The following is a 57,341-nucleotide window of genomic DNA, read 5'->3' as shown; positions in this document are numbered from 1 at the left end:
CGGCGATTTCCAGCAGCCGTTCGGCCGCATCCTCGCGTCGGTTCAGGACGACGTCCTCGATGCGGTCCCGCAGCTCGGAGTCGATCGAGTCGTAGGGCACCAGCGCGCCGGCGTTGACGATGCCCATGTCCAGCCCGGCCTTGATGGCGTGGAACAGGAACACCGCGTGGATCGCCTCACGGACGGGGTTGTTGCCCCGGAACGAGAACGACACGTTGGAGATGCCGCCGGAGATGTGCACGCCGGGAAGGTTTTCCTTGATCCAGGCGCAGGCCTCGATGAAGTCGATGCCGTACGTCGCGTGCTCCTCGATGCCGGTCGCCAGCGCAAAGCAGTTCGGGTCGAAGATGATGTCCTCGGGCGGGAAGCCGACCTCTTCGGTCAGGATCCGGTAGGCACGCCCGCAGATCTGTTTGCGGCGCTCCAGGTTGTCGGCCTGACCCTGTTCGTCGAAGGCCATCACGACGACGGCCGCGCCGTACTTGCGGCACAGCCGTGCCTCGCGGATGAACTTCTCCTCGCCCTCCTTCATGGAGATCGAGTTGACGATCGGCTTGCCCTGCACGTTCTTCAGGCCCGCCTCGATGACCTCCCACTTGGAGGAGTCGATCATCACCGGGACGCGGCTGATGTCCGGCTCTGCCGCGATCAACTTGGTGAATCGGTCCATCGCGGCGACGCCGTCGATCATGCCCTCGTCCATGTTGATGTCGATGACCTGCGCACCGACCTCGACCTGCTGCAGGGCGACCGACAGCGCGGTGTCGTAGTCCTCGGCCTTGATCAGATTCCGGAACCGGGCGGAGCCGGTGATGTTGGTGCGCTCACCGATGTTCACGAACAATGAGTCGTCGGTGATGTTGAGAGGCTCCAGCCCGGAAAGCCGGGTAGCCACCGGGATTTCCGGCACGTCGCGCGGCGGTTTGCCCTCGACGACCTTGGCGATCTCGGCGATGTGCGGCGGCGCCGTTCCGCAGCAACCGCCGACCAGGTTGACCAGGCCGGCCTCGGCGAAGTCGGCGATGTAGGAGGCCTGCCGCTCCGGGGACTCGTCGTATTCGCCGAAGGCGTTGGGCAGGCCGGCGTTCGGGTAGCAGGAGACGAAGGTGTCCGCGATCCGCGACACCTCGGCGATGTAGGGCCGCATCTCCGGCGCGCCCAGGGCACAGTTGAGGCCCACCGCGATCGGCTTGGCGTGCCTGATGGAGTTCCAGAACGCCTCGGTGACCTGGCCGGACAACGTGCGGCCGGAGGCATCGGTGATGGTGCCCGAGATGATCAGCGGCCAGCGGCGGCCGCGGTCCTCGAACAGCGTCTCGACGGCGAACACCGCCGCCTTGGCGTTCAGCGAGTCAAAGATCGTCTCGATGATGAGCAGGTCGGCACCGCCGTCCACCAGGCCGTTCGCGGCTTCGAGGTAGGCGGCCACCAGTTGGTCGTAGGAGACGTTGCGGGCCCCGGGGTCATTGACGTCCGGCGAGATCGACGCGGTGCGCGTCGTCGGCCCGATTGCGCCGGCGACGTAGCGGGGCTTTTCCGGGGTGCTGAACCCGTCAGCCGCCTTGCGGGCCAGGGCGGCGCCTGCGTAGTTCAGCTCGTAACTGAGGTCCGCCATGTCGTAGTCGGAGAGCGAGATCGCGTTCGCGTTGAACGTGTTGGTCTCCAGGATGTCGGCGCCCGCCTCCAGGTACTCGCGGTGGATGCCCTCGATGATTTGCGGCTGCGTCAGGTTGAGCAGGTCGTTGTTGCCCTGAAGAGCCGTCGGCCACTCGGTGAACCGGTCGCCGCGGTAGCCTGCCTCGTCCGGCCGGTCCCGCTGGATCGCCGTGCCCATCGCGCCGTCGATCACCATGATCCGCCGGCGCAGCGCCGCCGTCAGCTCATCGGTGCAGTCGGCGCGGATGCTCGGCGCGAATGTCTTCGACGCCGAGCTATTCGACTCAGAGGCGTTCACGCACGTTCCTTCCGTAGCGGAAGGCGTCCTTGACTCTGCCGAGCGTGGCGGATACCGGCAGGGAACCGGAACCGTTGCAACGCCTCTCGACCAGAGAAGTCTACGTCGTCACCCGATCGACTTCTGGACGCCCAACTCATCGCCGCGATCGACAGTTCGCGAAGACCAGCGGCGAGGTACTTACCAAGGTTAACCAGTTTGCAGCCAAGCGCATTTCGTCTTGACTCCGTTGACGCCGGTGGTGGACGTCGTCCGCGGTCAAACCGGCAGCCCGTAGCTGGGTACCCATCGCGTCGTCGCCGACCACCACCCGCCGCGCCAGGGTGTGGCAGATGGCCGCGTCGTCGCGGTGTTCGTCAGCGGCAGTCACGCCATAAGCATAGTCGTCCTATGTAAAGTCCCGGTGAGCGTCAATCGGCCGACAATCCACGGCCACCACGCCCCGAACATCGGGCCGTGAGGCCGTACGCTGATTCTGTGACTCCGCCCGACGGCCCCCCCTTCGGCAAAGCCGCGCTGCCCGAACTGCACCAGACCGTCGTCGTGGCCGCGTTCGAGGGCTGGAACGACGCCGGTGACGCGGCCAGCGACGCGCTGGAACACCTCGAGGCCATCTGGGAAGCCGACCCGATTTTGGAGATCGACGACGAGGCGTACTACGACTACCAGGTGAATCGCCCGGTGATCCGGCAGGTGGACGGGGTGACCCGCGAGCTGGTGTGGCCGGCCATGCGGATCTCGCACTGCCGGCCCCCGGGCAGCGACCGCGACGTCGTCCTGATGCATGGGGTGGAACCCAACATGCGCTGGCGCACCTTCTGCTCGGAGCTGGTGGCCATCGCCGACAAGCTCAACGTGGACACCGTAGTGATCCTGGGCGCCCTGCTGGCCGACACCCCGCACACCCGGCCGGTCCCGGTGTCGGGCGCCGCCTACTCCCCCGAGTCCGCGAAACGCTTCGGCCTCGAGGAAAGCCGTTACGAAGGCCCGACCGGCATCGCCGGGGTGTTTCAGGACTCCTGCGTGGCCGCCGGGATTCCCGCGGTGACGTTTTGGGCGGCGGTGCCGCACTACGTCTCACAGCCGCCGAACCCGAAGGCGACGGTGGCCCTGCTGCGCCGTGTCGAAGACGTGCTCGACATCGAGGTGCCGCTGGCCGACCTGCCAACGGACGCCGAGGACTGGGAGCAGGCGGTCACCGAGATGACCGCCGAGGACGAGGACCTCGCCGAGTACGTGCTGTCGCTCGAGCAACGCGGCGACGCCGAGGTCGACATGAACGACGCCCTGGGCAAGATCGACGGCGACGCGCTGGCGGCCGAGTTCGAGCGTTATCTGCGCCGCCGTCGCCCGGGCTTCGGTCGCTAAGCGCAGCCTCTTCATCCGGTAGCCACCCGTCCCGGGCTGGGCGGACGACCACGATTGGACGTTTCATGGCCGCGTTGCCTGGTGACGGCAACCCAAATCCTGTCGCCGGCGCAGACCCTGTAGCCGGCGAGGTCGGCGAGGACGCCGGTTACCGCAAGGGACTCAAGGCCCGGCAAGTGCAGATGATCGGCATCGGCGGCGCGATCGGCTCCGGGCTGTTCCTGGGCGCGGGCGGCCGGCTGGCCAAGGGCGGACCCGGGATGTTCCTGGTCTACGCCGTGTGCGGCGTTTTTGTCTTCCTCATCCTGCGAGCGCTGGGCGAATTGGTCCTGCACCGTCCGTCTTCCGGCTCATTCGTGTCCTACTCCCGCGAATTCTTCGGCGAGAAGGCCGCCTACGCCATCGGCTGGATGTATTTCCTCGGCTGGTCGATGACGGCCATCGTCGACACCACCGCGATCGCCACCTATCTGCGTCGATGGACGACCTTCGAATCGATCCCCCAGTGGGTGCTGGCCCTGCTCGCCCTCGTCGTCGTGCTGTCGATGAACCTGATCTCGGTGGAGTGGTTCGGTGAGCTGGAATTCTGGGCGGCGCTGGTCAAGGTTCTCGCGCTAGTCGCCTTCCTGGTCGTCGGGATCGTCTTTCTGGTGGGCCGCTACCGGATCGACGGTCACAGCACCGGGCCGAGTCTGTGGACCGGCCACGGCGGACTGTTCCCCTCCGGCGTGCTAGCGGTGCTGCTGACCACCTCCGGCGTGGTGTTCGCCTATGCCGCAATCGAATTGGTGGGGACGGCCGCCGGGGAGACCGCCGAGCCGGAGAAGGTGATGCCGCGCGCCATCAATTCGGTGATCGCGCGCATCGCGATCTTTTACGTCGGGTCGGTGGGGCTGCTCGCGCTGCTGCTGCCGTACACGTCCTACAAGGCCACCGAAAGTCCTTTTGTCACCTTCTTTTCCAAGATCGGCTTCCAGGGCGCCGGCGACCTGATGAACGTGGTGGTCCTCACCGCCGCTTTGTCCAGCCTTAACGCGGGGCTGTATTCCACCGGGCGCATCATGCGCTCGATGGCGTTCAGCGGCAGCGGGCCCAGATTTGCGACCCGGATGTCCAAGAACGGGGTGCCTTATGTAGGTATCGCCATGGCCGCCGCCATCTGCTTGCTCGGCATCGCGCTGAACGCCGTCAACCCCGGCCAGGCCTTCGAGATCGTGCTCAACATCGTCGCGCCGGGCATCATCGCGTGCTGGGCGACCATCGTGCTGTGTCAGCTGCGGTTCTACCGGCTGGCCAGGGCCGGGCTCGTCCAACGGCCACGATTCCGCATGCCATGGGCGCCGTATTCGGGGTATCTCACCCTGGCGTTTTTGGCCGGTGTGCTGGTGATGATGGCCTTCGACAAGGAGACCGGCCCCTGGACCATCGCGACCGTGGTGGTCGTCATCCCGGCGCTGAGCGCCGGATGGTTCCTGGTGCGCAACCGGGTGGCCGCCGTCGCGTCGGAACGCGGGGCCCAGACCCGCTAGGACGTGCCGAGGTCGCGGTTGTAGGCGCTGGTGGAGCGGCCCAGCGCGGCGACCTGGGCGTCCAGCTGAGGCAACAATTCGGCGGTGGGCTTGTGCAGGGGCAGCTCACCCACCCGGCTGGACAGCACCGGCTTCACCCAACGGAACAGCGCCACCCAGCGCGGGCAGTAGACGCGGGTGCGACGGCGCGCAATGCCCTTGACGAAAGCGGCCGCGCACTTGTCGACCGTCGTCGTCTTGTTCAGCGGCCACGGCAAGCTGGCCAACAACTGGCTGAACGCCGGCAGGTCGGACTGGGTGTCACGGACCAGGGCGGTGTCGATCCAGGACATGTGCGCCGAGCCGACCGTGACGCCCCGCCCCGCCACCTCCAGCCGCAGGGCGTTGGCCAGCAGCTCGACGCCCGCCTTGGAGGCGTTGTACGGCGCCAGACCTGGGCAGGCCGTGTAGGCGGCCAGTGAAGAGACGATGAGCACGTAACCGCGGCGCTCGATCAGCGCCGGCAAAGTGGCACGCACGGTGTGAAAGACGCCCAGCACGTTGATGTCGAGCACCCGTCGGAATGCGTCGGAGTCGACCTGCAGCACCGAGCCATAGCTGGCGATGCCGGCGTTGGCCACCACCACGTCGATGCCCCCGAAACGCTCGACGGCGCGGGCGGCGGCGGCTTCCATCGCGGACAGATCACGCACATCGGCGACGGCCGTCAGCACCCGTTCCTCGCCCAGCTCGGCGGCAACCGACTTCAAATCGGTTTCGTTGAGATCGGTCAGCACAAGTTTGGCGCCCTTGGCGCACAGTCGGCGAGCGGTCTCGGCCCCGATCCCCCGCGCGCCGCCGGTAATGAAGACGACTTGATCCTGCAGCGATTGCATGTTCGCCAACGTACCGTTGCGGGCGACTTCGGCTAGATGGCCACTCCCAGTAGGGCGTCGATGGCCGTCCTCACCAGCTCGGGCGCCTCGGCATCGTGGCCGCCGTATTCCAACGCGTCCGTGGTCCAACCATCAAGTGCGGCAAGCGCTTTGGGCGTGTTCAGGTCATCGGCCAGGTATTGACGCACCCGGGCGATCACATCGGCGGCGTCCGGACCCGCCGCCAGCGCGGTCGCGTCGCGCCAGCGCCGCAGCCGGGCGACGGCATCGTCGAGCACCTCATCGCTCCAATGCCGGTCCGCGCGGTAGTGGCCGGCCAGCAGTCCTAGCCGGATCGCCGCCGGTTCGACACCCCGGGCGCGCAGCTGCGACACCAACACCAGGTTGCCGCGGCTCTTGGACATCTTGTGCCCGCCCCAGCCGATCATCCCGGCATGCACGTAGTGACGCGCGAATCTCCGCTCGCCGCGAACACATTCGGCGTGGGCGGCGGTGAACTCGTGATGCGGGAAGATCAAGTCACTGCCCCCGCCCTGGATGTCCAAACCGCTGCCGATGCGGCTGAGCGCGATCGCCGCGCATTCGACATGCCATCCTGGGCGGCCAGGGCCGAATGGTGAGGGCCAGCTGGGCTCCCCGGGCCGGGCAGCCCGCCACAGCAGGGCGTCGAGCTCATCGGTCTTGCCGGGGCGTTGCGGGTCGCCGCCGCGCTCGGAGAACAGTCGCAGCATGGTGTCGCGGTCATAGCCGGATTCGTACCCGAACTGCGGCGTGGCGTCGGCGCGGTAGTAGACGTCCGGATATTCGCCGTCGACGACGTAAGCTGCTCCCGACGCCAGCATCTTCTCGACGAGTTCGACGACCTCGGCGATGGCCTCGGTCGCGCCGACGTACTCGCGTGGCGCCAGGATGCGCAGCGCCGCCATGTCTTCGCGGTACAGCGACACCTCACGCTCGGCCAGGTCGCCCCAGTCGATGCCGTCGCGCTCGGCGCGCTCCAACAACGGATCGTCGACGTCGGTCACGTTCTGGACGTAGTGGACGTCGTGGCCGAGATCCAGCCATTGCCGGTGGATCAGGTCGAAGGCCAAATAGGTCGCGGCGTGCCCCAGGTGGGTCGCGTCGTAGGGGGTGATGCCACAGACATACATCGTGGCGGTCGAACCGGCCGCCACGGGACGCACCTGCCGGTCAGACGTGTCGTACAGCCGAAGCTCCGGACCGCGTCCCGGCAACACCGGAACCTGTGGGGACGACCACGACCGCATGGCAATCAGCCTAGGCGCGCCGACGAGGCACCTCCGAATCGGCAGCCGCGCCCCCGCGAGCTAGATCGCCACCGCGCCGTTTGTGGTTTGCTGAATCCGGTATGGGGCAAAGTCGCTCGACGTCGACGAGCGAGGTGGTTGTGATGTCGACTCATACAACTGACCGACCGGAGACCGCGGGAGCGGCCGCGCAGCAAGAAGTCGTGGTCAGATGCCGCGGCCTGTTCTACGGGCCGACCGTGCTGGTCGACGTGAACCACGACATGGATTGCATGCGTGAAGAGACCTTCGGCCCGACGCTGCCGGTGATGAAGGTGCGGTCGGCGACGATGGCCTTCTCCGTACAGCCGCAAGAAGGGCAGCCTCGTCGTAAAGATGGTCCGGATGTTTTCGGCGAAAGACTGGCGGCGTCGATTGGGCCGCTAACGGCCCATCGGCGTCAGCCGCCGCGGATGGCCCCCAGCAGGATCGGCGCCAGCTCGGCGCGACACATCACGAAGTCGGGCAGATACGGGTCGAGTTGGTTGTAGCGCATCGGCGATCCGTCGAGCCGCGACGCGTGCATGCCGGCGGCCATCACCACCCCGGCCGGGGCGGCCGAATCCCACTCCCATTGACCGCCCGCGTGCACATAGGCGTCGACATCGCCGTCGATGATGGCCATCGCCTTCGCGCCCGCCGAGCCGATGGCGACGGGCTGGATGGGCAGTGTTTGCCGCATCCGGTGCAGCACCGCGGGAGGACGGGTGGCGCTGACGGCGACGCGGATGGTGTCGGTGACGCCGATGCGTGCTGCGTCGGCGGTCACCGTATCGCTGCGATAGACGATGTTTCCGCGGGCCGGCAACGACACCGCCGCGTCGGTGATTTCGCGCTCGCCGTCGCTGGGGCGTTGCCACAGCGCGACGTGCACCGCCCAGTCGTCACGCCCCGGCGTCGAGAACTCCCGGGTGCCGTCCAGCGGGTCGATGATCCACACACGGTCGTGCTTGAGCCGGGACAGGTCGTCGTACGCCTCCTCGCTGAGCACCGCATCGTCGGGCCGCTCCGCGTGCAGGCGCCGCAGGATCAGGGCGTTCGCCAGGCTGTCGCCCGCGTCGCCCAGCGCCCATGGATACCCGAAGCCGACCTCGTCGCGGACTTTCAGCAGCAGTTCCCCCGCGTCGGTGGCGAGATCGGCGGCCAAAGCGGCATCGGTAATCTCGTCGGCGGCGGGACTCACCGCTTCAGTATCGCCGACGGACGAGGGCGGCCTTCACCGATGGCAGCGTCGCGCTTGAGATCGCCGCTAAAAAGCCGGCCACGGAATGGGGCGATGCCGGTTCGGGCCGGGCATGACAGGGTTGTCCAGCAGCTCGTGCGCGCGCAGGCGCAGCGCGGCGACTTCGGCCCGGGTGATCTGCTCGGCCAGCTCGTCGCCGAACTGGTCGTCGATCGCGTCGATGAGGCCGGCGACGGCTTCCAGAGTCTGATCGTCGATCGGCTTGCCGGCCCATCCCCACAGCACCGTGCGAAGTTTGTCCTCGACGTGCAGACACACGCCGTGGTCGACCCCGAAGATGTGGCCGTCAAGGTCGCGCAGCACGTGGCCGCCCTTGCGGTCGGCGTTGTTGACCAGCACGTCGAACACCGCCATCCGCCATAAGCGAATGTCATCGGCGTGCATCAGGACGACCTCGTCGCCGGCGTAGTCGAGGGCGCGCAACACCGGCAGGTAGCCCGGCGGCTTGGTGCCGGCGGGAAACAGGTCAACCAGATCCGGCCCCGGTCGCGGCTCGGTGTCCACCGCGTCGCCGGGTTGCTGCACCCACCGCTGCAACATGCCCGGCCCCGCCGGCCCGTGCCGAATGATCGTGTAGGGCACGATATTCCAGCCCAGCTTCGCGGAGACCAGATAGGCGGCCCGTTCGCGGCCGGCCAGCGTCCCGTCCGGAAAATCCCACAGCGGCGCCTCCCCGGCGACCGGCTTGTAGACGCAGTGCACGCTGGACTCGCCGAGCGTCGATTCGCACAAGAAGGTGCCGTTGCTGGCCGAGCGGATTCGTCCGATGACCGTCAGCTCGCCGTCGCGCAACACCTCACGGTCGTCAGACCTCGGGGTCATCGTCAGGCCCGAGCAGCGCAGTGCGCCGATATCCGTTGGCGCGTGCGCAGATATGGCCCTCCGGGTCCAACGGTTCGTCGCACAACGGACACGGCGGACGTCCCGCGGAGATGACGCGATTGGAGCGGGTGGCGAATTGGCGCGCCGACTCCGGCGTCAAGAAGACCCGCACCGCGTCGGGACCCTCGTCGGTGTCGTCGAGCACCACCGACGCGTCGAACTCGGCGTCGGTGACCGCGAGCAACTCGACCACCACCGTCTGGGCCTCCGAGTCCCAGCCGAGGCCCATGGTTCCGACCCGAAACTCGGCGTCCACGGGGGTGACCAACGGATTGAGGTCCTCGATCTCGGCGGGCTCCGGCGGAACGGGCGTGCCGAACCTGCGGTTCACCTCGAGCAGCAGCGCGCCGATCCGTTCGGCGAGCACCGCCACCTGCTGCTTCTCCAATATCACCGACACCACTCGGCCGTCGTGCACCGCCTGGATGTAAAACGTACGATTTCCGGGCTGGCCGACGGTCCCGGCCACGAAGCGGTCGGGTGTGCGGAAGACATGAATTGCGCGGGCCATGGCACTTCCCAAAATACCGGCTATTGCCACGGCCGTGCGATCCGATGGAGGTAGCCGCCCAATTAGTCCGTGGAACCGCCGACCACCGCGTCGCTGGACGGTGCCGCGTCTGCCGATCCCCGCGGCTCTCCGTTGGACTTTGGGTCGGTGTCGGGCTTCGTCTCGTCCTTCGCCGGGGGGCCGGCCCGCAGGCCGGCGGACAGCCGTGCACCGGTGTGGTTGACGTGCAACACAAACGGGCGCAGCTCCGTGTAGCGGATCACACTCACCGACGCGGGGTCGGCGGTGACGCGCTGGAACCCATCCAAATGGAGGCCGTACGCGTCGGCGATGACCGCCTTGATGACATCACCGTGAGTGCAAGCGACCCACAGCACATCCCCGCCGTGCACGGCGGCCAACCGGCGATCGTGCTCGCGCACGGCGAACACCGCGCGCGCCTGCACCTGAGCCAGGCCCTCGCCGCCGGGGAACACCGCGGCGCTGGGGTGAGCCTGGACGACCTTCCACAACGGCTCGCTGACCAAGTCGCCGAGTTTGCGGCCCGTCCATTCCCCGTAATCCACCTCGGCGAGTTGATCGTCCACGAGCGGCGTCAGGCATAACGCGTCGGCCAAGGGCTCGAGGGTGCGACGGCAGCGCAACAGTGGCGAACTGACCAGCTCCCGGATGGGCAGGTCACCGATCCGATCGATCAGGCCATCGGCTTGTTCACGGCCCTTGTCATCGAGGTCGACGCCCTCGGAGCGACCGGCGAGAACGCCCGCCGTGTTCGAACTCGAGCGGCCGTGCCGTAACAGGATGACGGTCATATCGACCACGACGGTACCCGGTGGACGGGTCGGTGAATGACTAGCGAGAAACGGGCACCGCGTGCGCCACGGAGTCGCGCACCGCGGCGCTCAGGCTGCGCTCGTCGGTGAGATCGAGGTCGATCACGCTGCGGACCGCCCTGGCAACGACCTCGTCGGCCTGCGGAACGGGCCCGGCCAGGCGCGGCCGGTAAATCTCGACGACTAGGGATCGGTTCTCGATATGGAACGAAAAACTGCGTCCATCACCGACTTGTCCGTACCCGCTTGCGGCAATCCCTGTCGACATGTCCTCGACAGCAAACTCATTCTGCGCCAGATGACGGTCAGCAGTGACGGCCATGAGCCGACCATACCGCCCCGGTAGGGTCGGATGAAGGCGGCATGCCCCAAGCGAACGCGAGAGGGTTTCTTACAATTTGTCTTCCACCGCCGCACCACGAGGAAAAAAATTGCTGCCACGACGACGACGTCCCAAATTGGCAGTTCGGGGCGGCGCCTTGGCTATAGCGGTTTTGCTGGAGGCGGCCGCCGGGTGTTCATCGAATCCGCTCGACACCGCGCCGCGCACCATCGAACCCGCGCGCGCAGCGGTGTCGCCGCCGGCGTCGCAGCGGCCGCCCGGGGCGGTACGGCCGCTGGCCGGTCATGCCGCGGCGGCGGTGTTCGATGGCGGCACTCATCAGCTGGCGGTCCTGACGCCGGGCGCCGACCCGGCCGCGCCCGCCAGCGTCGCCGTCTTCGGCAACCCGCAGGTCACGCCGCGCGTCGTCGAGCTCCCGGGACCGGCGAGCGCGTTGGCCGACGGCGGCCGCGGAACCGCCTACCTGTCCACCCGCGGCGGCTACTACACGGTCGACCTGTCCACCGGTCGCGTCACGCAGGTCGCGGTCGCCGACGCCGGCCAGATTGAATTCACCGCGGTGGCCCAGCGCGCCGACGGCAGGCTGGTGCTGGGCAGCGCCGACGGCGCCGTCTACACACTCGCCTCCCAGGCACCGGGCGCCGCCACCAGCGCGGCCGTCGCCAACAAAACCAGGATCTTTGCGCGCGTCGATTGGCTTGCCACACAGGGGAATACGACGGTGGTGCTGGACCGTGGGCAGACTTCGGTGACGGCGATCGACGCCGACGGCCATGCCCAGCAGGCGCTGCGGGCGGGCCGGGGCGCCACCACCATGGCCGCCGACCCGGCCGGTCGGGTGCTGGTCGCCGACACCCGCGGCGGCCAACTGCTGGTGTACGGCGTCGATCCGCTGATCCTGCGTCAGGCCTACCCGGTTCCACAGGCGCCATACGGCCTGGCCGGCTCCCGCGCGTTAGCCTGGGTTTCGCAGACCGTTTCCAATATCGTCATTGGTTACGATCTATCCACCGGAATTCCCGTCGAAAAGGTGCGTTACCCGACCGTGCAGCAACCGAACTCGCTGGCCTTCGACGAGGCGTCAGACACCCTGTACGTGGTGTCGGGTTCCGGTGCGGGAGTTCAGGTCATCGAGCACGCGGCGGGCACGCGTTGACCGCGGCGCGCAGTAGCCGCTTGCCCGCGGGGTGGGACACCGAGATGTCCGACGAATACGAATGGGCGCCGCTGCGCCTGCCACCGGACGTGACCCGGGTAAGCGCGTCGACCCGATTGTCCATCGAGGCCGAATACCGAGGCTGGGAATTGACCAGGGTGCGGCTCTATACCGACGGCAGCAGGCGAGTGTTATTGCGCCGCAAGAAGTCTCGGTTAGACGTCGGCGGCACCGACGGGCGACGGCCCGACCAGCCGGAACTGTGACACCGGCCCGGCCACGCGAGGGCGGACACCGGATGTACGGCGCGCTGCGCCGGCTGTTTTTCCTGATCCCGCCCGAGCGGATTCACACACTGGTGTTCGCCGTTCTACGTGGTGCCACCGCGACCGCTTGGACGCGGCGGCTGCTACACCGGCTGCTGGCCCCGACGGATCCCGTGCTGGCCAGCACGGTGTTCGGCGTGCGTTTTCCCGGCCCGCTGGGACTGGCGGCCGGCTTCGATAAGGACGGTTTGGGGCTGCTCACCTGGGGTGCGCTGGGTTTTGGGCATGCCGAGGTGGGGACGGTCACCGCGAACCCGCAACCCGGCAATCCCGCCCCGCGCATGTTCCGGCTGCCGGCCGACCGGGCCCTGTTGAATCGGATGGGCTTCAACAATCTGGGTGCGGGCGCGCTGGCGATGCGGCTTTCCCGGCAGCGGCCCGAGGTGCCGATCGGGGTCAACATCGGCAAGACGAAGGTGACGCCGGCCGAGCAGGCCGTCGACGACTACCGGGCGAGCGCCCGGCTGGTCGGCCCGCTGGCGTCCTACCTCGTGGTCAATGTCAGTTCGCCGAACACACCCGGGCTGCGTGATCTACAGGCGGTCGAGTCGCTGCGGCCCATCCTGTCGGCCGTGCTCGCCGAGACGTCCACGCCGGTGCTGGTGAAGATCGCGCCGGATCTCTCCGATTCCGACGTCGACGACATCGCGGATTTGGCAGTCGAACTCGGCCTGGCCGGCATCGTCGCCACCAACACCACCGTGTCGCGGCAGGGATTGAAGACACCGGGCGTCGACGAGCTGGGCCCTGGCGGCGTCTCCGGGCCGCCGGTGGCACGCCGCGCGGTCGAGGTGCTGCGCCGGCTGTACAGCCGAGTCGGCGACCGACTCATATTGATCAGCGTCGGGGGCATCGAGACCGCGGACGACGCCTGGGAGCGGATCACCGCCGGTGCGTCGCTGCTGCAGGGTTATACCGGCTTCATCTACGGAGGAGGCTTGTGGGCCAAGCAGATTCACGACGGCATCGCGTTGCGGATGCACGACGTCGGCTTTGCCTCGCTCGCCGACGCCATCGGTTCGGCGGCCCGGACACCGGATTGAGTCAAGCCGAGCTTGACTCCTGGTTAGGCTGACTACCAGTTCGGCATAAGGAGCGGCTGGTGATCACGTTGGACCGCCTGGTGAACGTGCTGGGTGGTTATGGAGTCCGGTTGCGTTGGTCGTCGGTGCCCAGGTCTACCGAACTGCGCAGCGTGGTGATCCATGAAGCCGCGCCGAATCGTGTGGTGGTGGGCGACGTATTGCTGGCCATCGGTGCCGGCTCGTTCCGCGAAGCGGTGCAGTGGGCAGCTTCAGCACGCGCTGTCGTGGTGTTGGTACGCGGTGGCGACGAGCCGGTCGCGATTGACAGCGACGCCGAGGTCGGCGCGGTCATGGTGGTCGACGAGACGGTCACGTGGAGCGAGGTGGGCGCGGTCGTCTACGGGCTGGTGCTGGAGGGCCGCGAGACCGAATCCGGCCGTGGCCCAACGGATCTGTTCGCACTGGCCGATAGCCTGGCGGACGCTATCGGCAGTTCAATTGTCATCCACGATCGGTTGTTGCGAGTGTTGGCGTATTCGAAACTGCAGCAACCTGCCGACCCGGCGCGGGTGCAGACGATCCTCGAGCGACAGACACCGGAGCAGCTGCGCGCATTGTTCGATGCGCGAGGCGTATTCGCGCACCTGGGGGTCTCCGACGAGCCGCTGTTTGTCCCCGAGGACTCCGAACACGGCTTGATCGGGCGCATGGTGGTGGCGGTGCGCTCCGGGGGTGAGTTGATCGGGTCGGTGTGGGTGGCGTGTTCGGTGCCGCTGGACGAAGCGGCCCGCACGGCCTTGGCCGATGGTGCACACACGGTGGCCCTGCATCTTCTACGCTCGCGGGCCAGCGCGGATTTGGAGCGCCAAGTCGAATCCGAACTGGTGATTCGCTTGCTGGAGGGCACGGCCGATGCCGCCATGGTGGCGAGCAGGTTGGGCCTGCCGCACGACGGTTTGAGAGTTATTGCGCTGCAGGCGTTCATCGGCGACGAACGCGATGCCGCTCTGTTGTTGGCGTTCGAGCGTGCCACGACTGGGTTCGGCTGGTCACGGCCGGGGCGCAGCGCTTTGGCCGGCAATATCGTGTACACACTGCTTCCCGGTGGGCAAGCGGCGACGGCGCGGCGCTGGGTAACCGGCCTGCGCGCGGCCCTCCCCGAACAGGCGACGGTGTTGGCCGGCGTAAGTGGCGCGGCTGAGGTGACAGAGCTCGCCGCTGCACGTCAGGAAGCCGAGGAATGTCTAGCGCTGCATGAGATATCCCCCGCGGCCAGCCCTGCGGTCTATGACGAGTCATGGGCTGACGTCCTGCTACAGCGGTTGCGCACCGCGGCGCGCTCAGGCCGGTCCCCATCGCGTGGGCCGGTGGCCGAGCTGGGCCGCCATGATCGCGCCAACGGGACCGACTACGTGGCCACGCTGCGAGCGTGGCTGGAGGCCCAGGGCGACCCGGCCGAGGCCGGTGACCGGCTGGGAGTGCACGAAAACACCGTGCGTTACCGGCTGCGCAAGATGGCCGAGATCACCAGTCTGCCATTGGACGATGCCAGAAAGCGGCTGGCGATGATGATAGAACTCGCGGCTATCGACACCGATTGACCAAAGGCGCTGTCGCAACCCGACAAAGCGAGACAGCGTCGTTGTCTGGCTGTGGCAAAGCCTGCGACGGCTGTCGACGCCATCATGAAGGTGCCCGGCAGGTTCGAGGGGCGGCTGCTATCCGCCATCTCCCCAGCTGCGCGGTACCTGCGACCCATGCCGACTCTCCGATAGGAGGTCTTCGATGTCCACCTCAGACCCCGATCATGAATCGATCGCCGACCGCCGGCCGGATGATGGCGCTGCGATGGAGACCTTCACCGTGCCGTTGCCGCGGAGGCTGTTCGAGCGGCTGTTCGAGCGGCTGTTCAGCCGAAATCCACTGATACGCGCCACAGATCGGGTGGAGGCGCTGATCCTGGTGTTGGTCGTTGCGGTGTCGCTGATTGCCGTGCCGATCAGTGCCGCGGTGGGCACCGCGGTCCACGATTCCCGTAGCCGCCACTACGCCGAGCAGGTTCAAACTCGCCGCCCGGTGACCGCGACTGTCATCGGGGAGAGTCACCCTCGCCGCAACCTTGAAAGCCCAACGGTGACGGTGCCTGCCCGATGGTTCGCGGCCGGGGCCGAACGCACCGGCGACGTCACCGCGCCGCTGACGGCCAAGATTGGCGACAAGGTCGAGATTTGGGTAGATGACGAGGGCCGTCCGGTTGCCCGGCCGGTGAACACCGCCCGCGACGAGGCACTGGCCTTCGCGGTAGCGACCTGGTGGGCCGTCAGTGCCTTGGCAGTGGCCATGTTTGCGCGTGCGCATATCACCCTTGACCGACTCCGCTACGACAGGTGGCAACGGAACTTCGAGCGCCTCGTCGAGCGACGATAAGCAGCGCGATCGCCAGTTCATACGCGTTCCGGGTGAGCGTCTCTCGCCACTTAGGTCGTGGTCGCTTCGTGGCAGCATCGACCGCAGCGTTGTCGAGGCGTGACAACGCATCGCAGCGCCTTTGTCGATTTTCGGCAAACACCGTCGAGCCCGCCCACGCCACCATGGAATCAACCGCCCCAGCGGAAAACACTCAACCGCAAAGGAATCTCGCCCACGATGGGCGTCCCGAGTCGTCAGCGGCGGCTGCCTCCTTTGGCCCGCCTCTGACGACGCTCCCCCGAAAGGACACGACTCAAAGTGACCGGTACCAAACCCATGCGCATGACCCGACAGCAGTACACCCGTCTGCGGAACACTCTCGACGCGTTGCGGTCGGAGCTGATCATTGAAGTCCCTGACGACATGATGGACCTCGACGCGAACCGCTCAGCGCTACAACGACGTATTCGCAAGCTCCAGAACATGTTGGCGCAGGCGGTCATTGCCGAGAATTTCGCCAGCGACTCCATTGCTGAACCGGGCACGGTTTTGACAATTCGCTACAACGGCACCGGCGAGACCGAAACTTTCCTGCTGGGCAGACGCGGCAGCGAAGGCGCCGACATCAAGGTCTACTCGATGGCGTCACCATTGGGCCGCGCGATAGCCGGCGCGCGGCCCGGCGACACACGCATCTACTCAACCCCCGGTGAGACGGGACGACTGGTGACGCTGCTGGAGGCCGTGCCCTATGAAATGCACCTAGCGAAACATCCTCGGCCACAGACAGTCCACCGCGACCCGAGTGTCCAACGAATAGAGAGCGTTCCGAAAACTCACCGCGCCCCAACGAGGTTCACTTTGCGCGAAGATCGCGACCTCAACTTGCCATCGCATAAGGAGAGCAACGAACATGACCAGCACGCAACCCGCGTGGATTTCGCCGCAAGGCTATGAGCGGTTACAAAAGGAACTGGCCAGCTTACGTGTCTTGCACAGCAGTGCAGCCACCGACGGTCAGTCGGACGACAACGCCATTGCCGTCCAACAGGCGTGGCAGGCCAGGATCCAACGAATTCATGATTTGTTGTTCAATGCCGTCGTCGGCGAGGACCCGCCGGACGACGGGATTGCGGAGCCCGGCATGGTTTTGACCATCTGCTACGACGATACCGGTGACACCGAGACCTTCCTGCTAGGTGTGCGCGGCGCCGAGTACAGCGACATCGAGGTCTACTCGAACGAATCCCCGCTAGGCGCCGCAATCGCCGGCGCACGCCCGGGCGAACGACGCACCTATACTCTGCCCAGCGGTGACGCCATGGACGTCACATTGCTTGAAGCCGCGCCGTACGGAATTCACACAGCCGGATTGAAGCAATGACCGAGTCTCTTTGCACGGTGTCCGCGACCGGTCAATCGGCCATCGTTGACCGTCGCGCCCGGTCACGGGTGATCACATGATCTTCGAAGTGATCGACCCGGTAACCATCATGTTTCTTTTGCTAGCTGGTTTGGGCCTGATCATGGCCGTCGCGTACGGACGCATGTGAGTCGCCGCCTTAAGCTGCCCCCACTGCGTTGTCGTCTTCGCCGTCTTCGTTCTCGCACAGCAGATCCTCCGGGTGGTGGAAGGTGTTGGTGCGGGGTTGCCCGCGATCGAGATGCGGCGGCGGTATCCATTCGGTATCGCCGTTGGCGCGTTTTCGGGTGGTCCAGCCCTTCTCGAGAAGCCGGTGGTGAGGTCCGCAAGCCATGGCGAGTTGGTCGATGTCGGTGCGAGATGTGCTGGCCCAATCTTCGACGTGGTGAATTTCGCAGTAATAGCCGGACACGTCGCAGCCGGGATGCGAACACCCACGGTCCTTGGCATACAAGACAATTCGTTGACCGGGTGACGCGAGGCGTTTGGCGTGATACAGCGCTAACGCCTTGCCCTTGTCGAAGATCGCGAGGTAATGGTGCGCATGGCGAGCCAGGCGGATGACCTCCGACATCGGCAGGATGGTGCCGCCACCGGTCAAGCCCTTTCCGGTGGCGGCTTCGAGCTCAGTGAGCGTGGTGGTCACGATGATGCTGGCCGGTAATCCGTTGTGCTGGCCCAGGTCTCCGCTGGCCAGCATCGCTCGCAGCGCGGCATTGAGCCCGTCGTGGTTGCGCTGGCCCGGGGTGCGGGTGTCGCGCTGCACCGCTTCTTCCGAAGGGGCGCCGTCCACTACCGGCGTGTCATCGTCGGGGTTGCACATGCCGGGCGCGGCGAGCTTGGCCAGCACCGCCTCCCAGCTGGCTCTGGCTTCGGGCGTCAGCCAGCCGCTCAGGCGCGACATGCCGTCGGCTTGCTGATTGCCGAGCACCAGACCACGCATCCGCGCCCGGTCTTCGTTGGTGTAGCTGCCGTCGGGATTGAGGCAGTCCATCAGGCGGCGGGCGAGTTTGGCGAGTTGATCGGGGCGAAATTCGGCCGCTCTGGCCGCCATCTGCTTCTCGGCGTGCTCGCGGGTGTCGAAGTCGACGGATTCGGGCAGCTGGTGGAAAAGCCGCCGGATCACGGCCACATGGTCGGCGCCGATCGCCCCTTCCCGCTGCGCCGCCGCGGTGGCGTTCAGCACCGGCGCTAGCGGCTCGCTGGAAAGCGTCCGGCGCGGGCCCAGGTCGGCCGCCTCGGCGATGCGACGACCGGCCTCGGCCCGGGTGATGTGCAGCCGGTCGGCCAGCACCCAGGACAGCTTGCCGCCCAACTCGGTGGAATCCCCTTGCTCACCAATCTGATTGATGAGTTGATGACTTGGCGTCTGGAGTTTGCGTATTACGCATTCGAATTTCTCCAACATTCCCAGGCGTTCCGGGTTGGTCAGCGCCTCGTAGGAATGCTCTTGGACGCGGGAGGCCATAGCGCACAACGCGTCAACGTCGCGCTGAATCTGCTCACGGTCCGTCATTCGCGCCGCCCCCAGGGCCGCGCGAGCGGGCTGCGAAGCTCATATTCAACCGAACGCATGTTCGAATGCTACTGCTGCCTGCCGACAAAACTTCCTAGGATGAGAACCCCGGGACAGAAGTGGCACAAGTGATTACGGGCGGACGGCCTGCTTGCGGACGGACGGCGTGGCTTGCGGACGGCCCCTTTCGGGGCGAACGGCCCAAACCGGGCCGAAGCCTACTTCTGTTCGTAGGTGCCGTGGATGACCGCACGCGCGATGGCGTGCTGGAACAGGTTGAAGCCGAGGAAGGCGGGGCTCGCGTCCTCGGGCAGATCCAGCTTGTCGGTGTCTACGGCGTGCACGGCGATGTAGTACCGGTGTGCGCCATGGCCCGCCGGCGGCGCGGCGCCGATGTAGCGGCGCTGCCCGGCGTCGTTCACCAGCGTCAGCGCGTCGCCGGGCAGGTTGCTGCCGTCGCCGGCGCCCGCAGGCAGTTCGGTGACGTCGGCCGGCAGGTTGGCCACCGCCCAATGCCAGAAGCCGGAGGCCGTCGGGGCATCGGGGTCATAAACAGTAACGGCGAAGCTGCGGGTCTCGTCCGGGAATCCCGACCAGCTCAGCTGGGGGCTGACGTCTTCACCGCCCGCACCCATGATTCCGCTGACTTGCGGATTGGCCAGCGGCTGGCCGTCGCTAACCGATTCCGAGGTCAACGTGAAGGTCGGCAGCTTCGGCAACGATGCGTACGGGTCAGGAGCAGTGCTCATGGCGGTCCTCTCGTGTAATCGGCGTGCGTTGGTCGTCTGGCAGTGGGTCAGCGTCTAGCAGTGGGTCAGGAAGTGGGTCAGCACGTCGGTGCCGAACCGCAGCGCTTCGATGGGTACCCGCTCATCGACGCCATGGAACAGAGCGGTGAAATCGAGATCCGGCGGCAACCGCAGCGGGCTGAACCCGAAACAGCGAATACCCAAGCGCGCGAACGATTTCGCGTCGGTACCACCGGAAAGCATATACGGCACGGTACGGGCGCCCGGGTCGTGCGCCAGCACCGCCTCGTTCATGGCGTCGACCAGGTCGCCATCGAAGCTGGTCTCATACGACGAGAAGTCCTTGATCCACTCGCGCGTCACGTCCGGCCCGAGCAGCTCGTCGATCTCGGCCTCGAACGCCGCCTTGCGCCCCGGCAGGATGCGGCAATCCACTACCGCCTCGGCGATCGCCGGTACGACGTTGGCCTTGTATCCGGCCTTGAGCATGGTGGGGTTCGCGGTGTCATGCAGCACCGCCTTGAGCATGCGGGCCATCGGGCCCAGCTTTTCGATCGCTCCGCGCAGGTCGCCTGATTCGGTGTCGAACGTCAGCCCGGTTTCCTCGCTGACGGCGGCGAGGAACTGCGCGACCGTGTCGGTCACCACGAACGGAAACTGGTGGCGGCCCAGCCGGGCGACGGCCTCGGCGACGGCCGTGACGGCGTTCTGATCATGGACCATCGAGCCGTGTCCGGCCGGGCCCCGGGCGGTGAGCTTCATCCAGGACAGCCCCTTTTCGGCCGTCTCGATCAGATACAGCCGGCGCTCTCCCCCATCGCGGCGCGGCACCGTCAGCGAGAACCCGCCCACCTCGCCGATCGCCTCGGTGACGCCGGCGAAGAGCTCCGGCCGGTTGTCGACCAGCCATTGGGCTCCGAAGGTCCCGCCGTGTTCTTCGTCGGCAATGAACGCGAAAACCAGGTCGCGCGGCGGCACGATGCCTGCGCGCTTCAACTGGCGCGCTACCACGATCATCATGCCGACCATGTCCTTCATGTCGACCGCGCCGCGGCCCCAGACGAAGCCGTCTTTGACCGCGCCGGAGAAGGGGTGCACGCTCCATTCGGTCGGCTCGGCCGGAACCACGTCGAGATGCCCGTGGATCAGCAACGCGCCGCGCGACCTGTCGGCGCCCGGCAGGCGGACGAACACGTTGCCGCGGCCCGGCGCCCCGGATTCGGCATACTGCGGCGCGTAACCGACCTCGGCGAGCTGCTCGGCGATCCATTGCGCGCAGTCGGCTTCGCCCTTGGTCGTTTCCGGCTCGCCGGTGTTGGTGGTGTCGAACCGGATCAACTTGCTGACAACCTCGACCACGTCGTCGCTCGCGTTGCTTGGCACCTCGGTCGCCCCGCTCTGAATGGTCACAACCACCTTTCCTACCATTGCCGCGGCTGGCCGGCTTGATGCTGATCGTCGCGCCTTCTCGGGGAGCTGGATTGGGTTCGCGGCGCGCGATCCGATAGCCTTAGCTGCCAACCCATGCTGGTTTGGCCTTGTCCGAGTGGCGGAATGGCAGACGCGCTAGCTTGAGGTGCTAGTGCCCTACTAATGGGCGTGGGGGTTCAAGTCCCCCCTCGGACACACGACTGAGGCGAGCGAAATGGACGCTTGCGTTCATTTCCGAGTCGATGGCGTGTGTTGAGCGGCGAAGCCGCGATCAGACCCCTCTAACTCATTGCGGAATACGCCGCTTCGGTGGCGGGTAGACGGCCCTGGCTATCGTCGCCGACAGCCATCCGATGGCCCACCCGCCGCACACCAGCAGGAACGTATGCCGGCTGGCGGCGTCACCCGTCGTCGAAACCACCGCCAAAATCACCGCCCAGACGATCGCGCAACCGATGCTGTAGGCCGTGTAGGTGCCATAACGCCGTCTCATCTCGCGGATCCTCTCAGTCGTGCCTGACCCTGCCGCTAACCCGGACTCTGCCACCGCACTCGGCCTGGCGCACGTAGCCTGGAAAGAGGCGCAGCAGCCGGGAGCGTAAACGAATGAACCCATCGAGTCGCTTTGTCCGGCGGACATCAGCGAAGACGTTCGTCGACCGAGGCGAGGCCGGGCGCGAGCTGGCGCGGTGGCTGGCCGCGTATCGCGGCCGGGGCGATGTAGTGGTATTCGGGCTGGCCCGCGGCGGTGTGCCGGTCGCCTGGGAGATCGCCGCCGCGCTGGGTGCGCCGCTCGACGTTTTCCTGGTCCGCAAGCTCGGAGTACCGCAGTGGTCGGAATTGGCGATGGGCGCCTTGGCCAGCGGTGGTGGTGTGGTGATGAACCAGGACGTGGTGGCCAGCCTGCACGTCACCGACGAGCAGGTGCGCGAGGTGATCGACAGCGAGAGGGCCGAGCTGCTCCGCCGCGAACACGCCTACCGGGGCGGTCGCCCCATCGCCGACTTGCGCGACCGGATCGTCATCCTGGTCGACGACGGAATCGCAACGGGCGCAAGCATGCTCGCTGCCGTACGCGCCGTCCGAGCCGCCGGCCCGAAGTCGATCGTGGTTGCCGTTCCGGTGGGACCGGAGTCGACCTGCCGCGAACTCCTACGAGAGGCCGACGACGTGGTGTGCGCGACCACACCGCCCGGATTCGAAGCGGTCGGGCAGGTCTATGACGACTTTCATCAGATCAGCGACGACGAGGTCCGCGAACTGCTCGCCACGCCGACCTACTGAGCGTCGAACCGCCCCCGATGGGCGTCGACAGGGATTACTTGGCGGGCTCGTCGCCGCGGCCCTCGGCCGCGACACTGGACTCCTCGGTCTGCGTAGATTCCCTGGTGGCCGCCGGTTCGCCCGCTGCCGGGGCTTCCTCGGGGTAGTCGACGTAGTCGTCCTCGTGGGCCTCGTCGGCAGCCGGTGTTTCGTCGCCTGCCACGTCAGGTCGCTGACGCTCGCGCAGGGCGTCGAGGATCAGCAACACCACGCCCACCACGCTCGCGGCGATGCACACCCAGGCCACCAGCTCGTTGCTCGTGACGACCGCGAACACCAACGCGACGAGCCCGATAAGCGCCAATACCAGCGCAATGATGAGCATCAGTCATCCTCCAAGCGACGAGTGGGACCGCGGTTTCATGACCTAGTGTGCCAACCCCGAAGCTCGGCGAGTGACCGGCACGTCAGAAAAGCTAGTTGTTGCCCCGGTTGAACTGCTCGAAGCTGCCCGCATCCGCGCTGGAGTCCACGGGTGCGGCGGATCCACGCTGGCCGAGTTCTTCCAGCTGAGATTCCAGGTAGGTCTTGAGCCGGGTGCGGTACTCGCGCTCGAACGTGCGGAGTTGCTCGAGGCGGCCTTCCAGCACGGTGCGCTGCTGATTGATCGTGCCCATGATCTCGGAGTGCTTGCGTTCGGCGTCGGCCTGCAGGGCGTCGGCCTTCTCCTGGGCCTGGCGCAGCTGAGTCTCGGAGCGGGTCTGCGCGTCGGCCAGCATGGCGTCGGCACGCTGGCGGGCCTCGGTGACCGTGGTCTCGGCGGTGCTGCGCGCCTCGCTGAGAATCTGGTCGGCATTCGCGCGGGCGTCGGCCAGCATTTTCTCGGACTCGGTCCTGGCCGTGGTGGTCAGGCGGTCGGCGGTGTCCTGCGCCAAACTCAGCACCCGCGCGGCCTTCATGGCCTGTTCCTCGTTGTTGGCCGCGGCGGCCGGGGCTGCGGCAGGCGCCGGCTTGACCGGCTCCGGCTCGGGCTCGCGGACGGGAATCGCCTGGGTGGGCGCGGCGGCGGCGGCCGGGGTGGCCGAGCCACCACCGGAGGCCAGCTCGTGGTCGAGCTCTTCGATCCGCTGGCGCAGATCGCTGTTCTCTTCGATGAGCCGCGTCAGCTCGGCTTCCACCAGATCGAGGAAGGCATCTACCTCGTCTTCGTTGTAGCCCCGCTTGCCGATCGGTGGCTTACTGAACGCCACATTGTGGACGTCGGCTGGTGTAAGCGGCATTGTTTCGTCCCCTCAAGTTCCTTCTCGAACGTTCTGGAAAGTGTAGAACGCAGTGGTAGCCGTAGTGCAACTGCCGTCCATCCTGTCACACCAGGCGCGACCGTTGCTGATTAGCCCAATAAATAAGGACCAGTTTGAAACTTTGAGGGCAATAAAATCCGAAACCTTAGAACTTTTAAATCGCGGGAACCAAACCGACGCTAAAACGTGGCCTAACCGTCTCCGCGGCGGAATGGGTTCATCCCGACGGGTGGCAATGGGCGGCTAAGCCGCGGCGCCGAAGGCCAGCTGCATTCCGATGAACGCGACAAGCAACAGCACCATGATCGACAGGTCGAAGCGGACCGCTCCGATGGTGAGCTGCGGGATGAGCCGGCGGAGCAATTTCACCGGCGGATCCGTGATCGACAGGATGATCTCCAGCACCACGACGGTGATGCCCGTCGGATGCCAGTCCCGACTGAACGAGCGGATGAACTCAACGACGACCCGAGCGATGAGCAGCAGCCAGAAAATGAACAGCGCAAACCCAAGGATCTGAAAGAACAACACCAACTGAAGTGCCCCGACCTTACCCGTGAGAAGCCAAGCGCCGCCGACCATCGCGGCGCCTGCCAGCGTACCGACTCCGAGTAAGAGGCCTTATTTCACGTGGCCACTTCAGGTCGTCGACAATGCGGGTTCCCGCTGTGAAGCGGGCGGCGGATGTGGCTATTGGTAAGCGTAGAAACCGGTTTCGGCGATCCGGCGCCGCTCTTCCGGGGACACGTCCACGTCGGCGGGCGACAGCAGGAACACCTTGGTCGCGACCTTGTCGAAGGATCCGCGCAGCGCGAACGCCAGGCCGGCCGCGAAGTCGACGAGGCGCTTGGCATCGGCGTTGTCCATCGACACCAGGTCCATGATGACCGGGGTGCCGTCGCGGAAACGCTCACCGATGGTGCGTGCCTCGCTGTAGTCCTTGGGCCGCAGCGTGGTGATCTTCGAGAGCGGGTGGCCCTCTTCGAACATCATCGCCATCCGGCGGGGGTCCATCGCCAGCGCGCCGCGGGTGGAGTTGCGCAACCACGACCCGAAGCGCGGGCCGCCCCGCTCGCCGCGGTCGAACTCGCGGGGGTGCACGGCGCCGTAACGGGGCTCGTCCCCGTAGCCGCCGCGATAACCGGCGGGCGGCGGATAGTCGGCGGGCTCGCGGCGCGGATCGTCGTAGTCGTCTTGCTCGTAACGACCGTATCCGTCGTCAAATCGCGGGCGCGGAAAACCGCGGGACGGAGCGTGGTCGTCGTAATACTCGTCCTCGTAGTCGTCCATTGGGGCCATACCGAAATAGGCCTTGACTTTGTGCAGTGTGCTCATTGCGTTGACCCTTCTAGCCCCTGGGAGTACTGGTGTTAGTGATAAAGCTGTTACTACAGTGACTACTTACGGTGACGGTAACCGCCGCGGGCCCAATAGCGCGGTACCGACACGCACACATGTCGAACCGTGTTTGACGGCAATCTCGAAGTCGTTGGACATGCCCGCGGACAACCCGACGGCGTCGCGATGCGACTCGAGAACCCGCCGATGCTCGGATTGGAGCCGGTCAAAGGCCTCGTCGGGGTCGGAGTCCAACGGCGGAATCCCCATCAGCCCGACCAGGTCCAGATGCTTGGAGTCCTCGACCTGGTCGCACACCCGATCGACGGCGCCCGGTCGCGATATGTCGACGCCTCCGCGAGACTCGTCGCCGTCGAGGCTGACCTGGACGTAGATCCGCATCGGGGCGGTGCGGCGGCCCTCGGCCAGCGCCGCCGCCACGCCCTTGTCGAGCGCGGATACCAGGTGCGCGCTGTCGACCGAGTGCGCGGTGTGTGCCCAGCGCGCCACCGATTTGGCCTTGTTTCGCTGGATATGTCCGACCATGTGCCAACGCGGATTTCCCACATCATCCCTGTGCCCCGATGCCGCCAGCAATCGGGTGACTTCGGCCACTTTTGCCCTTGCTTCTTGGTCGCGAGATTCGCCGACTACGCGGCAACCCAATCGGGACAAAGTCACGACGTCGGTTGCTGGAAAGTATTTGGTGATCGGTAAAACTTCGATTTCACCGACATTGCGACCCGCCGCCTCCGCCGCCGCCGCCAGGCGCGAGCGCACCGACGCCAAAGCGTGGGTCAATTCCGAGTCGCGTCCGCTGCGACTGTCAGGGGCGTGCATTCCTACCGCCATCGCGGTCACTCCATCCAGACCAGTGAGGCCAGCCGGCCGGTTGGCGCATCGCGCCGATGACTGAACAACGCCGGGTCGTCCACCGTGCACCGCGGATCGATCTCGACCGCCGTCACACCCAGATGTCTTAGCTGGCAAGCGATTCCGGCCCTCAGGTCGAGCCCGGGAGTTCCCCCGGCGGTGGTGGTACGGCTGCCCGGCAACGCCGCCTCCACCTCGTCGGCCATGGCCGCGGGCACTTCGTAGTTGCGGCCGCTGACCGCCGGGCCCAGCAACGCCGAGATGTCCTGGGGTTGCGCGCCGAGCTCCCGCATTGCCTCAACCGTTCGGGCCACCACCCCGCGCTGGGCGCCGACCCGGCCGGCGTGCACCGCCGCGGCAACACCGGCACGCGCATCGGCCATCAGCACCGGAACGCAGTCGGCGGTGATCACCGCCAGGGCAAGTCGCGCGGTGCGGGTCACCAACGCGTCGGTGTCGTCGACCGCGGTGTCACGCGCCCCGTCGACCACCTCGACGCGGTCACCGTGGACCTGGTTCATCCACACGACGCGACCGGCGCGCAGGCCGACGGTCGCGGCCAGCCGGGCCCGGTTCTCGGCCACCGCCGCCGGATCGTCCCCGACGTGGTCGCCGAGGTTGAAGGTGTCAAAGGGCGGCTTCGAGACACCGCCGGCGCGGGTGGTGGTGACCCGCCTGATGCGAACGCTCACGTGACCAGTATCCGGCGCACCGTGCCCGCCAGGAGGCAGCGCCATCCGGCCGCGGCCGGTTTGTCGCGCGCTGGCAAGCAAATTGAGACCCTCAGCGGCGCATGAACGGCGGCACGTCGACGTCATCGTCGTCGCCGCCAATATTCAAGGTCGATCCGTTGGTGTGGACGGGCACGCTGACGGCGTCGACCGGTTCGAACAACGTCGAGGTGAGCTTGCCCGCCTTCGCCGATTCGATCCGATGCGCACCGCCCTTTTCTTCCTTGTCGGCACTGCCCCCGATAACGGGTTTGCGGCCGGCGCCCGCGGCGTCGAAGCCCGCGGCGATGACGGTGACGCGCACCTCGTCGCCCAGTGAATCGTCGATCACGGTGCCGAAGATGATGTTGGCGTCCTGGTGGGCGGCGTCCTGCACCAGCGAGGCCGCCTCGTTGATCTCGAACAGGCCCAGGTCGCTGCCGCCGGCGATCGACATCAGCACGCCCTGGGCGCCTTCCATCGACGCTTCCAGCAGCGGTGAGTTGATGGCGATCTCGGCGGCCTTCAGCGAGCGGCCCTCGCCGCGGGCGGACCCGATGCCCATCAGGGCCGTGCCCGCGCCGGACATGATGCCCTTGACGTCGGCGAAGTCCACGTTGATCAGGCCCGGGGTGGTGATCAGGTCGGTGATGCCCTGGACGCCGTTGAGCAGCACCTCGTCCGCGCTGCGGAAGGCGTCCATCAGCGATACGGCGGCGTCGCCCATCTGCAGCAGCCGGTCGTTGGGGATCACGATCAGGGTGTCGCAGCTCTCGCGCAGCGCCGAGATGCCGCTCTCGGCCTGGTTGCCGCGCCGCTTGCCCTCGAACGAGAACGGCCGGGTGACCACACCCACCGTCAACGCGCCCAGCTTGCGCGCGATGCTCGCGACGACGGGCGCCCCGCCGGTCCCGGTCCCGCCACCCTCCCCGGCGGTGACGAACACCATGTCCGCGCCGCGGAGCAGCTCTTCGATCTCGTCCTTGGCGTCCTCGGCGGCCTTGCGGCCGACCTCCGGGTCGGCCCCGGCTCCCAGGCCGCGCGTGGACTCGCGCCCGACGTCGAGTTTGACGTCGGCATCGCTCATCAACAGCGCCTGCGCGTCGGTGTTAATCGCGATGAACTCCACGCCTTTGAGGCCTTGTTCGATCATCCGGTTGACGGCGTTGACGCCGCCGCCACCGATACCCACGACCTTGATGACGGCCAGGTAGTTGTGCGGGGGGGTCATCATTCGTCTTCCTCCCTGATGGGCTTGGCTCAGCTCTCCCGGCGGTGGGCTCCTCCGGACATTCGCGGGCCTCCCTGGCAAACCCTCAACCTCAACCATAGAGTTAGAGTTATGTCAAGTAGTTCCGCGCAACCAGAACGGTATGGGTATGGCGCGCCCTAACACCGCAGGCGCGCCGACACTCGCCCCGCAAATTTCGGGCAATTTTTCCGCGTCTTCGGGCGTGCGCGCTGCTCCGCGGGCGTCGAGTCCTCGGACGTGATGAAAATCGCTACTTTACGGTCGGCAGGTCGGGGCTCGACACGTCGTAGACCTTGCCGGGCTGGGTCAGCAGCGCGGCCAGCTTCTCGGCCTTCTCATCGGTGCGGTCGGTGGTCCCCCAGATCACCACCCGGCCGTCGCCCAGCGTCAGGGTGATCGAGGCCACCGACGGCGCGGCGACGTGGCCGACCTGGCCCTCGATTTCGGGACGCAACGCGGTCAGCACCTGCAGCGCCGCCTTGGTGGCCGGGTCGTCCGGCCCGGGGTCGGCGACATCGAGGTACGGCAGCGCCGGTGGCGGCGGCCCGGTCGCGAAGTCCACCCCGTCCCGGTCGAAGAGATGCGGACCGTCGGGAAAATCCTTGACGGCCACGGGAATTCGCTCGACGATGGTGATCCGCAGCGCCGATGGATACTGGCGCTGCACCCGCGCGCTGGCCACTCGCCGGATCGCGGCCACCCGGTCGGCGACTTGGCTGGTATTGATCTGCAGCAGCGGCGTTCCGATCCGCACCCGCGCCGCATCCAGAACCTCTTCCCGGGTCACCGCCCCGGTGCCGACGACCACGATGTTGCGGGCCGCCATCGCGGGCGTGAAATAGAGGATCAGCGCCAGCCCGATGCCGACGATCACCAGCAGGACGGTCGCCAACAGCACCTTCAGGCCCCGAACAACGCCCCGCGCAACGGGTTTGGGCTCGTTGATCAGCCGTCCGCTGGCCCGGCGCTTCGCCTCGCGGCGGGCCTCTTCGATCGCGGTGGCGCGGGCCTGGGCGGCGCGGCGTTGCGCCCGCTCCCGGCGAGCGCGCCGGCGCGGCCCCTCGACCTCGGCCTGATCGACCTCGCGATCGTCACCGACATCGCTGTCCGGCCGGTCCGCGCTCGTGCCGGTGGCCAGCGGTTCGGTGACCGCGCTCGCGCCAGCGTCGCCGGCAGGCCGAGCTTCGGCCTGTTCGCCGACCGCGTTGGCAGGGACGGGGTCGTCCGGCTGCGTCATCGCAATGCCCCGGGAGCGCTGCGGTTGGCCCGCACCCGTAACGCCGTGACGATCTCGGGCCCCAGCAGCGTCACATCGCCTGCTCCCATGGTGACGATGACGTCGCCGGGGCCGGCGACCGCCGCCACCTGCTCGGCGGCCGCGGAGAAGTGCGGGAGATAGCGCACCGGCGCGCTGACGTGCTCGGCGACGCTGGCCCCGCTGATGCCGGCCAGCGGTTGTTCGCGGGCGCCGTACACATCGAGAACGAAGACCTCGTCCGCCGCGTCCAGGGCTTTGCCGAACTCCTTGGCGAAAGCCTTTGTCCGAGAATACAAATGGGGCTGGAAAACCGCGATGCTGCGGCCGTCACCGCTCTGCTCGAGCAGGGTGCGCACCGCCGCCAGCGTGGCGACGATCTCCGTGGGGTGGTGGGCGTAGTCGTCGAACACCCGCACCGAGGCCGCGCTACCGACCAGTTCGAACCGGCGGCGCACGCCCTCGAAGCCGGCCAGGCCGTCCAGCACGGCGTCTATTGGGGCGCCGATCTCGATCGCCGCCAGCAGCGCGCCCATCGCGTTGAGCGCCATATGGCGGCCGGGCACCGACAACCGCATCACCCGCGGGTGCTGCTCCGGGTCCAGTTCGGGAGCCAGCCGGATCTGCGCGACGGCTTCGGTGCCCTGCTGTTGCCACGACATCAGCGTCGCGGCCAGTCCGTCACCGGAGTCCGGGGACCCGTAAGGCAGCACCCGGATCCCCAGCTCGGCCGTGCGCCGTGCCAACTCGGCCGCCCCGGGGTCGTCGACGCACACCACCAGCGCCCCGCCGGGGGCCAGCCGCTCCACGAAGGCGTCGAACACGGCGACATAGGCGTCGGCGCTGCCGTAGAAGTCCAGGTGGTCGGTCTCGATGTTGGTGACCACGGCGACGTTCGGCGTGTACTCCAGCAGCGACCCATCGCTTTCGTCGGCCTCCGCCACGAAGCAGTCGCCGCTGCCGTGGTGGGCATTAGTGCCGGCCTCCCCCATCTCGCCGCCGACGGCGAAGGACGGGTCGCGACCGCAGTGCTGCAGCGCCACGATCAACATCGACGTCGTCGTCGTCTTGCCATGCGTGCCGCTGACCATCAGCGTGGTGCGCCCGTTCATCAGCTTGGCCAGCACGGCGGGCCGCAGGATCACCGGGATGCCGCGCCGGCGGGCCTCGACGAGCTCGGGGTTGGTTTTCGGGATGGCGGCGTGCGTCGTGATGACCGCCGTGGCGCCTCCGGGCAGCAGATCGAGCGAGGCCACGTCGTGCCCGATGTTGATCTGCGCGCCCCGGGCGCGCAGGGCGTGAATGCCGCGGGACTCCTTGGCATCCGAGCCGGACACCAGGCCGCCGCGGTCGAGCAGGATGCGGGCGATGCCCGACATGCCGGCTCCCCCGATGCCGACCATGTGCACTCGCTGCAGCTCGGGTGGCAACTGGTCGTTGCTCACGACTTTCCTCCGGCCGGCCAGCGGCCTAGCTGGGCCGTCCTGGCGATGTCCAGTGCCGCCTGGGCGACCTGGCGGGCCGCGTCGGGATGGCCCACGCGCGCGGCGGCAGTGGTCATGGCCGCCAGCCGCGGCGGGTCGCCCACCAGCCCCGCCACTTCGCGCGCGACAAGCTCGGGTCTCAGGTCGGCGTCGGCGACGATCATGCCGCCGCCGGCGTTGACCACCGGCAGGGCGTTGAGCCGCTGCTCGCCGTTGCCGATCGGCAGGGGCACGTAGATCGCCGGCAATCCGACCGCCGAGACCTCGGCGACCGTCATCGCACCGGACCGGCAGATCACCAGGTCGGCGGCCGAATAGGCGAGGTCCATCCGGTCGAGGTAGGGAACCGCCACGTACGGCGGGTCACCGGGCTGGGGTTCGCGCAGGTCGAGGGTGTTCTTGGGGCCGTGCGCGTGCAAGACGGCCACGCCGGCGGCGGCCAGCTCGGCGGCCGCCCCGGATACCGCCCGATTCAGCGATACCGCGCCCTGCGAGCCACCGAACACCAACAACACCCGGGCGTCGTCGGCGAAACCGAAGTGGCGGCGCGCCTCGTCGCGCAGCGCCGCGCGGTCCAGCGAGGTGATGGCCTCGCGCACCGGCACCCCGACCACCTCGGCACGCGGCAACCCGCAATCGGCCACCGCGGAGAGCACCCGCACGGCGGTGCGGGCGCCGACCCGGTTGGCCAGTCCGGCGCTGGCATTGGCTTCGTGAATCACCACCGGGACCCGAGGCTTGCGCGACGAGACTCCGCGCGCGGCCAGATACGCCGGCAGGGCCACGTACCCGCCGAAACCGATCACCACATCGGCGTCGACGGCCTTCAGCACGGCGCGGGTCTCCCGGACGGCCCGCCACACCCGCGAGGGCAGCCGGGCCAGGTCGCCGCTGGGCTTGCGCGGCAGCGGCACCGGCGTGATCAGTTCGAGGTGATAGCCGCGCTCGGGCACCAACCGAGTCTCCAACCCCCGGGCGGTGCCCAACGCGGTGATCCTGACCTGCGAATCGAGGGCGCTCAGCGCATCGGCGACGGCCATTGCCGGCTCGACGTGACCGGCGGTTCCGCCACCGGCGAGCACGACCGACAGTGGCTTGGAGGTCTTAAAAGACGACAACGCGGCACCGGCGGGCAAAGGGGTTTCCCCCCGCCCGCCGGTCTGTTTGTTGACCGTGTCGTTCACCCGTAACGCTGACCTTCCAGTGCGCGAGCGCGTCGTGGCTGACGCTGGCCGGCCGCCTGACTGACGCGGCGTTGGCCAGATCCATGATGCCTCGCCCGCGATCGCGCGTTACCCCCAGTCTGGCGAGCCGGCCCGCCGGCCGTTCGCGGTAACGCCGGCCGCAGCGACGCGTCGGCCTTGCGGGAGGCCTTGCCGGCAGCCTTGCGTCCGGCTGCGCCGGCGCCCTTGCGCGCCGGCTCGGCCGCCTTCGGACGAGCGCGCTTGCGATACCGGACCGACTCCAGGCGCGTCGGCGAGTAGGGCTCGGGCAGCGGCAGCCGCAGTATCCGGTTCATCTTGTCGTCGCGGCCCGCCCGCAGCGCGGCCACCGCCTCGGGTTCGTGACGAGCCGCATTGGCCATGATGCCGATCATGAAAAGCGTTGCCGCGGTGGAGGTCCCACCGGCGGAGATGAGCGGCAGCTGAATACCGGTGACCGGGAGGATGCCGATCACGTAGCCGATGTTGATGAACGCCTGGCCAAGCACCCACATGGTCGTGGTGGCGGTCAGCAGCCGCAGGAACGGGTCGGCCGAGCGCCGGGCGATCCGCATTCCCGTGTAGGCGAACAGCCCGAACAGCACCAGCAGCGCGAACGCACCGATGAAACCGAGCTCCTCGCCGATGATCGCGAAGATGAAGTCGTTGTGGGCGTTGGGCAGGTAGTTCCATTTGGCCACGCCCTGGCCCAGGCCGTCGCCGAAGATGCCGCCGTGCGCCAGCGCGAATTTGGCCTGTCGAGCCTGGTAGCCGGTGTCCTGCGGGTCGTTCTCGGGGTTGATCCAGGACCGCACCCGCTCCGACCGGTAGCCGGCCGACATGGCCAGGACCGCGCCGGCCACGAAGACGGCCATCAATGAGGTGACGAAGACGCGCAGTGGCAGGCCCGCATACCACAGCAAGGCCAGCAGGATGATGCCCAGCGACACCGTCTGCCCGAGGTCGGGCTGCGCCACGATCAGGGCCAGCGCGATGACGGCCGCCGGCACCAGCGGGATCAGCAGTTCGCGCAGGGTCGCCCTCTCCAGCCGGCGGGCGGCCAGCATGTGGGCACCCCAGATGGCGAAAGCGATTTTGGCCAGCTCGGACGGCTGCATGGAGAAGCCCGCGACCACGAACCACTTACGAGACCCATTGGCCAGGTTCCCGATTCCGGGAACGAGGACCAGCACCAGCAAGATGACCGTGACGACGTAGCCGGTGAACGCAACGCGGCGGAGGAACCGCACCGACATGCGCAGCGAGGCGTAGCAGGCGATGAGGCCGATCACGGTCCACAGCACCTGCTTGCCGAAGATCACCCAGGCGGACCCGTCGGCGTCGTAGGACCGCACGCCCGATGCTGACAGCACCATGATCAGCCCCAGCGTCGTCAGCAACCCGGCCACCGCGATGATCAGGTGAAACGACGTCATGGGCCGGCCCAGCCAGGCGCCGAACCGGCTGTGTGAGCCGCCCTCTTGGGCGGCGGCCTTGGCGGGCTTCTGCGGCTTGTCGGCCTTCTTGGTCGTGGCTTCCGGGGCGTCGTCCGTGACGTCGTCGTCGGCCGGCGCGGGCTCGCCCGCGGCGGTCTCGGTGCGGTCTTTACCCCGGCCCAGCAGCCGGGTCAGTGCGTTACCCACGCCCGCCCTACCGGAGCGCCGCGCGCACGGCGGACGCGAATGCGTCGCCACGGTGGGCGTAACCCGAGAATTGGTCAAACGACGCGCCCGCCGGCGCCAGCAGGACGGTGTCGCCGGGCTTCGCCAGAGTGCGGGCCGCGGTCACCGCCGCGTCCATCACCGCTGTGGCCACATCGTCACTTGATAGTTGCACTTCTGTCACATCTGCCCCAGAAACCACAGCAGTCGCATCCATACCAGCATCCTCGCCTGTCACAACGTGCAGGACGGGGACATCCGGCGCGTGTCGCGATAACGCCTCTGCAACCTCTCGCCGATCTCGACCGATGAGCACCGCCCCGACCAGCCGGGACGCCATCCGGGCGACCTCGGCGTCGACCGACGCGCCCTTGAGCAGACCGCCCGCGATCCAGACGACCCGGGGATAGGCCAGCACGGACGCCTCGGCGGCGTGCGGGTTGGTGGCCTTCGAGTCGTCGACATAGCTGATGCCGTCCGCGACGGCCACGACTTCGGCCCGGTGCCGGCCGACCCGGAAGGAGGCGATCGCGGCCGCGATCGCCTCCGGCGGCACACCGACGCAGCGGGCCAGCGCCGCGGCGGCCAGCGCGTCGAGTACCCCGACCGGCCCGGGCACGGGGATGAAGTCGACCGGCAACAGGGCCAAGTCGTCGGCGAAGGCGCGGTCGACCAGGTGGCCCTCGCGCACGCCCAGCTCCCCCGCCGCCGGTTCGCCCAATCGGAAGCCGACCCGCACCGGCGCCCGGGCGGTGTCCAGCAGCGCCGCCGCCCGGCCGTCGTCCAGGCCCACCACCGCCACTCGGCCGTCGAGCACCCGCGCCTTCGCCGCGGCGTAGGCGGCCAGGCTGCCGTGCCAGTCGAGGTGGTCTTCGGCGATGTTGAGCACCACGCCGGCCTCGGGCTGCAGCGAAGGGGCCCAATGCAATTGGAAGCTGGACAGCTCAACGGCCAGCAGCTCGGCGGGTTGCTCCAGCACGTCGAGCACCGGGTCGCCGATGTTGCCGCACAGCAGGCTGCGCCGGCCGCCGGCGGTCAGCATCGCGTGCAGCATCGACGTCGTGGTCGTCTTGCCGTTGGTCCCGGTCACCACCAGCCAGCGCCGCGGCGGCCCGTACCGGCCCGCGGCGTCGAGCCGCCAGGCCAGCTCCACGTCACCCCAGATCGGCACCCCCGCCGCCGACGCGGCCACCAGCAGCGGCGTCGTCGGCGCGAAGCCGGGACTGGTGACCACCAGGGCGTAGCGCGAGATCTGCTCGCTGGCGGTCGACGTGGACGCGGTCGCCACTCCCGCGTCGGCGTAGTCCCGCAACCGGACGGGGTCGTCGTCGCACAGCGTCGGCACCGCGCCCAATCGGGTCAGCGCGGCCAGCACCGCCTTGCCCGTTACCCCACCGCCGGCCACTAGCACCGGCGTGCCGGGTCGCACGGGTTCCAGAGGGGCCTCAAGACCGCTCATCAGGCACCGATCGCGCCCAGCCACTCACCATAGAAAAGGGCGACGCCCAGCCCGCAGGCGATCGCGGTGAGCAGCCAGAACCGGATGATGACCGTGGTCTCGGCCCAGCCGGCCAACTCGAAATGGTGGTGAAAGGGCGCCATCCGGAACACCCGGCGCCCGGTGGTACGAAAAGTCAAGATCTGCAACACAACCGAACTGACCTCGGCGACGAACAGCGAACCGAGCACGACGGCGAGCATCTCGGTGCGGCTGGTCACCGAGATCCCCGCGATGATGCCGCCCAGGGCCAGGGATCCGGTGTCGCCCATGAAGATCTTGGCGGGCGCGGCGTTCCACCACAGAAAGCCGATGCAGGCGCCGGCGGTGGCGGCCGCGACCAGCGCCAGGTCCAGCGGATCGCGCACGTTGTAGCAGCCGAGCCCGGGGGCGGTGACGCAGGCGTTGCGGTACTGCCAGAAGGTGATCAATACGTAAGCGGCGGTGACCATCGCCATACATCCGGCGGCCAGCCCGTCCAGGCCGTCGGTGAAGTTGACCGCGTTGGACCAGGCGCTGACGACGACCACGCAGAACAACACGAACAGGCCCGGGGCCAGGGTGACGGTGGCGATCTCGCGCACGTAGGACAGGTCCGCGCTGGCCGGCGTCAGGCCGTTGTTGTTGTGGAACTGCAGCGCCAGCACGCCGAACAGCACCGCTGCGGCGACCTGCCCGATGGTCTTGGTCGTCTTGTTCAGGCCGAGGTTGCGCGACCTGCGGATCTTGATCAGGTCGTCGAGGAAACCGACGGCGCCGAGCACGGTCGCCAGGCCCAGCACCAACAGGCCCGACACGGTGACGCCTTCCCCGTCGAAGGCCATCCCGGCCAGGTGCGTGCCCAGGTAGCCCGCCCAGATGCCGGCCAGAATGGCCACGCCGCCCATCGACGGCGTGCCCCGTTTGGCGTGATGGGTTGGCGGCCCGTCCTCGCGGGTGTGGTGGCCGAATCCTTGCCGGGTGAACAGCCGGATCAGCGCCGGGGTCAGCAGGATCGACACGGTCAGCGCGACGGCGACCGCGATGAGGATCTGTCTCATGCGCGCGTCCCGCCCTCGGCCGCCAGAGCGTCGGCCAGCACACCAAGGCCCGCCGAGTTCGACGCCTTGACCAGGACGACGTCACCGGGTTGCACCTCGGCCCGCAGTAAGGCCAGCGCGGCGTCGCTGTCCGCGACGTTGACGGCCCCTTTGTCACCCGCGCCCCAGGAACCCTCCATGACCGCTCCGTGGTGCATGGCGCTCATCGACCTCCCACTTCCCACGACAACGAGTCGAGACACATCTAAGCGCACGGCGAGCCGGCCGATGCGATCGTGCTCGGCTATAGCGTCCTCACCGAGCTCGGCCATCTCGCCGAGCACCGCCCAGCTGCGCCGCCGCTGTGAGCCCCCCTGACCCCCGCCGTGGGCGATCCAGGCCAGCGCCTGCAAGCCGGCCCGCATCGAATCCGGGTTGGCGTTGTAGGCATCGTCGATCACGGTAACCCCGTCGGCGCGGGTGGTGACCTGCATCCGGTGCCGCGACACCGGGCCCGTGCCCGCGAGTGCGGCCGCCACCTGTTCGAGGTCGGCGCCACATTCCAGCGCCACCGCGGCCGCGCACAGCGCATTGCTCACCTGGTGATCCCCGAACACGCCGAGGTGCACCGGCACCTGCTTTACCGCGGACCCGTCGCGGCGGTGCAGCGTGAACCGCGGCCTGGCCAGCTCGTCGAGCGACACCGGCCCGGCCCACAGGTCGCTGGCGCCCGCGTCAGTGTGCTCCCCGCGGCTGACCCGCACCACCCGGGCGGGGGTCACGTTCGCCATGGTCGCCACGGCCGGATCGTCGGCGTTCAGGATCACCACGCCGGAAGCCGGAACAGACTGCGGCAGTTCGGATTTCGTCTGGGCGATGGCCTCGCGTGAGCCGAACTCGCCGAGGTGCGCCGTGCCGACGTTGAGAACCACCCCGATGGACGGTGTGGCGATTTCGGCAAGCGCTGCGATGTTTCCGGGATGGCGGGCCGACATCTCCAGAATTAGGTAGTCGGTATCGGCCGTCGCGCGCAGCACCGTCCACGGGTGCCCCAGCTCGTTATTGAACGACCCGGGCGGGGCCACCACCTCACCCAGCGGCGCAAGCACGGCGGCCACCAGGTCCTTGGTCGAGGTCTTGCCCGAAGATCCGGTGATGCCGACGATGGTCAGCCCGCCGGCCACCAATTCGGCGGCGACCACCCGAGCAAGCTTGGCCAGCGCGCTTAGCACCGCCGCGCCGGACCCGTCGGCGTCGTGCTCAAGCAGCCCGGCCAATCCCCGATCCGGGTGCGCCGCCGGCGGTTGCGGTGGCACCACGATGGCCGGAACCCCGACCGGTCGCGCCGCCAGGACCGCGACCGCGCCCGCGGCCACCGCCGCGGCCGCGAAGTCGTGCCCGTCGGTCCGCGCGCCCGGCAGCGCCAGGAACAGCCCGCCCGGCTTGACGGCGCGCGAATCGAATTCCACCGTAGCGGTGACGTGACGCTGCGCGGCGTCGTCCGGGGCGATGTCGGACAGGGTGCCCCCGACGATCTGGGCGATCTGGGCGACGGTCAGGTCGATCACCGCTGTATCCCGTTGAGGTCCCGCAGCGCCGCGGCCAGCTCCACCCGGTCATCGAAGGGACGGGTGTGTCCGCCGGCGCGCTGCCCGGTCTCGTGACCCTTGCCCGCGATCAGCACCACATCACCTGGACCCGCCCAGCCGACCGCGTGCCTGATGGCGTCTCGCCGGTCAGCGACCTCGACAACCTCTGCCGTGCCACCACTTTCGATCGCACCGGCCAAGATCTCCCGACGAATAGAAGCAGGGTCCTCACCGCGCGGATTGTCATCGGTGACGACGACCAGGTCGGCCAGCTCGGCGGCCGTGGCGCCCATCGGCGCCCGTTTGCCCGGATCGCGCTCGCCACCGGCGCCGAAAACCACCGCCAGGCGGCGGCCCGGACGCACCAGCGTGGTTAGCACCGCACGCAAGGCACCCGGCTTGTGGGCGTAGTCGACCAGCGCCAGGAAGTCCTGGCCGGCGTCGATCTGTTCCATGCGTCCCGGCACACGGGTCTGTCGCAGGCCCGGCGCCGCCCGCTCCGGCGCCACTCCCACCACTTCTAGAAGGGCCAGTGCCACAAGGCAATTGGCAACATTGTAGTGACCGGGTAGCGGAACTGAAACCCGATGCCGGGCGCCGGCGGGATCGACGACGGTGAACCGTTGTCCCCCAGCGCCCATCGGGGCCACGTCGACGGCGCGCCAGTGCGCGAGCTGGCCCTCGGCGCTGACGGTGATCGGGTCGCCGGCCCGGTCCGCCATGGCCCGCCCCGCCTCGTCGTCGACGCACACCACGACGCGGCGCGCGCGCAGCGGCGAATCCGGTTCGAACAGCTGGGCTTTGGTGTTGAAGTAGTCCTCCATGGTCGGGTGAAAGTCGAGGTGATCACGGGACAGGTTGGTGAAACCGCCCGCCGCGAAGCGGGTTCCGTCCACCCGGCCCAACGCCAGCGCATGGCTGGAGACCTCCATGACGACGGTGTCCACGCCCCGCTCGGCCATAGCGGCCAGCATCGCCTGCAGTGCGGGCGCCTCCGGGGTGGTCAGCACGCTGGGGACGTCGGCGCCGTCGATGCGAATGCCGATGGTCCCGATCAGCCCGGCCGTGCGGCCGGCGGCGCGCAGACCGGATTCGACCATGTAGGTGGTGGTGGTCTTGCCGGACGTGCCGGTGATGCCGATGACGGGCACCCGATCGGACGGGTTCCCGTACACCGTGGCCGCCAGGCCGCCGAGCACGCCGCGGGGATCGGGGTGCACCAGCGTGGGGACGGTCGGCGCGGTCATCTCGGCGACTCCGGCGGGATCGGTGAGCACGGCGACCGCGCCGCGTTCGATTGCGTCGGCGGCATACCGGGCCCCGTGGGTGGTCAGGCCGGGCAGCGCCGCGAACAGGTCACCGGGTAGCACGTCCTGGGCGCGCAGCGTGACCCCGGTGATGGTCACGCCGGTGCCCTGACCAGGACCGTCGGCCAACACGGCGCCGACCTGCTCGGCGAGCGCGGGCAGCAGCACGCCCGCGGCGGCGCTGGGGCGTAACCCAGTGGGCACCGGCACCACTTCTGCTCGCACCTCCCTCCGACGCCCGCGTCATCCTCATGATCGGCCATGACACCCTACCTAGCCGCAACCGGCCATGAGGCGATCCGCGCGCCGACGCAGCCGTCGGGCGGCTCCGGGAGGTTTGGGTGGACCCCGGCGGTCGGGCGGCGACCCGCTAGGTGGCCTGCAGCGTCAGCGGCGGGCCCGGGTCGGGCGATAGCGGCACGTTCTCGCGCTGCATGAGCCAGCCGGCGATGTTGTGGAATAGCGGGGCCGCCGAGTGACCCGGCGTGCCGTCAGCGTTGCGCTCCGGGTTGTCCATCATGATGCCGATGACATACCGGGGGTTGTCGACGGTGGCCATTCCGGCGAACGTGATCCAGTAGACGTTGTCGAAATAGCAGCCGCAGGCCGGGTTGATCTGCTGCGCGGTACCCGTCTTGCCGGCCATCTGATAGCCCGTCACCGCGCCGGCTGCCCCGGTGCCCTGCTGGTAGCCCATCGGGTCCTTTTGCACGACGGCACGCAGCATGTTGCGCACCGTCTGCGCGGTCTGCGGCGACACCACTCGCACGCCTTCCGGGCGCGGCTCTTCGGTGCGCGTGCCGTCGGGGGCGATGGTGGCCTTGATGATCCGCGGCGGGATCCGCAGGCCGTCGTTGGCGATGGTCTGATACATCCCGGTCATCTGCAACAGCGTCATCGAAAGACCCTGCCCGATGGGCAGGTTGGAGAAGGTGCTGCCCGACCACTGATCGATTGGCGGCACCAGCCCGGCGCTCTCCCCCGGCAGGCCCACGTTGGTGCGTTGCCCCAGACCGAATTTGCGGACCATATCGTAGAAGCGCTCCGGCCCGACGCGCTGCGCGAGCATCAAAGTGCCCACGTTGGAGGACTTTCCGAACACGCCGGTGGTGGTGTAAGGCATCACGCCGTGCTCCCACGCGTCGTGGATGGAGACCCCGCCCATCTGGATGGTGCCGGGAACCTGCAGCACCTCATCGGGATTGGTGAGCCCATACTCGATAACCGACGACGCGGTGATCACCTTGTTCACCGAGCCGGGCTCGAACGGCGAGGACACCGCCAGGTTGCCCAGCTGCTTGTCGCCCTGACGCCCGATGTCTTGAGACGGGTCAAAGGTGTTGTCGTTGGCCATGGCCAGCACTTCGCCGGTCTTGGCGTCGAGCACGACGGCCGAAACGTTATGCGCCCCAGACACATTCTTGGCCTGCTGAACCTGCTGCTGCACATAGAACTGGATGTCGTCGTCGAGCGTCAGCTGGACCATCGAGCCGTTGACCGCCCGATGCCGGTTGCGGTAGCTGCCCGGAATGACAACGCCGTCGGATCCGCGGTCGTAGGTGACCGAACCGTCGGTGCCGGAAAGCACCGAGTCCATCGCCTCTTCCAGACCCAGCAGGCCGTGGCCGTCCCAGTCGATGCCGCCGACGATGTTGGCCGCCAGCGATCCGCCCGGGTACTGGCGCAGATCCTGGCGTTCCGAACCGACCTCCGGATACTTGTCCGAAATCGCGCTGGCGACAGCGGGATCGACGGCGCGCGCCAGATAGACGAAGTTGTCGTCGGTTTGCAGCTTCTTCAACACGGTTGCCGAGTCCGGCTTGTTGTCCAGGCGGCTGGAAACCTCTTTGGCGATATCGCGCAACCGCTGCTGCGGATCCGGGGCGGTGGAGTTCTTCGCTTTGGCTTCCTCCAGTTGCTTGCGGATCCGTTTCGGCTGAAAGGTCAGCGCACGCGACTCGATGGTGAAGGCGAGCTGGTCTTTATGACGGTCGATGATGCTGCCGCGCACCGCTTTTTCCACATCGGTGACCTTGAGCTGACCGGCGGCCTGCGCGCGCAGCGACGAGGCGTTGGTCACCTGCAGGACGAACAGCTGGGCGGCGGCCATCAGCATCAGCACCAGGATGACCACGTTGCCGGCCCGATGCCGAAAGACGAACGACCCGCCGCGGCTGGTCAACTCCACGATCTGGCGGGTGCGACGCTGCCGCGCCGAGTGCCCCGTTACTCCCGCCTCGGACCGCTGTGCCGCCCCGACGCCTTTGGCTTGCTTGGCCTTGCGGGATCGCTTCGGCTCGCGAACGTCTGCTTCCTGAGGCTTCACGCGCCGCTTGGGTTGACGTACGCCCTTGGCCTCCAGGTCCTTGCGTGGACCACGCGTCGGCCGTGTGGACTGCGACCGTCGTGCCCGCGGGGATTCACCGCGGCTCACCTGGGCACACCTGGCGGCGCGACGGCCGCCGGCCCGGGCAGGCTGTTAGCCGGCGCGGCCGGGGCCACCGGTTGAGCCGGCGCCGCCGGACGGCCCAACTGCAACGGGACCGGAATCTCGGCGGGCAACGGCGTCGGCACCTGGCCAGGAGCCGGAATCGGCAGCCCGCCCAGGGGAATCGGGATCTCGGGCGGGGCCGCAGGGGTCGCGGGTCCGCCGGGCACGGGCAATCCCGGCGTCGGCAAGCCCGGCAGGACGCCGGGTACGCGCCCGGTGACCGGGCCGGTTGCCGGTGCAGCGGGCACGCCGGGCAATGCACCGGTCGCCGGTCCGCCTGGCATGCCGGGCAGCGTACCGGTCACCGGCAGCCCCGGGGCGGCAGGCGCGCCGGGCACCGGCGGAACCGCCGGCGGCAGGTGTTGACCGCCCACCGTTGACGCGCCGTCCGGGGCGCGCAGCAGCGCTTCGGGTCCTGACCTGGCCGGGGCGGGGCCGCCGGGCGCCGACTCGACGCGGGTCGAGACCTCCGGGGGCGCCGCCGGCGGCTTGGGGGGCTGCGGCACCTCGTCGGGAAGCTTGTTGTTCAGCGGCGGCGGCGGAACGCCGTCGGCCGGCTTGGGTGTGCCCACCACCACCCAGTTCCCGGACGGATCCTGGACCAGGTGCGCGGTGTCCCTGCTCGGGATCATGCCCTGCTTGCGGGCCGCCTCCGCCAGCGCCGGGGCGGCCTCCGCCTCGCGCACGTCGCGCTCCAGCGCTTCCTTCTGCTGCTGCAGCAACCGGGTCCGCTCCCGGGCATGGCTCAACTTGTAGGAGCGCTCGGCGGAGTCGGTGGACAGCCACAGCGTGAGCCCGAGGCCGATGCCGAGCGCACCGATGATGAGGACGACGAACGGAACCTTGCTGGCCAACGTCCGCGGCCGCAAATCGATCGATGCCAGCCGGGCGGCCAGGCGTTCGGTCAGGCGTGGACGAATCGCCTTGGGTGCTTTGGCTTTTCGCGCCTTGGCCCGCGCCTTGGCCTGGCTGGCGCTCTTGGGCCGCGCCTGACGCTCGACCGGCCGGGCGATGGGGCTGGTCTGCGGTCCGGACTTGGGCGCGCGGGCTTCGCGGACGGGCGCCGAGCCCCGGCCGCTTCGGGTGCGCCGCGCCGATCCGGATTCGGCCGCCCGACGAGTGCTCCGCCGCGCAGAACCGTCGCGTCCGCCCCGACGGTCGCTGCCACCGCGCCGTTTCGAGGTCTCGCGTTCTGCTCTCATGCGTCGCCTTTCCCGCTAGCCTGCTCGGATTCCATTCGTTGCAGCGCCCGCAATCGCACTGCGGCACTGCGTGGATTGCGTTCGACCTCGGCGGTGTCGGCGCGTTCGGCGCCGTGCGTCAGCGACGTGAATCTCGGCTGATGGCCGGGGAGCTCGACCGGCAGGTCCACCGGGGTGCGCGACGCGACCGCCTGGGCAAAGAGCCGCTTGACGATCCGGTCCTCCAGCGATTGGTAGGCCATCACAGCGATGCGCCCGCCGACGTCCAGCGCGTCCAGGGCGGCCGGGAGGGCGCGGTGCAGTGTGTCCAGTTCGTCGTTGACCGCGACCCGCAGCGCCTGAAACGTGCGCTTGGCCGGATGTCCGCCGGTGCGCCGGGCAGCGGCCGGAATCGCTTGGTACAGCAGGGCTACCAGGTCCGATGTCGACGTGAGCGGCTCACGGGTACGGCGACGCACGATGTGCGCGGCGATGCGACGTGCGAACCGCTCCTCGCCGTAGCGGTGCAAGATGTTCGCCAGCTTCGCCTCGTCGTAGGTGTTGACGATGTCGGCTGCGGTCAGCGGCGACGAGGGGTCCATCCTCATGTCCAGTGGCGCGTCCTGGGCGTAGGCGAAGCCCCGCTCCGGGCGATCCAGCTGCATGGATGACACCCCGAGGTCGAATAGCATGGCATCCACCGATTCGGCTGCCGCATAACCGGATTCGGCCAGCGCCGCGGCGATACCGTCGTAGCGGGCGTGCACCAGCGTGACCCGGTCGGCGAAGCGCTCAAGCCGGGACCGCGCGATGTCCAGCGCGCTGGGATCGCGGTCGAGTCCGATCAGCCGCAGCCCCGGCAGGTCGGTGAGGAACCGTTCCGCATGCCCGCCCGCACCGAGGGTGGCATCGAGCAGCGTCGCGCCCGACCCGTCGGGGTGGTGACGGGTCAGCGCGGGTGTGAGCAGTTCGACGCAGCGTTCCAGCAGGACGGGGACATGGCCGTGGTCGTCGGAACTCGAATTCTCCGCCACCGCAACGCCTCCACGGATCTGCCGGCACCCGTCGGCCACTGCGAGCCCCATGTGACGGACCTTCGCGCCGCTCTGTGTCGCCCGGGCGGGCTTTACCCGGTGCTCGAGAAGATGGGCAGCCCCTGCATCGAGGTCTCTGACCGAAGTGGCGAACCTGGCGTTGGGGAAGTACGCCAGGGTCGGTTCGGTCAGAGGCCACGTTGCACGGGCATGCGCCTCAGATGATGTCGCCGAGTGCTTCATCGCTGGCCGCGGAGAAGTTCTCTTCGTGGGTCTGCTGATAGTCCTGCCAGGCCTGCGCGTCCCAGATCTCCAGGTTGTCGATCGCGCCGATGACCACGCAGTCCTTCGAAAGGTTCGCGTACCGCCGGTGATCGGCCGACAACGTGATCCGGCCCTGCGCGTCGGGATGCTGCTCGTCGGTGCCGGCCGCCAGGTTGCGGAGAAACGCCCGGGCCTCGGGGTTGCTCCGCGAGGCCTTGCTGACGCGGCGGGCCAATTGCTCGAACTCCGCCCGCGGATAGACAGCGAGGCTGTGGTCTTGACTCTTGGTGACCATCAACCCCCCTGCCAGCGCGTCGCGGAACTTGGCGGGCAGCGTCAGCCGCCCCTTGTCGTCGAGTTTGGGCGTGTAGGTGCCGAGAAACACCAGCTCACCTCCCCTTTGGGGTCACCCAAACACTGCAGCCACCATACCCCACAATCCCCCACTCTGCCCCATTCTTGGAGTGTCGTCGTGGCGTTTTCGGGGTTATCGGGCGTCAGAGCGCCGCGGAAAGGTCGCACGGGGTGTGTCGAGGGAGGCGCGGGGGCGTTCGGGAACATCAGGCGAACCGCGCTTACCAGGTAAAACGCGCCTAGTGGGGCGTAGTGGGAACTTTAGTGGGGCGCGGTGGGGCGCGAATGCCGGGACGCGCCTCGGTTGGGGCTCGATTGAGCTGCAAAACGGCATCGGCGGTTGATTGTCAGGGGTGCGCGGTCGACGCCACCGAGTCCCGGGAAAAACAAATCGGGGCAGCCGATGGCTACCCCGAACGTGTGCGCGCGCCTAACCGTCGAAGCGGCGGCGGAACCGGTCCTCCATGCGGCTGGTGAACGAACCGCCGCCCTTGTTGCGGCGCTGACGCAGCGAAGTGGGGGCCGGCCCGGAATGGTCGGCCCTGCCGGACAACCGGGGCCCGGTGATCGCGAAGATGACTCCGCCGAACATGACGATGAACCCGAAGACGCTGAGAATCGGGAAGTTTCCGATCATCGTTGCCTTGAATGCCACCCCGGAGACCAGCATCGCCAAACCGATGACGAACAGCGCCACGCCCTGCAGCCGCCGACGTGCGGTAGGTGCACGAAACCCGCCACCGCGAACACTTGACGCGAATTTGGGGTCCTCGGCGTAGAGCGCGCTCTCGATCTGATCGAGCATCCGCTGCTCATGATCGGAGAGTGGCATTCGTCCCTCCTTGCCGACGGTGTGGCACGTGACTATCGGTGACACGCAGATGCCCGTTGCGGGGGCATTAATTCAATGATACGAGGTCGATCTGCCCCATACCACTGGTTCGCCGCCGATTCTATCCCGCCCGCCCGATGGCCCTCTGCCAGACCGGAACGGCCGTGCGCTACAACCGCCTTCCCGAACCGCGGCGGCTCGCCGGCCCGGTGCCGCGACCGCCCGTCCGGCCGTCGCACCTGAGTCCGATAATGGGCGATAAGACAGGGTCCACTGCGAGCGCCCAAAGCTGAGGTGCCGCACGAGGCCACGACCGATGAGGAGGGGACGCGCGTTGGCGATATTCCTCATCGATCTGCTTCCCAACGACATGGAACGTCGGCTGGGTGACGCCCTGGCGGTGTACGTCGATGCGATGCGCTACCCGCGGGGCACCGAGAACCAGCGCGCCGCGATGTGGCTCGAACACATCCGGCGGCGGGGCTGGCAGGGCGCGGGCGTCGTCGAAACCCCGGAAGCCGAAGACGCAGGCGCGCAACCGCCCTCGGCGGAAGACTTGGCCAGCGCCCCGCTGCTCGGCGTGGCCTACGGCTATCCCGGTGCGCCCGGGCAATGGTGGCAGCAGCAGGTCGTGCTGGGCATGCAGCGCGGCGGTTCGCCACCCCAGGAGATTTCCCGGCTGATGGACAGCTACTTCGAGCTGACCGAGCTTCACATCCATCCCCGCGCCCAGGGCCGCGGTCTCGGCGAGAAGCTGGCGCGACGGCTGCTGTCCGGTCGCGCCGAGCAAAATGTGCTGCTCTCCACGCCGGAAACCAACGGTGAGCCCAACCGCGCCTGGCGGTTGTACCGCCGCCTGGGATTCACCGATGTCATCCGCGGCTACCACTTCGCCGGCGACCCGCGGGCGTTCGCGATCCTGGGCCGCAAGCTCCCGCTGTGACACCCGAAGTCGGCACACACCGGAAGACTCCATTAAGTGGCGCATCGGATCTGGCACGATGACGTGGTGCGAGCCAGCTCTCCCCCGTCCCGCAGCCGAAAATCCCGAGCGTTTCGAGCTCGGCGGCGCCGCCTGACGGCCATCGCGATGTTGCTGCTGCTCGTGCCGCTGGCCACGGGATGCCTGCGGGTCAGGGCCTCGCTCACCATCTCCCCCGACGACCTGGTGTCCGGCGAGATCGTCGCCGCCGCCAAGCCCAAGACTTCCAAAGACACCGGTCCACAATTGGACAGCAACAACCTGCCGTTCAGCCAGAAGGTGGCGGTATCGAACTACGACAGCGACGGCTACGTCGGCTCGCAGGCGGTGTTCTCCGATCTGACGTTCGCAGAGTTGCCGCAGCTGGCCAACATGAACTCCGACGCCTCCGGGGTGAACCTGACGCTGCGCCGCAACGGCAACCTGGTGCTCCTGGAGGGCCGGGCGGACCTGACCTCGCTGACCGACCCCGAGGCCGACGTCGAGCTGACCGTAGCCTTTCCCGGAGTGGTGACCTCGACCAACGGCGACCGGGTCGAACCCGACGTGGTGGCGTGGAAGCTCAAACCCGGCGTGGTGAGCACCATGACCGCCCAGGCCCGCTACACCGACCCCAACACCCGGTCCTTCACCGGAGCGGTGGTGTGGCTGTGCATCGCGTCGTTCGCGGCCGCGGGCGTGGTGGGTCTCTTGGCCTGGGTCAGCCGGGACCGGTCACCGCGCGTGACCGCGCCGCGTGACCAACCGCCGCCGAGTTAGCTGTACTGACCCGCCGGTGACCAGTAGGCGAGCATCTCCGCGAACGTCTGGAAGGCCGGCCCGGAATTCCCGTAGGTCGCCTCGAGATGGATGCTCAGCGGGAAGCCGAGCTCGGCGACCCCGTCGATGACGCGTTTGTAGAGGTCGACCATTTGTTGGCGCTTCTGCGCCGGTTCGCCGGCGGCCAGCTGCTTGACGAACTCCTGCTCGGCCGCCACCGCCGGATTGCCGGGATCCTGGATGAGCCAGTTGATCAGTCCGACCCGGCTCTCCATCTTCGGTACGAAGCCGAACGACAGCAGGATCTCCGGCCGGTGGTCGGTCTTTTCGGCGAACTCGCTCAGGAAGCCCACGATCGCGTCGGAGTACAACAGCTGGGTCATGCCGTACGTGGCTCCCTGGTCGCACTTGAAGTTGAACCGGCCCTGTTCGCCGTCCCGGGTGGGGATCAGGATGACGCCGCGGTTGGTCACCAGCTCGCGGTAGATCGACAGGGCGTCGGTGGGGGCCACGCCGGAGCCTTCGCCGTCGTTCATGGTGCGCGGCACGCCGACGAAGACAACGCCTTCCATGCCTGCCGACGTCAGCTCGGTCAGCCGCGCGCGCAGGGACGGCTCGTCCATGAACGCGGTGACCTGCGTGCACAGGCCCTTGATGCCGGGAAGTTCCGGCCTGACGACCGACCAGAAGTCGAGCACGTCCAACTTGGGTTTCATCTGAATGGGACGGTCGTCGTCCTCCGCGATGATCCCCGGAATCATCACGTGCCGGATCCGGCCGTCGAGGCCGGACTCGGCGGAATTCCGCACCACTTTCTGCGCCTCTTCGAGTGCCCGCTCCCGACCCTCGTCGGCATTCGGCGGCACCAGCTCGAGCGCAATGGTGTTGAGGGTCACGCGGCTTCTCTCCATCTGACGATTCCCGGGGGCGCGCCCTGTGGGCCGCGCGGATTCCGCGCGAGCCCCAGCGCACCCGCCAGCATAGGGGCGGGTTAGTGAGGCAGGCGAAGCAACTGGGTCCGGCGGTCCGGGTCATGTGCGGGGCGGCCCGGGTGTGGCGGCGAATACACTGGTCGGGCCTGGAACACCCAGTCAGCCGAGCAGAAAGGGGTGCCGCGCTGAGCCCAGGAGCTTCAGAAGCAGCGGCAACCGTCGAGTTGACCGGGGCCATCACCGACCAATTGCGGCGGTACATGCATGACCGGCGCGCCGAGACCGCGTACATCGGTGACGACTACAGCGGCCTGATCGCGGCGCTGGAAGATTTCGTTCTCAACGGGGGCAAGCGGCTACGGCCCCTGTTCGCCTATTGGGGTTGGCGCGCGGTGAACTCCGAATCCCCCAATGAGCAAGTGCTGCTGCTGTTTTCAGCTCTCGAGCTGCTGCACGCCTGCGCGCTGGTGCACGACGACGTGATCGACGACTCCTCGACCCGCCGGGGCCGGCCGACCACGCACGTGCAGTTCGCGAAGCTGCATCGCGACCGGCACTGGCAAGGCTCGCCCGAGCGGTTCGGCATGTCGGCCGCCATCCTGCTCGGCGATCTCGCGCTGGCGTGGGCCGACGACATCGTCTTCGGTGTCGAGTTGACGCCGCAGGCGGGGCGCCGGGTGCGACGGGTGTGGGCCAACATCCGCACCGAGGTGCTCGGCGGGCAGTACCTCGACATCGTCGCCGAGGCCAGCGCGGCCGCCTCGATCGCCTCGGCAATGAACGTCGACACCTTCAAAACGGCCTGCTACACGGTGTCCCGGCCGCTGCAGCTCGGGGCGGCCGCCGCGGCCGACCGGCCCGACGTCCACGACGTCTTCAGCCAGTTCGGGACGGACCTCGGGGTGGCGTTTCAGCTGCGCGACGACGTCCTGGGGGTTTTCGGTGACCCCGCGGTCACCGGTAAGCCGTCCGGGGATGATCTGCGATCCGGCAAGCGCACCGTGCTGCTGGCCGAGGCAGTGGAGCTGGCGGAGAAGTCAGACCCGGTGGCGGCCAACCTGTTACGGACCTCGGTGGGGGCCCGCCTGACCGACGCGCAGGTAAATCAGCTGCGCGACGTCATCGAGGCGGTGGGCGCCCTGGCCGCGGCCGAACAACGGATCGCCACGCTTACCCAGCGGGCGCTGGCCACGCTGGCGGCCGCGCCCATCAACACCGCGGCCAAAGCGGGGCTGTCCGAACTGGCCAAGCTGGCCACGAACCGGTCGGCCTGAACCGATGACGACGCCCACCGACAGCCCCGCAGCGGATTCGCCGACCGCCAAATCGTCTCGGGGCGAATGGTTTTCACAGCTGAAGGCGTTCGTCGCCGCCGGCGACTCCGGACCCGCGAAGCTGGGCCTGCTGGGATCGGTGCTGATCACCCTGGGCGGCCTGGGCGCCGGCAGCACGCGCCAACACGACCCCCTGCTCGAATCAATGCACATGTCCTGGTTGCGTTTTGGCCACGGGCTGGTGCTGTCGTCGATCGTGTTGTGGACCGGCGTCGGCCTGATGCTGATCGCGTGGCTGAGCCTGGGCCGCCGGGTGCTGGCGGGCGAGGCGAGCGAGTTCGTCATGAAAGCCACCACCGGCTTCTGGCTGGCGCCGCTGCTGGTGTCGGTGCCCGTCTTCAGCCGGGACACCTACTCGTATCTGGCGCAGGGTGCGCTGCTGCGCGACGGCCTGGATCCGTACACGGTCGGTCCCGTCGCCAACCCGAACGGCCTGCTGGACAACGTCAGTCCCATCTGGTCGATCACGACCGCGCCCTATGGCCCGGTGTTCATTCTGGTGGCGAAAATCATCACCATCATCGTGGGCAACAACGTGGTGGCGGGCACCGCGTTGCTGCGGCTGTGCATGCTGCCCGGCCTGGTGCTGTTGGTCTGGGCGACACCGCGCGTGGCGCGCCACCTGGGCGCCGACGGTTCGACGGCGCTGTGGATCTGTGTGCTCAACCCCCTGGTGCTCATTCATCTGATGGGCGGTGTGCACAACGAGATGCTGATGGTGGGGTTGATGGCCGCCGGTGTCGCGCTGACGTTCGGTGGCCGCCACGTTGCGGGCATCACGCTGATCACGGTCGCCATCGCGGTCAAAGCCACCGCGGGCATCGCGCTGCCGTTCTTGGTGTGGGTGTGGATGCGGCATCTGTGCGATCGACGTGGGTATCAGCCGGTGCCAGCGTTTTTCGCGGCGACGGCGTTATCGCTGTTGATCTTCGCCGTGGTCTTCGCGGTCCTGTCCGCGGTGGCCGGCGTCGGGCTGGGCTGGCTGACCGCGCTGGCCGGTTCGGTGAAGATCATCAACTGGCTGACGGTGCCGACCGCGGCCGCCAACCTGATCCACGCGATCGGCAGCGGGTTCTTCCCGGTGAGCTTCTATCCGATTCTTCGCGTCACCCGGCTGGTCGGCATCGCGGTCATCGCGGTTTCGCTGCCGCTGTTGTGGTGGCGGTTTCGCCGCGACGATAGGGCCGCGCTGACCGGCATGGCCTGGTCGATGCTGATCGTGGTGCTGTTCGTGCCGGCCGCCCTGCCCTGGTACTACTCATGGCCGCTGGCGATCGTCGCCCCGCTGGCGCAGTCGCGAAGCGCGGTCGCGATCATCGGCGGCTTGTCGACCTGGGTGATGGTGATCTTCAAACCCGATGGCTCCCATGGCATGTACTCGTGGCTGCACTTCTCGCTGGCCACCACCTGCGCGCTGATCGCCTGGTACAGCCTGCATCGAGCACCCGCACGGCAAACCGAGGGAGCCGACGTCACCGTCGGATGAGCGACCGGGCTCAGTAGGCCATCGCTTGTGCCCGGCGCACGACTTCCCGCGCTTGATGGGCGTGCAGGGCGTCGACGGGACGCGCGTTGTTGAGGGCATCCCGGCTGCCGTCGTGGGTGACCGTCAACGAGGGGTCCCTGGTGAACAACCAGCGCACGATCTCCGTGTCGTGATAGCCGCCGTCGTGCAGGATTGTCAACAAGCCCGGCAGGCTTTTGACCACCTCACCGGATTTGGTGAAGAACAACTGCGGTACCACCAGGCCCTCCCCGCGCCGGACCGCAACCAGGTGGCCATCCCGGAGTTGCTGATGCACCTTGGTGACCGGCACCCCCATCAATTCGGCGACCCGCTTCAAGTCATAAATCGGCTCGTCGGGCTCGAGCACATCGTCGCCGGCAGGAATACTGCTCATCCGGGCAAGTGTAGGCCTAGATGCCGACCTTGAGCCCGTGTTCTGCCGGGCAATCCCGGGCGCGCACTTACGATGGCCCAGTGGCCAAAGCCGAACCGCCCGGCCCTTCCCCGCGAGCGGGCGGGACCCCCGCCTCGGGCCGGGCCGGGCCGCATCGTCGCCGACCCGAAGCCGGGCCGGCCGATCCCTTGGACAACGCTTTGCTGGACGGCCGCTACCGGATTCAGTCCCGGATCGCCAGCGGCGGAACGTCGACGGTGTATCGCGGCCTGGACACCCGGCTGGATCGGCCCGTCGCGATAAAGGTGATGGATTCCCGCTACGCCGGCGACGCGCAATTCCTGACCCGGTTCCAGCGCGAGGCCCAAACCGTGGCGCGGCTCAAGGATCCCGGGCTGGTGGCGGTCTACGACCAGGGCCTGGACGCCCGGCACCCGTTTCTGGTGATGGAGCTCATCGAGGGTGGCACGCTGCGCGAGTTGCTGGGCGAACGCGGACCCATGCCTCCCTACGCGGTCGTGGCGGTGCTTCGTCCGGTGCTGGGCGGGCTGGCCGCCGCGCACCGGGCCGGCCTTGTACATCGCGACGTCAAACCCGAGAACGTGCTGATCTCCGACGACGGCGAGGTGAAGATCGCCGACTTCGGGTTGGTCCGGGCCGTCGCAGCGGCCGGAATCACCTCTGCCAGCGTGATTTTGGGCACCGCGGCCTACCTGTCACCCGAGCAGGTGCGCAACGGCGACGCCAGTCCGCGCAGCGACGTCTACTCCGCGGGGATCATGACCTATGAGCTGCTGACCGGGCGCACGCCGTTCACCGGCGATTCGGCGTTGTCGCTCGCCTACCAACGGCTCGACACCGACGTGCCGCCGCCCAGCGCGGCCATCGACGGTGTGCCCGCGCAATTCGACGAATTCGTGGAGCGTGCGACTGCCCGCGACCCGGCTGAGCGTTATGCCGACGCGATGCAGATGCGTGCCGACCTCGATGCGATCGCCGAAGAGCTTGCGCTGCCAGATTTTCGGGTGCCGGCGCCACAAAACTCCGCACAACACCGGTCGGCGGCGCTGCAGCGCAGCCGGACCACCCAACGCCCGGCCACCGCGCAGCAGCCCGCGCCAGCCGGGCCGGCGCCGGTGCGTCAACCCACTCGCCAGATGACACGGGGTCCCGAGGATTGGCCGGAGCCGAACCGCCCCGCACCGACCGACGACGAGCCCGACGATGAATACGAATACGAGCCTGTCACAGGCGAATTCGCGGGCATCCCGATCAGCGAATTCGTGTGGGCGCGCCAGCACGGCCGGCGCATGGTGCTGGTCTGGGTGGCGTTGGTGCTGGCGATCACCGGGCTGGCCGCCACCGCGGCGTGGACCGTCGGGAGCAATCTCAACGGATTGGTGGCCGGGCAGGGCCCGGCGAACACCTCTGGAGGAAGTCAGTCGCGCAGCATCTCGGCAACGAGGAAGGCCAACTCCAGCGACTGCTGGGTGTTCAGCCGTGGGTCGCAAGCGGTTTCGTAACGGCCGACCAAATCGTTGTCCGAAATGTCTTGCGCCCCACCAAGACACTCGGTGACGTTCTCGCCGGTGATCTCGACGTGGATGCCGCCCGGGTGGGTGCCCAGCGCGCGGTGCACCTCGAAGAAGCCCTGCACCTCGTCGACGATGCGGTCGAAATGGCGGGTCTTGTAGCCGTTGGACGACTCGTGGGTGTTGCCGTGCATCGGATCACACTGCCAGATCACCTGGTGACCGGTGGCCTGGACCTTCTCCACGATCGGGGGCAGCAGATCGCGAACCTTGTTGTTGCCCATCCGGCTCACCAGGGTCAGCCGGCCGGGCTTGTTGTGCGGGTCGAGCCGCTCGACGTATTCGACGGCCAGTTCGGGGGTGATCGTCGGGCCGATCTTGACCCCGATCGGGTTGGCGATCACCTCGGCGAAGGCGACGTGGGCGCCGTCGAGCTGGCGGGTCCGCTCGCCGATCCACACGGTGTGCGCCGACAAATCGTACAGCCGTGGTTCGCCGCCGTCGCTCTGGGAAAGGCGCAGCATGGATCGCTCGTAGTCGAGCACCAAAGCCTCGTGGCTGGCGTAGATTTCGGCGGTCTGCAGGTTGCGGTCGGCCACCCCGCAGGCGCTCATGAAGCGCAAGCCGCGATCGATTTCGGTGGCCAGCGCCTCGTACCGGGCGCCGGCCGGCGACGTCCGGACGAACTCCCGGTTCCAGTCGTGCACCGAATGCAGCGAGGCCAATCCCGAAGACGTCAGCGCCCGAACCAGGTTCATCGCCGCGCTGGCGTTGGCGTAGGCGCGCACCAACCGCGACGGGTCATGCTCGCGCACGGCGGCGTCGGGGGCAAAGCCGTTGATCATGTCACCCCGGTAAGACTTCAGCCCCAGCGCGTCGATGTCGGCCGACCGCGGCTTGGCGTACTGCCCCGCGATGCGGGCCACCTTGACCACCGGCATGCTCGAGCCGTAGGTGAGCACCACCGCCATCTGCAACAGGGTGCGCACGTTGGCGCGAATGTGAGGTTCGGTGTTCTCGGTGAACGTCTCCGCGCAGTCGCCGCCCTGCAGCAGGAACGCCTCACCCCGGGCCACCTGGGCGAGCTGCTCTTGCAGCCGGAGGATCTCCGACGGCACCGTCACGGGCGGGACGCTCTCCAGGACCGTACGCATCGCCGTCGCCTGGTCGTCAGGCCAGCTGGGCTGCTGGGCGGCCGGTTTGGCCAGCGCGGCGTCCAACCGGGCCCGCAGATCGGTCGGCAGCGGCGGCAACGGCGGCAGCTGATCGATCGGTATGTCGACGGTCCAGTTCATCGGTCCATCTTAGCGGGGGCGCGCACGCCCCCGGTCAGGGCTGATCTGCGCGAACGTGACTCGCCGGCGTGTTCGGCCCGCGGTTCAGTCGCCGGATGTGATGAGCCGAAATCTGCGGAGCTGATCGCGCGCATCGACCAGCGCGTCGTGCGCATCGGGCGGCCGCGGCGGCATCCGGGGGCTGCCCCGGTCTTCCCATAGCTGCCGCAGTTCGCGGGTGAAGCGGGGAATGGACCGCGGCAGCTCCGGCATGGTCCCCCACAGCTGGCACAAGGCCACGTGGTCGTAGGCCGCCACCCACGCCCACAGCTCGATCGGCTCGCGGGCCGCCCCCCCAGAATCCAGGCCGAAGAAGGCCTCCAGGTCTTCCCGGATCTGCCGGCGTGAGCGCCACTGCTGCGAGGCCGGCGGCGGCAACTTGGGCAGAACATTGGCGCGCACCCAGGGCCCGGCGCGCTCGGGGTCGAATTCCGTGGACACCGCGTAGTACTCCCGGCCGTCTTCGGCGGCCACACCGATCGAAATCAGCTCGATGGTGCGGCCGTCCTCGATGAATTCGGTGTCGTAGAAATACCGCACCCGGGGAAGCCTAGACCGACGACGGCTGGCGCCGGAACGACGCGAGCGAGGAGCCGGGCGATCGGGGCCGCGGACTATCGACTGATCAGGATGGGCCCAGTGGGCGCAGGCGCGGGGTGGACCTCGTGATCGAGCGTCGCGTCGACCGTGCGTTCGTCGGGCAACCGAGGTGTGCCGGCGATGGCGCACTGCAAGTACAGCTTGGCGCGCACCACCGGGCGCCGCAGCGTCCGCTCGCGTTGCAGCGCGCGGCGCATCTTGTCCGGCCGCGTGGAGTACCGCCAGCGAGCCCACGGGGCGTGCGGGCGCGACAACCGGATGGCGCCGATGACCAACAGGATGACCAGGAACATGCCCAGCAGGCCGGTCCACACCTTGCCCTTGAGCACCACCACGACCGCCATCGGCAACGTCAACGCCATCGCGCTGCCCACCACGGCCCGCAGCACCGTCGAGTCGGCACCGTGCCAGATCGGCAGGAAGAACATCAGCGGATGCAGTCCCATGATCAACAGTCCGGCGACGGCCACCGCGGCGAACACCGCGTCCACCGAGGTGCGGCCGTCCTCTGACCAGTAGACGTCCGACAGGTGCAGGATCAGTGCGTACTCGTCCAGGACCAAAGCGGCCCCGATTCCGAAAAGCGTTGCAGCAACGATGAACTCGGGCTCATGACCATCGATTGACAGCGTGACCAGCATCAAGCCGGAGAGCAGGGTCAGCACCACCCCGAAGGTCACGTGGTGGATGTGAACCCCCCCGACGTGGACGTTGCGCGGGTGCCACCACCGCGTGGGGCGGCCGGCGCCGGCGCGGTGGCGGATGAAGCGCACGAACGTGCGCGTGACGAAAAACGTCAGGATGAAGGCCACCAGGCAGCACAGCAGTGGCAGGTGGCCACTGTCGTGGACATCGTGTGCGAACCATCGGGTCACCTCGGCCACGAACGAACGGAGCACCCCTGAAACCTACGCCTGTCTGCGCCATCGGGGTGGGACCCGCGCTGCACCAGGCGGGTCGGGGACCGGGCACCCATTACGCTGTGGTGCGACATGAGTACACGGCAGGCGCCCGGCGCGGGCAATCGACCCGGGTGGGTGCTGTGGTGGGTGCCGGCTTGGCTGGTGGCCGCCGCGGGGCTGAGTTATGCGGCGTGGCAGCTGTTCGGGCACACGCCCTATCGCATCGACATTGACGTGTATCAGATGGGCGCCCGGGCCTGGATGGACGGCCACCCGTTGTACCGCGGGGATGCGCTGTTCCACACACCGATCGTGGATCTGCCGTTCACCTACCCGCCGCTGGCGGCCATCGTGTTCTGCCCCTTCGCCTGGATGCACATGCCCACCGCCAGTGTCGCCATCACCGCTTTGACGCTGGTGCTGCTGGTCGTGGCGACGGTGATGGTGCTGGCGCGCCTGGACGTGTGGAGCACCTCGGCGGCCCTGCCCGGCCCGGCCTGGCTGCGCAGGTTGTGGCTGGCCATCGTCGCCGCGGCGGCGGCGTCGATCTGGTTGGAACCGATCAGCTCGAACTTCGCCTTCGGCCAGATCAACGTCGTACTGATGACGCTCGTGATCGCCGACTGTCTGCCGCGGCGCACGCCGTGGCCGCGCGGTTTACTGCTGGGCCTGGGCATGGCGTTGAAACTGACCCCGGCGGTGTTCCTGCTCTATTTCCTGCTGCGCCGTGACAACCGCGCGGCGCTGACCGCGCTGGGATCTTTTGTGGGGGCGACGCTGCTCGGCTTCGTTCTGGCGTGGAACGACTCGTGGGAGTACTGGACGCACACCGTGCATCACACCGACCGGATCGGTTCTGCGTCCCTGAACACCGATCAGAACATCGCCGGCGCCCTGGCCCGGCTGGGGCTGGGAGAGCAGGAACGGTCCCTGCTCTGGGTGGCCGCGTCGCTGCTGGTGCTCGCGATGACCGTCTGGGCGATGCGACGGGCGCTGCGCGCCGAAGAGCCCACCCTTGCGCTGGTATGCGTCGCGCTGTTCGGATTGGTGGTGTCGCCGGTGTCCTGGTCGCACCACTGGGTCTGGGTGCTGCCTACGCTGCTGGTGACCGGAATTTTGGGCTGGCGTCGACGCAACGCGGCGCTGCTGGTGATCACGACTATCGGAGTGGCGCTGATGCGCTGGTCGCCGATCGACTTGATGCCCAAGCATCACGAGGCCAGCGCGGCCTGGTGGCGGCAGCTGGCCGGGATGTCCTACGTGTGGTGGGCGCTGGCGGTCATCGTCACTGTCGGAGTCACCGTCACCGCCCGCAGGGTCGCGCGGGATGCGGCTCCGCAGCAGCTGACGCCGGTGACCGCGGCCGGCTAACCGGCGGCGGTTTCGGGGATCCGCACGGCCTCGCCGTCGGCCGCGTCGTCACTGCCGTCCTTCTTCAGGCTCGCCGCGTAGATGTCGACGTATTCCTGGCCGGACAACCCCATCAGCTCGTAGATCACCTCGTCGGTCACGGCCCGCTCGATGAAGCGGTTGCCGGCCAGCCCGTCGAACCGGGAAAAATCCATCGGCTTGCCGAAGCGCACGGTGACCCGGCCGAATCGCAGCATGTTCGTCCCGGGCGGGTTGACGACGTTGGTGCCGATCATCGCGACCGGGATCACCGGGACACCGGTCTCAAGGGCCAATCGCGCCAGCCCAGTCTTGCCCTTGTACAGCCGCCCGTCCGGCGAGCGCGTCCCCTCGGGGTACATGCCCAGCAACTTGCCCTGGCTCAGCACCTGCTGGGCGGTGTTGAGCGCGGCCTGGGCGCTGTCGGCGTCGGTGCGATCGATCGGGACCTGGCCGACGGCGGTGAAGAACCACCGCTGGAACCAGCCCTTCAAACCGGTGCCGGTGAAATATTCCGACTTGGCCAGGAACGTGATTCGGCGCCGCACCACCAGCGGAAGGTAGAAGCTGTCCATCACCGCCAAGTGGTTGCTGGCCAGGATCACCGGCCCGGAACTCGGAACATGTTCTAAGCCTTCAACTTTCGGCCGCCCCAGCAGCGACAGCAGCGGGCCGAGGAGCACGTACTTGAATAGCCAGTACCACATGGCGCTCCCTCTCGGCTGTCCCGCTGATGTTCTGCGCCAACTGTACCCATCCCCCTCGGCAGGGACCACCTGCGATGCAGTCCGCTCATTCCTCGAGCGTGACCGGGATGGGCTGATAACGGGTCCGCGACATGGCGTCTTTGGCGTCGCCCGGCGGGGCGGGGCCGTCGCCGGGGGGACC

At 68.0% G+C, this 57,341-nt stretch carries 53 protein-coding genes, 1 tRNA gene and 3 pseudogenes (1 of these 57 running past the window's edge); 18 read left to right on the top strand and 39 right to left on the bottom strand.

Translation table 11 applies throughout. The features are described 5' to 3' along the window. Positions 1-1,954: the 5' portion of a methionine synthase gene (gene metH / locus A5753_RS17285; protein WP_067130657.1), read on the bottom strand. It extends 1,826 nt beyond the left edge of the window; 1,954 of the gene's 3,780 nt are visible here — the first part of the coding sequence; the start codon lies at positions 1,952-1,954; its stop codon lies off the left edge, out of view. Between the two features lie 136 nt (positions 1,955-2,090). After that, positions 2,091-2,324 carry a hypothetical protein gene (locus A5753_RS24420; RefSeq protein ID WP_156656147.1) on the bottom strand — a complete coding sequence of 78 codons (234 nt, stop codon included), beginning with the start codon at positions 2,322-2,324 and terminating at the stop codon, positions 2,091-2,093. Positions 2,325-2,431: 107 nt separating this feature from the next. Between A5753_RS24420 and A5753_RS17280 the strand changes: the two genes are divergently transcribed. Then, a complete protein-coding gene (locus tag A5753_RS17280) occupies positions 2,432-3,322 on the top strand; it encodes a PAC2 family protein (protein WP_197694726.1) in 891 nt (296 codons plus the stop codon). Positions 3,323-3,387: 65 nt separating this feature from the next. After that, positions 3,388-4,851, top strand: coding sequence for an amino acid permease (locus A5753_RS17275; protein ID WP_067130655.1), 1,464 nt, complete (start codon positions 3,388-3,390; stop codon positions 4,849-4,851). On the opposite strand, the gene A5753_RS17270 is transcribed toward A5753_RS17275, so the two are convergent. Then, on the bottom strand, positions 4,848-5,726 hold the full coding sequence (locus A5753_RS17270; RefSeq protein ID WP_067130653.1) for an SDR family oxidoreductase: 879 nt from the start codon (positions 5,724-5,726) through the stop codon (positions 4,848-4,850). The two genes, A5753_RS17275 and A5753_RS17270, sit on opposite strands and share 4 nt — an antisense overlap. Before the next feature lie 32 nt (positions 5,727-5,758). Further along, positions 5,759-6,994 carry a cysteine--1-D-myo-inosityl 2-amino-2-deoxy-alpha-D-glucopyranoside ligase gene (gene mshC, locus A5753_RS17265; RefSeq protein ID WP_067130651.1) on the bottom strand — a complete coding sequence of 412 codons (1,236 nt, stop codon included), beginning with the start codon at positions 6,992-6,994 and terminating at the stop codon, positions 5,759-5,761. 218 nt (positions 6,995-7,212) lie between these two features. Between mshC and A5753_RS24920 the strand changes: the two are divergent. After that, positions 7,213-7,329: pseudogene (locus tag A5753_RS24920) on the top strand (aldehyde dehydrogenase family protein); the annotation flags it as partial. Between the two features lie 104 nt (positions 7,330-7,433). On the opposite strand, the gene A5753_RS17260 reads toward A5753_RS24920, so the two are convergent. The 5 genes from A5753_RS17260 to A5753_RS17240 all read right to left on the bottom strand — a co-directional run bounded on the left by A5753_RS17260 (position 7,434) and on the right by A5753_RS17240 (position 10,824). Next, positions 7,434-8,216, bottom strand: a complete 783-nt coding sequence (locus A5753_RS17260; protein WP_067130649.1) for a 3'(2'),5'-bisphosphate nucleotidase CysQ — start codon at positions 8,214-8,216, stop codon at positions 7,434-7,436. A gap of 66 nt (positions 8,217-8,282) precedes the next feature. After that, positions 8,283-9,098, bottom strand: coding sequence for an SCO1664 family protein (locus A5753_RS17255; RefSeq protein WP_067130647.1), 816 nt, complete (start codon positions 9,096-9,098; stop codon positions 8,283-8,285). Then, positions 9,082-9,669: a DUF3090 domain-containing protein gene (locus A5753_RS17250; protein WP_067130645.1), complete on the bottom strand. Its 588-nt coding sequence runs from the start codon at positions 9,667-9,669 to the stop codon at positions 9,082-9,084. The genes A5753_RS17255 and A5753_RS17250 overlap by 17 nt, the downstream gene beginning before the upstream one ends. A gap of 62 nt (positions 9,670-9,731) precedes the next feature. Next, positions 9,732-10,481 carry a histidine phosphatase family protein gene (locus A5753_RS17245; protein ID WP_067130643.1) on the bottom strand — a complete coding sequence of 250 codons (750 nt, stop codon included), beginning with the start codon at positions 10,479-10,481 and terminating at the stop codon, positions 9,732-9,734. Positions 10,482-10,521: 40 nt separating this feature from the next. After that, positions 10,522-10,824, bottom strand: coding sequence for a hypothetical protein (locus A5753_RS17240; RefSeq protein ID WP_067130641.1), 303 nt, complete (start codon positions 10,822-10,824; stop codon positions 10,522-10,524). Positions 10,825-10,933: 109 nt separating this feature from the next. Between A5753_RS17240 and A5753_RS17235 the strand changes: the two genes are divergently transcribed. The 7 genes from A5753_RS17235 (at position 10,934) to A5753_RS17205 (ending at position 17,145) form a co-directional block, all read left to right on the top strand. After that, complete coding sequence (locus tag A5753_RS17235; protein WP_067130640.1) at positions 10,934-12,001, top strand: YncE family protein; 1,068 nt, start codon at positions 10,934-10,936, stop codon at positions 11,999-12,001. Next, a complete protein-coding gene (locus A5753_RS17230; protein WP_067130638.1) occupies positions 11,998-12,267 on the top strand; it encodes a DUF5703 family protein in 270 nt (89 codons plus the stop codon). The genes A5753_RS17235 and A5753_RS17230 overlap by 4 nt, the downstream gene beginning before the upstream one ends. Positions 12,268-12,299: 32 nt before the next feature. Next, positions 12,300-13,370: a quinone-dependent dihydroorotate dehydrogenase gene (locus A5753_RS17225; RefSeq protein ID WP_067130636.1), complete on the top strand. Its 1,071-nt coding sequence runs from the start codon at positions 12,300-12,302 to the stop codon at positions 13,368-13,370. Between the two features lie 59 nt (positions 13,371-13,429). Beyond that, positions 13,430-14,953, top strand: coding sequence for a CdaR family transcriptional regulator (locus tag A5753_RS17220; protein WP_067130634.1), 1,524 nt, complete (start codon positions 13,430-13,432; stop codon positions 14,951-14,953). A 184-nt stretch (positions 14,954-15,137) separates the two neighbouring features. Further along, positions 15,138-15,779, top strand: coding sequence for a hypothetical protein (locus A5753_RS17215; protein WP_067130631.1), 642 nt, complete (start codon positions 15,138-15,140; stop codon positions 15,777-15,779). 300 nt (positions 15,780-16,079) lie between these two features. Continuing rightward, entirely contained in the window at positions 16,080-16,718 is a 639-nt protein-coding gene (locus A5753_RS17210) for a GreA/GreB family elongation factor (protein WP_067130628.1), read from the top strand. Continuing rightward, positions 16,675-17,145, top strand: coding sequence for a GreA/GreB family elongation factor (locus A5753_RS17205; RefSeq protein ID WP_067130624.1), 471 nt, complete (start codon positions 16,675-16,677; stop codon positions 17,143-17,145). The genes A5753_RS17210 and A5753_RS17205 overlap by 44 nt, the downstream gene beginning before the upstream one ends. A gap of 178 nt (positions 17,146-17,323) precedes the next feature. Here A5753_RS17205 and A5753_RS17200 read toward each other — a convergent pair whose 3' ends face one another. The 3 genes from A5753_RS17200 to A5753_RS17190 form a co-directional block, all read right to left on the bottom strand. After that, positions 17,324-18,700: an HNH endonuclease signature motif containing protein gene (locus A5753_RS17200; protein WP_067130621.1), complete on the bottom strand. Its 1,377-nt coding sequence runs from the start codon at positions 18,698-18,700 to the stop codon at positions 17,324-17,326. A gap of 218 nt (positions 18,701-18,918) precedes the next feature. After that, on the bottom strand, positions 18,919-19,449 hold the full coding sequence (locus A5753_RS17195; RefSeq protein ID WP_067130618.1) for a YbhB/YbcL family Raf kinase inhibitor-like protein: 531 nt from the start codon (positions 19,447-19,449) through the stop codon (positions 18,919-18,921). Positions 19,450-19,503: 54 nt separating this feature from the next. After that, a complete protein-coding gene (locus A5753_RS17190) occupies positions 19,504-20,877 on the bottom strand; it encodes a M20/M25/M40 family metallo-hydrolase (protein WP_369829331.1) in 1,374 nt (457 codons plus the stop codon). A gap of 112 nt (positions 20,878-20,989) precedes the next feature. Between A5753_RS17190 and A5753_RS17185 the strand changes: the two genes are divergently transcribed. Next, positions 20,990-21,075: transfer RNA gene (locus tag A5753_RS17185), tRNA-Leu, on the top strand. 91 nt (positions 21,076-21,166) lie between these two features. Here the strand turns inward: A5753_RS17185 and A5753_RS24410 are convergent. Continuing rightward, complete coding sequence (locus A5753_RS24410) at positions 21,167-21,373, bottom strand: hypothetical protein (protein WP_156656146.1); 207 nt, start codon at positions 21,371-21,373, stop codon at positions 21,167-21,169. 101 nt (positions 21,374-21,474) lie between these two features. Between A5753_RS24410 and A5753_RS17180 the strand changes: the two are divergent. Continuing rightward, positions 21,475-22,164: pseudogene (locus A5753_RS17180) on the top strand (phosphoribosyltransferase); the annotation flags it as partial. Between the two features lie 34 nt (positions 22,165-22,198). On the opposite strand, the gene A5753_RS17175 reads toward A5753_RS17180, so the two are convergent. From A5753_RS17175 to A5753_RS17080, 20 genes are all read right to left on the bottom strand, one after another. Next, complete coding sequence (locus tag A5753_RS17175) at positions 22,199-22,528, bottom strand: hypothetical protein (protein WP_067130612.1); 330 nt, start codon at positions 22,526-22,528, stop codon at positions 22,199-22,201. A gap of 91 nt (positions 22,529-22,619) precedes the next feature. Further along, positions 22,620-23,423, bottom strand: coding sequence for a DivIVA domain-containing protein (locus A5753_RS17170; RefSeq protein ID WP_067130609.1), 804 nt, complete (start codon positions 23,421-23,423; stop codon positions 22,620-22,622). Positions 23,424-23,687: 264 nt separating this feature from the next. Beyond that, positions 23,688-23,978 (bottom strand): YggT family protein, encoded by a 291-nt coding sequence (locus A5753_RS17165; protein WP_007770770.1) that lies wholly within the window; start codon positions 23,976-23,978, stop codon positions 23,688-23,690. A 156-nt stretch (positions 23,979-24,134) separates the two neighbouring features. Next, positions 24,135-24,779 (bottom strand): cell division protein SepF, encoded by a 645-nt coding sequence (locus A5753_RS17160; protein ID WP_007770769.1) that lies wholly within the window; start codon positions 24,777-24,779, stop codon positions 24,135-24,137. Between the two features lie 66 nt (positions 24,780-24,845). Next, positions 24,846-25,622 (bottom strand): YggS family pyridoxal phosphate-dependent enzyme, encoded by a 777-nt coding sequence (locus A5753_RS17155; RefSeq protein ID WP_369829330.1) that lies wholly within the window; start codon positions 25,620-25,622, stop codon positions 24,846-24,848. 17 nt (positions 25,623-25,639) lie between these two features. Next, the gene (pgeF, locus tag A5753_RS17150) at positions 25,640-26,347 is read right to left on the bottom strand and encodes a peptidoglycan editing factor PgeF (protein WP_067130607.1); all 708 of its coding nucleotides are present in this window, start codon (positions 26,345-26,347) and stop codon (positions 25,640-25,642) included. 91 nt (positions 26,348-26,438) lie between these two features. Continuing rightward, on the bottom strand, positions 26,439-27,596 hold the full coding sequence (gene ftsZ, locus A5753_RS17145) for a cell division protein FtsZ (RefSeq protein WP_067130708.1): 1,158 nt from the start codon (positions 27,594-27,596) through the stop codon (positions 26,439-26,441). A gap of 271 nt (positions 27,597-27,867) precedes the next feature. Then, complete coding sequence (locus A5753_RS17140; RefSeq protein ID WP_067130604.1) at positions 27,868-28,854, bottom strand: cell division protein FtsQ/DivIB; 987 nt, start codon at positions 28,852-28,854, stop codon at positions 27,868-27,870. After that, positions 28,851-30,317, bottom strand: coding sequence for a UDP-N-acetylmuramate--L-alanine ligase (gene murC / locus A5753_RS17135; protein ID WP_067130600.1), 1,467 nt, complete (start codon positions 30,315-30,317; stop codon positions 28,851-28,853). Before murC ends, A5753_RS17140 begins: the two co-directional genes overlap by 4 nt. After that, entirely contained in the window at positions 30,314-31,540 is a 1,227-nt protein-coding gene (gene murG / locus A5753_RS17130; protein WP_067130597.1) for an undecaprenyldiphospho-muramoylpentapeptide beta-N-acetylglucosaminyltransferase, read from the bottom strand. The genes murC and murG overlap by 4 nt, the downstream gene beginning before the upstream one ends. Further along, positions 31,537-33,201, bottom strand: coding sequence for a putative lipid II flippase FtsW (gene ftsW, locus A5753_RS17125; protein WP_067130703.1), 1,665 nt, complete (start codon positions 33,199-33,201; stop codon positions 31,537-31,539). The genes murG and ftsW overlap by 4 nt, the downstream gene beginning before the upstream one ends. A gap of 7 nt (positions 33,202-33,208) precedes the next feature. Beyond that, a complete protein-coding gene (murD, locus tag A5753_RS17120) occupies positions 33,209-34,678 on the bottom strand; it encodes a UDP-N-acetylmuramoyl-L-alanine--D-glutamate ligase (protein ID WP_067130594.1) in 1,470 nt (489 codons plus the stop codon). Next, positions 34,678-35,757 (bottom strand): phospho-N-acetylmuramoyl-pentapeptide-transferase, encoded by a 1,080-nt coding sequence (mraY, locus tag A5753_RS17115; protein WP_067130592.1) that lies wholly within the window; start codon positions 35,755-35,757, stop codon positions 34,678-34,680. The genes murD and mraY overlap by 1 nt, the downstream gene beginning before the upstream one ends. Beyond that, positions 35,754-37,304, bottom strand: a complete 1,551-nt coding sequence (murF, locus tag A5753_RS17110) for a UDP-N-acetylmuramoyl-tripeptide--D-alanyl-D-alanine ligase (protein ID WP_067130589.1) — start codon at positions 37,302-37,304, stop codon at positions 35,754-35,756. The genes mraY and murF overlap by 4 nt, the downstream gene beginning before the upstream one ends. After that, positions 37,301-38,845: a UDP-N-acetylmuramoyl-L-alanyl-D-glutamate--2,6-diaminopimelate ligase gene (locus A5753_RS17105; RefSeq protein ID WP_197694729.1), complete on the bottom strand. Its 1,545-nt coding sequence runs from the start codon at positions 38,843-38,845 to the stop codon at positions 37,301-37,303. Before A5753_RS17105 ends, murF begins: the two co-directional genes overlap by 4 nt. Positions 38,846-39,002: 157 nt before the next feature. Next, positions 39,003-41,066, bottom strand: a complete 2,064-nt coding sequence (locus A5753_RS17100; protein WP_067130585.1) for a penicillin-binding protein 2 — start codon at positions 41,064-41,066, stop codon at positions 39,003-39,005. Beyond that, positions 41,063-42,325, bottom strand: a complete 1,263-nt coding sequence (locus tag A5753_RS17095; RefSeq protein WP_067130582.1) for a hypothetical protein — start codon at positions 42,323-42,325, stop codon at positions 41,063-41,065. Before A5753_RS17095 ends, A5753_RS17100 begins: the two co-directional genes overlap by 4 nt. Next, positions 42,322-43,581: a 16S rRNA (cytosine(1402)-N(4))-methyltransferase RsmH gene (rsmH, locus tag A5753_RS17090; protein WP_156656144.1), complete on the bottom strand. Its 1,260-nt coding sequence runs from the start codon at positions 43,579-43,581 to the stop codon at positions 42,322-42,324. The genes A5753_RS17095 and rsmH overlap by 4 nt, the downstream gene beginning before the upstream one ends. Continuing rightward, positions 43,556-43,987, bottom strand: coding sequence for a division/cell wall cluster transcriptional repressor MraZ (mraZ, locus tag A5753_RS17085; RefSeq protein WP_067130575.1), 432 nt, complete (start codon positions 43,985-43,987; stop codon positions 43,556-43,558). Before mraZ ends, rsmH begins: the two co-directional genes overlap by 26 nt. Before the next feature lie 399 nt (positions 43,988-44,386). Beyond that, positions 44,387-44,788, bottom strand: coding sequence for a DUF3040 domain-containing protein (locus A5753_RS17080; RefSeq protein ID WP_067130572.1), 402 nt, complete (start codon positions 44,786-44,788; stop codon positions 44,387-44,389). Positions 44,789-45,122: 334 nt separating this feature from the next. Between A5753_RS17080 and A5753_RS17075 the strand changes: the two genes are divergently transcribed. Continuing rightward, positions 45,123-45,731 carry an N-acetyltransferase gene (locus tag A5753_RS17075; protein WP_067130569.1) on the top strand — a complete coding sequence of 203 codons (609 nt, stop codon included), beginning with the start codon at positions 45,123-45,125 and terminating at the stop codon, positions 45,729-45,731. Between the two features lie 147 nt (positions 45,732-45,878). Beyond that, positions 45,879-46,529, top strand: coding sequence for a DUF3153 domain-containing protein (locus A5753_RS17070; RefSeq protein ID WP_067130566.1), 651 nt, complete (start codon positions 45,879-45,881; stop codon positions 46,527-46,529). Here A5753_RS17070 and A5753_RS17065 read toward each other — a convergent pair. Next, positions 46,526-47,425: a mycobacterial-type methylenetetrahydrofolate reductase gene (locus tag A5753_RS17065; RefSeq protein WP_067130563.1), complete on the bottom strand. Its 900-nt coding sequence runs from the start codon at positions 47,423-47,425 to the stop codon at positions 46,526-46,528. The two genes, A5753_RS17070 and A5753_RS17065, sit on opposite strands and share 4 nt — an antisense overlap. Positions 47,426-47,685: 260 nt before the next feature. On the opposite strand from A5753_RS17065, the gene idsA2 reads away from it, so the two are divergent. Continuing rightward, complete coding sequence (gene idsA2, locus A5753_RS17060) at positions 47,686-48,735, top strand: bifunctional (2E,6E)-farnesyl/geranyl diphosphate synthase (RefSeq protein WP_067130560.1); 1,050 nt, start codon at positions 47,686-47,688, stop codon at positions 48,733-48,735. Between the two features lie 4 nt (positions 48,736-48,739). Continuing rightward, the gene (locus A5753_RS17055) at positions 48,740-50,281 is read left to right on the top strand and encodes an alpha-(1->6)-mannopyranosyltransferase A (protein WP_067130557.1); all 1,542 of its coding nucleotides are present in this window, start codon (positions 48,740-48,742) and stop codon (positions 50,279-50,281) included. Between the two features lie 10 nt (positions 50,282-50,291). Here A5753_RS17055 and A5753_RS17050 read toward each other — a convergent pair whose 3' ends face one another. After that, entirely contained in the window at positions 50,292-50,696 is a 405-nt protein-coding gene (locus A5753_RS17050) for an Rv2175c family DNA-binding protein (protein WP_067130554.1), read from the bottom strand. Positions 50,697-50,884: 188 nt separating this feature from the next. Here A5753_RS17050 and A5753_RS17045 point away from each other — a divergent pair. Next, positions 50,885-52,099, top strand: a pseudogene (locus tag A5753_RS17045) (protein kinase); the annotation flags it as partial. A 35-nt stretch (positions 52,100-52,134) separates the two neighbouring features. Here A5753_RS17045 and A5753_RS17040 read toward each other — a convergent pair. The 3 genes from A5753_RS17040 to A5753_RS17030 all read right to left on the bottom strand — a co-directional run bounded on the left by A5753_RS17040 (position 52,135) and on the right by A5753_RS17030 (position 55,046). Further along, complete coding sequence (locus A5753_RS17040) at positions 52,135-53,523, bottom strand: class II 3-deoxy-7-phosphoheptulonate synthase (protein WP_067130551.1); 1,389 nt, start codon at positions 53,521-53,523, stop codon at positions 52,135-52,137. A gap of 84 nt (positions 53,524-53,607) precedes the next feature. Further along, positions 53,608-54,102 (bottom strand): polyadenylate-specific 3'-exoribonuclease AS, encoded by a 495-nt coding sequence (locus A5753_RS17035; protein ID WP_067130548.1) that lies wholly within the window; start codon positions 54,100-54,102, stop codon positions 53,608-53,610. A 74-nt stretch (positions 54,103-54,176) separates the two neighbouring features. Then, positions 54,177-55,046 carry a hypothetical protein gene (locus tag A5753_RS17030; protein WP_369829332.1) on the bottom strand — a complete coding sequence of 290 codons (870 nt, stop codon included), beginning with the start codon at positions 55,044-55,046 and terminating at the stop codon, positions 54,177-54,179. Between the two features lie 108 nt (positions 55,047-55,154). On the opposite strand from A5753_RS17030, the gene A5753_RS17025 reads away from it, so the two are divergent. Beyond that, the gene (locus A5753_RS17025; RefSeq protein WP_067130543.1) at positions 55,155-56,435 is read left to right on the top strand and encodes a glycosyltransferase 87 family protein; all 1,281 of its coding nucleotides are present in this window, start codon (positions 55,155-55,157) and stop codon (positions 56,433-56,435) included. Here A5753_RS17025 and A5753_RS17020 read toward each other — a convergent pair. Beyond that, positions 56,432-57,160 carry a 1-acyl-sn-glycerol-3-phosphate acyltransferase gene (locus A5753_RS17020; RefSeq protein ID WP_067130540.1) on the bottom strand — a complete coding sequence of 243 codons (729 nt, stop codon included), beginning with the start codon at positions 57,158-57,160 and terminating at the stop codon, positions 56,432-56,434. The two genes, A5753_RS17025 and A5753_RS17020, sit on opposite strands and share 4 nt — an antisense overlap. Between the last annotated feature and the right edge of the window lie 181 nt (positions 57,161-57,341).

This window comes from Mycobacterium sp. 852002-51971_SCH5477799-a (genome assembly GCF_001667145.1).
In the GTDB taxonomy this organism is placed as follows: domain Bacteria; phylum Actinomycetota; class Actinomycetes; order Mycobacteriales; family Mycobacteriaceae; genus Mycobacterium.
Note: the sequence above shows the minus strand (reverse complement) of the source record. Positions and strands in the feature narration are given on the sequence as shown.

Excerpts from the sequence above, each read along its gene's own strand:
- A5753_RS17175 (WP_067130612.1), bottom strand. The coding sequence starts at position 22,528 with ATGCTCATCATTGCGCTGGTATTGGCGCTTATCGGGCTCGTCGCGTTG.
- A5753_RS24410 (WP_156656146.1), bottom strand. The coding sequence starts at position 21,373 with ATGAGACGGCGTTATGGCACCTACACGGCCTACAGCATCGGTTGCGCG.
- rsmH (WP_156656144.1), bottom strand. The coding sequence starts at position 43,581 with ATGAAGCACTCGGCGACATCATCTGAGGCGCATGCCCGTGCAACGTGG.
- A5753_RS17020 (WP_067130540.1), bottom strand. The coding sequence starts at position 57,160 with ATGTGGTACTGGCTATTCAAGTACGTGCTCCTCGGCCCGCTGCTGTCG.
- A5753_RS17225 (WP_067130636.1), top strand. The coding sequence starts at position 12,300 with ATGTACGGCGCGCTGCGCCGGCTGTTTTTCCTGATCCCGCCCGAGCGG.
- A5753_RS17200 (WP_067130621.1), bottom strand. The coding sequence starts at position 18,700 with ATGACGGACCGTGAGCAGATTCAGCGCGACGTTGACGCGTTGTGCGCT.
- A5753_RS17160 (WP_007770769.1), bottom strand. The coding sequence starts at position 24,779 with ATGAGCACACTGCACAAAGTCAAGGCCTATTTCGGTATGGCCCCAATG.
- A5753_RS17275 (WP_067130655.1), top strand. The coding sequence starts at position 3,388 with ATGGCCGCGTTGCCTGGTGACGGCAACCCAAATCCTGTCGCCGGCGCA.
- A5753_RS17070 (WP_067130566.1), top strand. The coding sequence starts at position 45,879 with ATGTTGCTGCTGCTCGTGCCGCTGGCCACGGGATGCCTGCGGGTCAGG.
- A5753_RS17025 (WP_067130543.1), top strand. The coding sequence starts at position 55,155 with ATGAGTACACGGCAGGCGCCCGGCGCGGGCAATCGACCCGGGTGGGTG.
- A5753_RS17250 (WP_067130645.1), bottom strand. The coding sequence starts at position 9,669 with ATGGCCCGCGCAATTCATGTCTTCCGCACACCCGACCGCTTCGTGGCC.
- mshC (WP_067130651.1), bottom strand. The coding sequence starts at position 6,994 with ATGCGGTCGTGGTCGTCCCCACAGGTTCCGGTGTTGCCGGGACGCGGT.
- A5753_RS17050 (WP_067130554.1), bottom strand. The coding sequence starts at position 50,696 with ATGAGCAGTATTCCTGCCGGCGACGATGTGCTCGAGCCCGACGAGCCG.
- A5753_RS17215 (WP_067130631.1), top strand. The coding sequence starts at position 15,138 with ATGTCCACCTCAGACCCCGATCATGAATCGATCGCCGACCGCCGGCCG.
- A5753_RS17255 (WP_067130647.1), bottom strand. The coding sequence starts at position 9,098 with ATGACCCCGAGGTCTGACGACCGTGAGGTGTTGCGCGACGGCGAGCTG.
- A5753_RS17270 (WP_067130653.1), bottom strand. The coding sequence starts at position 5,726 with ATGCAATCGCTGCAGGATCAAGTCGTCTTCATTACCGGCGGCGCGCGG.
- A5753_RS17205 (WP_067130624.1), top strand. The coding sequence starts at position 16,675 with ATGACCAGCACGCAACCCGCGTGGATTTCGCCGCAAGGCTATGAGCGG.
- A5753_RS17190 (WP_369829331.1), bottom strand. The coding sequence starts at position 20,877 with ATGGTAGGAAAGGTGGTTGTGACCATTCAGAGCGGGGCGACCGAGGTG.
- A5753_RS17195 (WP_067130618.1), bottom strand. The coding sequence starts at position 19,449 with ATGAGCACTGCTCCTGACCCGTACGCATCGTTGCCGAAGCTGCCGACC.
- mraY (WP_067130592.1), bottom strand. The coding sequence starts at position 35,757 with ATGAGACAGATCCTCATCGCGGTCGCCGTCGCGCTGACCGTGTCGATC.
- ftsZ (WP_067130708.1), bottom strand. The coding sequence starts at position 27,596 with ATGACCCCCCCGCACAACTACCTGGCCGTCATCAAGGTCGTGGGTATC.
- A5753_RS17095 (WP_067130582.1), bottom strand. The coding sequence starts at position 42,325 with ATGAGAGCAGAACGCGAGACCTCGAAACGGCGCGGTGGCAGCGACCGT.
- A5753_RS17140 (WP_067130604.1), bottom strand. The coding sequence starts at position 28,854 with ATGACGCAGCCGGACGACCCCGTCCCTGCCAACGCGGTCGGCGAACAG.
- A5753_RS17240 (WP_067130641.1), bottom strand. The coding sequence starts at position 10,824 with ATGGCCGTCACTGCTGACCGTCATCTGGCGCAGAATGAGTTTGCTGTC.
- A5753_RS17170 (WP_067130609.1), bottom strand. The coding sequence starts at position 23,423 with ATGCCGCTTACACCAGCCGACGTCCACAATGTGGCGTTCAGTAAGCCA.
- A5753_RS17055 (WP_067130557.1), top strand. The coding sequence starts at position 48,740 with ATGACGACGCCCACCGACAGCCCCGCAGCGGATTCGCCGACCGCCAAA.
- A5753_RS17245 (WP_067130643.1), bottom strand. The coding sequence starts at position 10,481 with ATGACCGTCATCCTGTTACGGCACGGCCGCTCGAGTTCGAACACGGCG.
- A5753_RS17040 (WP_067130551.1), bottom strand. The coding sequence starts at position 53,523 with ATGAACTGGACCGTCGACATACCGATCGATCAGCTGCCGCCGTTGCCG.
- A5753_RS17080 (WP_067130572.1), bottom strand. The coding sequence starts at position 44,788 with ATGCCACTCTCCGATCATGAGCAGCGGATGCTCGATCAGATCGAGAGC.
- A5753_RS17155 (WP_369829330.1), bottom strand. The coding sequence starts at position 25,622 with ATGCACGCCCCTGACAGTCGCAGCGGACGCGACTCGGAATTGACCCAC.
- murD (WP_067130594.1), bottom strand. The coding sequence starts at position 34,678 with ATGAGCGGTCTTGAGGCCCCTCTGGAACCCGTGCGACCCGGCACGCCG.